Here is a 57,671-nt window from a genome sequence, read left to right as displayed (position 1 = left end):
GTTAAGAAGCGTAATGACTGCCATAATGATGGCAATTGTAAAGGGAATAGCAAACCAATAATTGGAATGCGTTAATTTTTGCTGGCGAAAAGAAGTATCTATCATTATTTTTTGCGTCGTTGTTGCTTGATCAGGAAGTGATTGCTTGATTAACTTCATTTTATAATAAAATAAAATATTTAATGTAATGTAATAGGCAGTAAAGACGACTACACCAATTATGCTAATAATGGATCTTGATTGCTCACTTTGTGAGATTACAAAGTAAAGACAGAACAGTATAATCACACTAGCTCCAATAAGACTATAAGTAGCATACTTGCGTCGAAGCACACGTAACGTTGGACTAAAATAGTGAAATTCACTAACGGTAACACCAAAGCTGACTGTTTCTCTTGTCATATAAGGAATAAAGGAGAGCATCAGCACCAAAGGAACAATAATAAATAGAATGGGTAATAAAATAAATAGTTGCATCTAAATCACTCCTAATAGGGATGTTTAATTTCCTCATATATATCACTTAATACAGTGCTTAACTCTTCCTTACTCATTCCTCTGCACAATGCTTCGGCAATGATTGGTCTTAATTCCTGGCGTTGCTTGTTCAAAAAATCATCGGTTACGGGAGGCATGCCATCTGGATTAACAACAACCCCTTTTTGTCGATGAATCTGAATGTAACCGTCTTGTTTAAGCAGGGTATATGCTTTATTTACGGTGTGCAGGTTTACACCTATATCTGCCGCTAAGTTTCGGACAGACGGTAAGGCTTCCCCAAGCTGTAGCTCCCCACTCGCGACACCCTCTATAATTTGATAAACAAGCTGAGAATAAATAGGAAGCTCGGATTGCATATCTAAGTTAATAATCATTTTTTAAGCCTCCACGTTAACTGTTATATATAAACTATAACAGATAGATAAGGAAACAACAATTATATTTTAAGCTTTACACAAAGTAAGAGGGTGCAAGGCTCTCCGAACTTTAATTTAAGCGGTTGTGGATAAATACAAAAAATAAAAACTGATATTTTATATTTTGTGGATAATAAAAAGTGCAAAAATGAAATTATCCACAAAAAAGATAATTTTTATTTAATTAAATTAAATTTTGATAAAAATGCTAACAATTTATACACATTATCACCAGACCTATTGTGAATGAAATCGATTTTATTGCTGTTTTCGAGTGAAAGCGGTTTGTTGTAGATAAAATTGCGATATAATAGACTATTAGAAAGGATGGATTATGTATGCGTACACTAGTTATTTTGGCTCATCCACATTTTGAGCAATCTCGTTTGAACAGTAGAGTAGTAAAGGAATTACAAGGAAAAGAAGAGGTGACGATTCACAATCTGTATGAAGCTTATCCAAATGAACAGCTTGATGTTGCAAGGGAACAAGCGCTTGTTGAAGCCCATGATCGCATTGTGTTTCAATTTCCCTTCTATTGGTACAGCTCACCACCGCTTTTGAAAAAGTGGATTGATGAGGTCATTGTTTATGGCTGGGCATATGGTTCTCCAGAGGCGGTTGCACTTCGGGGCAAGGAGTTGTTAATTTCAATCACTACTGGTAGTGTGAAGGAAAACTATACGTCAGAAGGACGTAACAAATTTACAATCGATGAGCTTTTAAGACCTTACGAGGCAACAAGCAACTTAATCGGAATGACATTGCTACCGCATAATGTGTTATATGGGGCTTCAGTTATTACAGATGAAGAGCTAGAGGAGGCTGTAAAGCCTTATTCGGCTAAGATAACCAGTAAAAAATAACTATAGTTATTTTGTTGGGTGCAGATGCGTTGACTTTGTATCCCATACTGAATAAACTAACACTATAAATGAATTCAGGAAGGAGCTGTGTGAAATGAAAAAGGTGAATATGAACGTGATTGTTACAATCTTGGTAGCCTATACAATTTCATTTAATAGCTCAAGCCCAATTCATTTAAATGTTGATTTAAAGTGAGTTAATTTACTAAATTACTGTTTAGTAATTACCATTTGCTAAATTCTAAATGTCAATGAGACCGGGAGAGCTAACGCTTTTGCGGTCTTTTTTATGTGTGTAACAATGAGAGTAGACTGCGAGGCGTGATTTCGTGGTCTTTTTGTGCTGCAAAAAAGGGAGGATTTATGGATAAATTTACAGAGGAAGCATTAGAACGTTATGGTTGGAATTCACGGGTAAGTAGTAGTTGGAAGGAGCATTACGGCAGTAGTACTACATTGTCGCCTGCACGTGTACTTGCGGATTATGGACAGAAATATACGATAATTACTTCTGAAGGCGAGTTGTGGGGAGAAGTAACGGGTAAATTCAGATATGGGATTCAAGAGGGAGGAGCGCAGGAGTTGCCTGTTGTAGGTGATTGGGTTGCGGTTGAAATTAGAAAAGGAGATGGAGCCGCAAGCATTCATCATATTTTACCTCGTTATAGTCAGGTTTCTAGACAAGCGGCAGGAATCGAAATCAAGGAGCAAATCGTTGCTTCAAATGTAGATATTTTATTTCTGGTAATGGCTTTAAACCATGATTTTAATTTACGAAGATTAGAACGTTATTTAATTATGGCTTGGAATAGTGGGGTTACACCTGTTGTTTTACTCAGTAAAACGGATTTATGTGATCAGCTTGAGGACTATATTGCAGAAGTGAAGCAGACAGCGATGGGTGTAGATGTTATTGCTGTTAGTGCCTTACAAAATCAAGGGATGGAGCAGCTTGACTCCTTTTTAACTCCAGGAGTTACCTGTGCCTTAACAGGCTCGTCAGGTTGCGGAAAGTCAACCTTATTAAATCGATTGTCTGGCAGTGAAATACAGCTTACACAGGATATACGGGAGCAGGATAGTAAGGGGAGACATACAACAACACATCGCGAAATTTTCACTTTACCAAGTGGTGCAGCTTTGATTGACACGCCTGGAATGCGTGAGCTACATTTATGGGATGATGGGGGAACTGGGGTATCCAATGTATTTACAGAAATTGATGAGTTAGCTAAGCTGTGTAGGTTTCGTGACTGTAAGCATGAGCAAGAGCTTGGTTGTGCCGTTCAAAATGCTATTCAGCAAGGAGAGCTTGAACGCTCTCGGCTAGCCAATTATCATCGTACCTCACGCGAGCTCAAATTTCAGGCTAATAAGCAACGTCAGCAGGAGATGATGAAGGCAAAAGGAACTAAGAAAAAGCCTAATAAATCTCGTAAACTCATTCCAGAGGACTGGGAGTGATTATGATTGGTTCGGAAATTGTTTGAAAGTATAATTGAAATTGACTTTGGGGCATAGATAAATGAAGGGAGCCTATTGATGTTACCACAACAACTCGTTGATTTTTGTAAAAGTAAAAACTGGTGGTATGAGGAGGCTTCACAGGAGTATGAGCAAGCATTTATGAAGCTAGACATTCCGCTTGATTCCGACTTTGCTAAATTTTATTTGCATGTAGAGGATGGCCCTACCTTTTTAAGTAGAAATAAGGAGCTATACCATATTGGCTGGTTTATAGTAAACACCAATTATAGGCTTAATATGACAAGTGCTCATGAGACATTGCAGCTCCCAGAAGCGTACATTCCACTAGATAGCTTTGAAGGTGAATATGGCTATTTCTATGATCGTCAAAGTGGTGAGGTTTTACGGCTTAGCTTGGGCGAAGAGTGGCATCAATTTCAAAGAGGTGAGCTTAAGCCACAATGGGCTAGCTTTAATGCATTTTTGGTGTGGTATTTCGACTTGTAATGTGCCCTATAGCTTCTTGTATCCTCTCCGATAGTACCTTGGAGTGTATCCTGATATTTTTTTAAAGCAAACATTAAAGTTTGAAGTATGTGTATAACCAACGAGGTCACTAATTACATGAATAGGCAAATTTGTTTCTCGTAGCAGTTTTTTTGCCTCACGAATTCGGATATTTTGCAGGTAATCACAAAAACGATAACCAGTAATTTGCTTAAATACTCGGCTTAAATGAGAGGGACTAACATAAAAGACTTGGGCTAAGCTGTCCAATGTATGTTGCTCATAAAAATACAGATTTAAATAGGAAGTAATTTCATTAATGACTGAATATAAAGGATGTTGGTTAGATCTCTCTTTACTAGCTTGTAATTGTTGTTGCTGTGTACGGTAAATGTGTATGAGTAGCTCAATAAGTAAAGCTCTAATCATATCCATGCTTCCAGCTTGGGAAGTTGTCGTTTCAAATAATATTTTAAAAAATAGCTCTTCCACAGCCATTTGTTCGTTTATGTTCAGGTGAACGACAGATGGTTTTTTTGTGTCTTCCAATAAAGGCAGAGATGAACGTGCTAGTTCTATATCTATAAAAGTAGCGTCAAAGGTAAGATGTATTTGCTCACACAGTTCAGGTTGGAGATCTTTGAATTGAGGGTTTTCGAAAAGGGATTGTTTTTTAGTGTGATTTAGGTGGAAAGAAGGTACAAGCAATAGATCTCCTTGATTTAAAATGACCGCCTCATTGGGAATCCAACAGGTTGTTAATCCACGAAGTACATAACTGATTTCATAGGAGGGGGAAGTAGGGACGGAATATTCCCCTTGCTGTGGTTTAGTATGAATTGTTTGAAAAGATTGGTGATTTTGAAGATGTCTAATGGAGAAAGTATGTGTATCGATGGAAACGTCAGGCAAGGGCATATTTAACGTAATCATATCGCAAATCTCCTTTTGAGGCTCGGCATTGTCTTTCCTAACATGACAAAATTAGCAAAATGAAAACGTGTTCATAACAAGATAAGCAAAATTTAATCTACCTATCTATACTATACTTAAAAACGAAGACAAATGTAAATTAAATCTAATTATGTAAATTGAAAGGGTGTAGAAAGGGATGAAGCTAATTATGGATAAGCAGTCTGCTCACAAAAAATCTAGCTGGAAAAGAAGGTTAGTTACACCATCACTTCTCATGATGTTATGCAGCTTAGTACTACCTATGGAAGCAGTTGGGGCAATGGATTCAGTAAGCTCACTAGAACCATCCGAAGCAATAGTATTTAATGCAGCCACACTAAATGTCACTCAAAAAACGATTGTTGTGGATCGGAATGGGTCAGGTCAATTTAAAACCGTGCAATCTGCCATCAACTCCATTCCATCTGGGGGCACCACTCAATACAAAATTGAAATTAAAAAGGGAACCTATTATGAGAAAATCAACATTCCTTCCTCTAAGCCCAGCATTAGACTTGTAGGCGAGTCAGCAGGGAATACGATATTGACCTTCAATGATACAAATAGTAGCGCAGGGGGAACAACAAAAAGTGCAAGCACAACGGTTCGCTCCAAGGATTTTCATGCTGAAAATATAACCTTTAGTAACACTGCAGGCCGTAATGCAGGTCAAGCTGTTGCTATTTATGTAGCAAGTGACCGTGCAACATTCCGTAATGTCCGTATGTTAGGTTATCAAGATACGTTATACGCTCATAGCGGCAGACAGTTATATGAAAATTGCTATATTGAAGGTACTGTTGACTTTATTTTTGGTGGTGCTACCGCTGTGTTTAAAAATAGTGAGATTAGAAGTCTTGGCAATGGGTATATCACAGCGGCTTCAACCGATGCAGGTGCAAAATACGGCTACGTATTTATTGATTGCAGACTAACACAGTCCTCTGGCGGAGGTTATCAGGTCTATTTAGGTCGTCCATGGCGTCCTTATAGTGCAGTGATATTTATGACGACATGGATGGATGGCCATATCAGACCTGAAGGCTGGAACAACTGGAACGATGCAGCGAATGAAAAAACAGCACGTTATGCTGAGTTTAATAATAGTGGTCCAGGCTGGAATAAGAGAGCTCGAGTTAGATGGGCAAGCACATTGTCAGCGCAACAGGCTTCAGGCATAAATGTATATTCTGTTCTAGCTGGAAATGAAGGCTGGAATCCATATAAATGATTTCATATGCTTAAATCCATAAATTGAAAATATAAGGCTAGAGTTCATTGCTCGTTTCCATATTTAATTAAGGCATCCGTAAATATTTGTTCTAATTTCTCAGTGATTTCACCTTTATATTGAAAATCGTAAGGGATATCTTCTTCTTTACCTTGTAATTTACCCTTACTTGGTTGCTTCAAAGGTATCTTTCCATAATAGACGCCTTTTACAAAATAAATATTGGGGTCAGTAAGGCTTTTATCTAGGAAAAGAAGATACTCTTCCTTTTCATTCATTAACTGGTAGCCTTCTACCCCGTAAACAATGGTACCTTTGCTCGTTTGTTCTGTTGCACCATTTTCCAGAACAGTAATATGACTACCAATCGTAATCTCTTTATTTTTAGATTTGATTACCTTATTAATTTTTATCGCAGATTTTGTCCCATAGCCAATCACATCTCCCATATTATCCCGTTCAATATAATCATTTTCAACACGATCCTTAGTTCCACTTACAATTAATTCTGAGGAGGTTTCTAAGTCATTAAAATCAAAGTAGCTGATCACTTTTGCTGAAGCATTAATATATTTTACGCCGTTTGCCTCTAGCTCTTCCTTATCACTAGCAAATTTGAATAACGAAATGATCAGTAGTGTAGCTGCAATTAAAGTAACGTTTCTCCTATATCTTTTTTTTCTATTTTTCATATGTTTCCCTCCTATGCGTTACAAATATATAAACGAGAGATTTATTTAAAAATTTCCAATAAACACCCTATAAACTAAAAAAAGGTTGAATTTTGCATAAAAAAGGCGATGCACCCTGTAAGATAACATTGGGATGCATCGCCTTTTAAACTATTATTAAAATCTATTAAATAAGACTCAATATCTTATTGCCCAATCATTTGACGCAATACAGTTTGTAAAATACCACCGTTATGATAGTAATCCACGTCCACCATACTGTCTAATCTAGCGACCACAGTGAAATCAAAGCCACTGCCATCTTGACGTACTGCGGTGACACTAAGCTTTTGACCTGGCTGTACTTCGTTATCTAGCCCATGAATGTGGAACGTTTCTGTGCCATCAATGCCAAGCTGCTTCCAGCTTTGACCTTCTTGGAACTGTAGTGGTAATACGCCCATACCAACAAGGTTACTACGGTGAATACGTTCAAAGCTTTCAGCGATAACCGCCTTCACTCCAAGGAGGTAGGTGCCTTTGGCTGCCCAGTCACGTGAGCTTCCTGTACCGTATTCTTTGCCTGCAATGACAACTAAGTTTTGACCATGCTTTTGATACAACATGGAAGCGTCATAGATTGACATCACCTCGTCTTTAGGCAAATATTTTGTAACGCCACCTTCTGTCCCAGGAGCAACAGAGTTACGGATACGGATGTTGGCAAAAGTACCACGCATCATCACCTCATGATTACCACGACGGGAACCATAGGAGTTGAAGTCCTTACGCTCTACACCGTTATCCTTCAAGTATTCGCCTGCTGGACTGGATGGTGCAATGCTACCTGCTGGGGAGATGTGGTCTGTCGTTACAGAATCGCCTAGTAAAGCAAGTACTTTTGCTTCTTCAATATTACAAATATCCTGCAAGCCATCTGTAATTTTTTCAAAGAATGGTGGGTTTTGAATATACGTTGACTTATTATCCCACTCATACAATTCACCTTTAGGCACATCAATGGCATTCCAACGCTCATTTTGGGTAAACACTTTTTCATATTTGCTACGGAACATATTAGCATCTAAGGCAGCGCTAATCGTTTCCTTAATTTCTTGGGAAGAAGGCCAAATGTCCTTCAAATATACAGGTTCACCTTGCTGATCATAACCTAACGGCTCTGTTTGCAAGTCGATGTTTACTGTTCCTGCTAACGCATATGCGACAACAAGCGGTGGTGAAGCAAGATAGTTTGCTTTTACCTGTGCGTGTACACGTCCTTCAAAGTTACGGTTACCAGACAAGACTGCGGCTACAGTTAGATCATTGTCAGTAATTGCCGTACTTACCTCTTCAGGAAGAGGGCCAGAGTTACCGATACAAGTTGCACAGCCGTAACCAGCCACGTTAAATCCAAGCTTCTCAAGCGGTTCAATTAGGCCAGCTTTTTGCAAGTATTCAGTAACAACAAGTGAACCAGGTGTTAAGCTACTTTTTACATAACCAGGTTTGGTTAAGCCACGCTGTACCGCCTTTTTCGCAAGCAGACCAGCACCCACCATTACACTTGGGTTCGAGGTGTTCGTACAGCTTGTGATTGCAGCAATCACGACCGCGCCTGCTTTTAACTTGCTTGTGTTGCCATCTGTATGCGTAATTTGAATCTCTTCATTTAATTTCTCTTCACTTAATCCATAACCACCCTTTTCAATTGGGGTACGGATAATATCATTGAATTCTTGCTTCATATTTGTAAGCTCAATGCGATCCTGCGGACGTTTAGGTCCTGCAAGACTTGGTACAACCGTAGCTAAATCCAATTCAATAATATCTGTAAAGGTTGGATCAGGTGTTGCCGCTGTACGGAACATGCCTTGGGCTTTGTAATATTGCTTCACAAGCTCAACCTGCTCCTCAGAGCGACCTGTACTGCTTAAATAGTTTAGTGTTTCATCGTCTACTGGGAAGTAACCAACTGTCGCACCATATTCAGGTGCCATGTTAGCCACTGTCGCGCGGTCTGCCAAGCTAATATTTGCTAATCCAGGTCCAAAAAACTCAACAAACTTGCCAACAACGCCTTTTTTACGCAAAATTTGCGTAACAGTTAAGGCCAAGTCAGTAGCAGTAGCGCCCTCTGCCAAGGAGCCCTTTAGCTTAAAGCCAATAACCTCTGGTGTTACAAAGTATAACGGTTGACCTAACATGCCTGCTTCGGCTTCAATCCCACCAACACCCCAACCAACAACGCCAAGTCCATTGATCATCGTAGTGTGTGAATCTGTTCCGACAAGGGAGTCAGGGAATACTAATGTTTTGCCATCTACCGTTTTTGTAGCTGCAACGGATGCCAAGTATTCAAGGTTAACCTGGTGAACAATTCCTGTAGCAGGTGGAACTGCACGGAAATTATCAAACGCCGTTTGCGCCCAACGCAAGAAACGGTAACGCTCTTCATTTCGTTCAAATTCAACATTCATATTATATTCAAGCGCTTCTGGTGTTCCGAAGGCATCCACCATGACAGAATGGTCAATGACAAGGTCTACAGGGACAAGTGGATTAATTTGCTTCGGGTCGCCACCTGCTTTTTTAACGGTATCACGCATAGCAGCAAGATCAACAACAACCGGTACGCCTGTAAAATCCTGAAGAACGATACGCGCAGGAATAAACGGAATTTCCTTGTTATGATCCTGTGCATCACCCCAAGAGGCGATTTGCTTTACGTGATCTTCTGTAATTGCTCTACCATCAAATTGACGCACTGCGGCTTCTAATAACACTTTAATGGAGAAGGGTAGTTTAGAAATACTTCCGAATCCTTGCTCTTCCAGAGCTTGTAGATCGTAATAATGGTATTGTTTCCCGTTCACCTCAAGGGGACGGGCTATGGAAAAAAAAGAAGTATTGGACATTTAAAAACCTCCTAAGTTTCATTCTGTGAAACACAATTCCAAAAAACACACTATAATTAGTATAATGTCGTTTCAATGGTTTAGTAAAGAACTTTTTACTACCAGTTCTTCATACTACCTTGGCTTTTTTCATATACATGGAAGGAATTAGGGAGGAGGGTGTATTGATGAATGAAGGCTGGAGACAAACGTTATCGATGTACGTGAATCAATATAATCGGGATCAGGTTAATTATGAAGGAAGACAAAATGAAACAAAAATTACGGACCTTAATTATTTGCTTAAAAGTGGGGATCGCAAGGCTAGATTATCTTCATGGTATGAGGCTCGTGGTGCAACCCCTTTACGAAATGAAACGAAGGCGAAGCTAATTTCTCAATCCAACCGAGGAGAGGGTGAGGTCGAAATTGATTTGCAGCTGGCAAGAAATACTTCGTATGAAAAAGGAGGCATATCGCACCAAGAGCAAATTGTTGAGCATCATCAGCTTATTTTGCAACGAGATGGGCAAGATTGGTTAATTACGAAGGTATTTATTTTTGTACCAGAAGCGAAAAGTGTGCCTCAACCACCAATACAACCCTTAGATGAAGAAACGCCAACACGTATCCCCGCGCCATTTCTAAATACAGGGTTATTAGGCTACAGTGGTAGAAGTATCGCATATCGTCGTCAGGATGCGGTAGCGTATGCAGATCGATGGTGGGACAGCTTTAATCCTGAATTTGCGGAATTTGAAGTCAATTGTACAAACTATGTCTCTCAATGCCTCTTTGCAGGTGGAGCCCCAATAAATTATACTGGAAAAAGGGAAACAGGTTGGTGGTACAAAGGGTATGTAAATGGGCAAGAGCAGTGGAGCTATAGCTGGGCTGTATCCGCCGCTTTAGAGCGTTATTTGTCCACAAGCACGACAGGTCTAAGAGCTACCGTAGTTGAACGTGCAGAGCAGCTAGAGCTTGGTGACGTCATTTTTTATGATTGGGATGGTGACGGACGGTACCAGCATAGTACAATTGTGACTGCCTTTGACGCTGGCGGAATGCCGCTTGTGAATGCCAATACTGTACCTAGCAGGCATCGTTACTGGGATTATAAAGATTCCTACGCCTGGACAGAACAAACGGTATATCGCTTTTTCCATATTGCGGATTGGTTCTAATTAAAAACATAGAAGAGAGATGTTAAAAACATGGGTTTGGATAAATTAAAGGTTGGATTGATTTACGGTGGTAAGTCTGGTGAGCATGAAGTATCATTGCAAACGGCTTTTTCGGTAGCCGCCGCATTTGATTACGATAAATATGAGCTACGTCCATTTTATGTGACCAAGGAAGGACAATGGCGTGTAGGGGAACCACGTAATAAAGCTTTTGATGAGCTAGAGGAGTTAAAGCTTGAGAATCAAGGGGATCAGGGTAACGCAGGTCAGACCTCAACAGCTATTGAGCTTCTTTTTAGCAAGCTAGCTACAGGTCAAGGTGCGATTGACGTTGCTTTCCCATTGGTACATGGTACATTTGGTGAGGATGGCACAATTCAAGGCTTATTTGAAATGGCTGACCTACCTTATGTTGGGGCAAGTGTGCTTGCATCTGCTGCGGGAATGGATAAAGTAATCATGAAAAAGCTATTTGCAGAAGCAGGCTTAGAGCAATGTAAATATTGTTATTTTACCGCTTCAGAATGGCAGGCGAACAGCTATACTTACATTCAGCAGGTGGAAGATGAGCTAGGTTATCCTTGCTTTGTTAAGCCAGCGAATCTTGGTTCTAGCGTGGGTATCTCTAAAGCAAATAATCGTGAGCAATTAGAGCAAGCGGTGTTATATGCGTTTAAATATGACTTGAAGGTTATTGTAGAGGAATTTGTGGATGCGCGTGAGGTTGAAGTAGGGGTTCTTGGGAATGATGAACCACTAGCCTCTGTACCTGGTGAAATTGTTTCTTCAGGTGAATACTACGATTATCAGGCAAAATATATTGATGGAAAATCACAAATGCTGATTCCTGCTCCACTAGATACTGAGGTTGCTGATGCAGTACGTGATTTGGCAGTAGCCGCTTTTAAAGCAGTGGCATGTACTGGGCTTTGTCGAGCGGATTTCTTTATTACGAAGTCAACTGGGCAAATTTGGATTAATGAAGTAAATACAATGCCAGGCTTTACCTCATATAGTATGTATCCATTGCTTTGGAGAGAGACAGGGGTAGGTTATTCTGCATTAATCGATCGCCTTATTTCCTTAGCTATGGAGCGTTATACCGTTCGTAAGGAGCTTCATTTTGAAAAGGAGTTACTTGTTTAATATAGTAGTATACACACTCTATTTGAACTAATAGAAACCAAAAAGGAGCGAGTATCCATGGGTTTTGCCACAGAATTTAATTCAGTATGTAAGTTTAAAAATGAACAGGAGTTATATGAGCTTTTGGAGTATGGTCGTGGAAAAATGCTTAAGAAGGGTCTGCGTGTATACCCGACAGGTCAAAAGGTCATTGCATATTCATTAGATAATCAGGCGGTAGCCATCGTAAAAATAACCGCAAGCGTCGCTGAAATTAACTTTAATGGCGAAGAGGTTACATCTGTGGAGCTACAGCTTGTGCGTAAGCTTACGGAGGAAGAAGCAGCGATTCAAACTGCTTTGGCTTATGAAATGTTTTTTGGCGAGGCAGAGTAAAGGTGATTGTCCGTTTTGGTTATGTCGCTATGTCTACTACGGTTCAGCATGCATCACCCTCTAGAACGATGACGTTCAAGACGTTTCAAGGTATTGAGGATCGTGCCGCAGCCTTGCGCCGTCTTGAATCGATTGCACGTGAGAACCTGCATAATACCTTGCGTTTGCTTAGGCATAATGCAGCACATGGAATTCAGGTGTATCGGTTTTCCTCCAAGCTCATTCCACTTGCAACACACGGCGAGCTTGGGGATTGGAATCCATATCCTGTGCTGCAGGACGCCTTTGAAGAGATTGGCGATTTTGTGAAAAAGCATGAGATGCGCGTTTCCTTTCATCCAGATCATTTCACAGTGCTAAGCACACCAAGACCAGAGGTGCTTCGTAACTCGATTCGTGACTTAGAGCATCATGTTGCCATGCTTCAAGCGATGGGCCTAAGTGGACAAGCTAAAAATAACATCCATGTGGGCGGGGCGTATGGAGACAAGCCTTCAGCAGCGGAGCGTTTTATTCAGAATGTCACCGCACTACCTGATGAGATTAAGGAACGGCTTACGTTTGAAAATGATGACAAAACCTTTAACGCCGTTGAAACGTTGGATATATGTAAAAAGCTAGGTATCCCTATGGTGCTTGATATTCACCATCAATGGGTAAACAATGAAGGGGAATCTCCGGCAGACCTATGGGAAGATATTATGAAGACATGGACAACTCCATATGCTCAGGCTGGTTCAAGCCCTGATCATCCTTTGCCTCCTAAAATTCATACCTCTAGCCCTAAAAGCGTTAGCGATCCTAGAGGACATGCCGACCATGTAATCGTGACCCCCTTGCTTGATTTTTTACGCAAAATTGCACCTACCACCAAGCAGGTGGATGTGATGTTAGAGGCGAAGCTTAAGGATGGAGCATTATTTACTTTAATGGCGGATTTGGCGGAATTCCATAATGAGGGCGTCGAGATTATAGATGAGGCAACCGTAGTGATTAAAGGTTGAAAATAAGCTGTAAATACGGTAAGTTGGACACATGCATAGCTTTAAAATAAAGCAAAAGAGGAGGCGTATTAATGAGTAACTTATTAGATGGAAAAAATATTATTGTAATGGGTGTTGCCAACGATCGCAGTATCGCATGGGCGATTGCTCAAAGCTTAGCTGCTCAAGGAGCACGTCTTGCCTTTACATACGAGAGTGAACGTGTAGAAGGTCGTGTACGTAAACTAGCTGAAAGTATTCCAGGGTCTGTCATTTTACCATGTAATGTGGCAGAGGATAGTGAGATTGATACGTTAGCAGCGAAGCTGAAGGATGAATTTGGTGTGTTACATGGACTTGTACACAGCATTGCCTTTGCTAAAGCTGAGGATTTAGCAGGTGGTTTCGTAGAGACGTCTCGTGATGGCTTTGCCCTTGCGCAAAACATTAGCGTGTATTCATTAGTGGCTGTCGCTGCAAAATTGGCTCCATTAATGACTGAAGGCGGTAGCATCTTAACGATGACATATATGGGCGCTGAGCGTGTAATGCGTAACTACAACGTGATGGGTGTGGCAAAAGCAGCACTTGAATCGTCTGTCCGCTATTTAGCAAATGATCTTGGTCCTCAAAATATTCGTGTTAATGCAATTTCCGCTGGACCGATTCGTACTCTTGCTGCAAAAGGAATTAGCGACTTCAATTCTATCTTGAAGCAGGTAGAAGAAAAAGCACCACTTCGTCGCACAACGGAGGTGGCTGAGGTTGGAGATACAGCGATGTTCCTAATGAGTCAGCTTTCTAGAGGAATTACTGGTGAAGTTATTTTTGTAGATGGTGGATATAATATTGTAGGGGCTTAATGCCTCATTAACTAGCACATTAAAAGTTCGTCCCAAGATAGGCATTGCTTATGAAAGGGTACGGGCTTTTTGTGCAAATAGAGCAAGAACGCCTTTTTTATGTCGTAGTACAGACAAAGGACGTCAACTTTGAAACCCTTTTAACGTATATTTAATAGAGAGAGTATGGTTAGAAATTGGCTCAATACTATAATTAATACTAGACAAATTAAGAGGTAAGAGGCTACGTAGCAGAGAGTGATTTCAACCGCTGTTAATGTCCCACTTTCTTTTATAACATGTGTTGAGTTGATGATAAAAAGGAATATGATTTTAACACAATCGCAAGAACGCTCTGGATCGTAGCTTTCCAGACTCCTATCGTTATCATGGACTAATTTATAAATAGAGCCAAATTATTGTTTTGAAATTCGAGTTTACTATAGAAAGTAGAGTGAGAGCATTGGATTTAATTGATAAGGTCCCTTATGTAGTAGGAAGTAAAAGTCCAACTGCTGTAGCGATTAATTGTGCAGCTAAAACAGGAGAATGGATTAAAAGCCGATTAGGTGCTGTGAAGGAGTTATCTACGAAGTTTTCGTCGCAGGATTTAGTGACAGATGTAGACAAAGGTGCGGAAACCATGATCCGCAATTTAATTTTAACCCATTTTCCGGATCATACGATTCTTGGTGAAGAAGGGGTACAGCCAGGTTCAGCAGCGTCTATCGAGGCGTTACAAAATGCACTTGATGCAGAATATTTATGGATTGTTGATCCGATTGATGGAACGACTAACTTTGTGCAAGGTTTTCCTTATTTTTGTGTATCGATTGCCCTTGCATATAAAGGGGAATTGATTGTTGGTGTCATTTATGACCCGATGCGTGATGAATTGTTTGTCGCTGAAAAGGGCAAAGGCGCTTATATCCATGGTGTGAAGTCAGAAGTATCTGTTGAGCAAAAGGTAAGCGATAGCGTACTAGCGATTGGCTTCAATCCTGATCGTGATTATGCGTTGCCTTTGAATATGAAGGCGATTAATGCTTTAGCTGATCAGACACGTAGCTTGCGGGCGATGGGCTCTGCGGCGATGCATTTAGCTTATGTAGCTGCTGGAAGACTAAGTGGCTATTATGAGGTAGGTTTAAACTCTTGGGATATTGCAGCAGGTGTGTTGCTTGTTCAGGAATCTGGCGGTAAGGTAACGGATACGTTAGGCAACGATTTTCATCTAGGTGTTCGTAACTTAATTGCAACCAATGGCAAAATTCATGATGAACTCGTACAGAAAATTCAGGATGCGGGTGCGACTGGATTGTAATTATTCTAAAAGGATCTAAACCACTAATTTAAATGATAACCCTTTTAAAATTCTATATATGTTGTATAAAAGTATGGTGCAAGTAAGCGTCCTGTAGTTGATATGGGACGTTTATTTTTTTAGAAAACCTCGATCCTGTTATGCTAATATTGAAGGGAAATGGCTATATATTAGACTATTAACACGGTTAGCTCTTGTTAATCTTAGAAATGAAGGAGTATGCTATGTTACCACAAAGTGTAGAGAAAATAATAGAAGCTTTTTGTCATAATTTAGAGCATTATCATGTGAAAATTGATGCCATCTACTTATACGGTTCTGTTGCCTTAGGAGGGTACATCGAAGGTTCTAGTGATATTGATTTTATTGCAATACTTGCTGAGCCTCTAAGTGAAACCGATGTTCAATCCATTTCATTAGCTCACCAGCAGATCGAAGACATTTTTCCTCAAAGAGATATTATGGGGTCCTATTTACTTAAAAGTGATATAGGAAAATCACAAAATGAAATTAGCAATTTGTTAACCTACTACAATAAAGAAATACATACAAATGGTTATGGTGCGGATATTAATCCTGTTACTTGGTGGACGATCAAACATTATAATCTGCAAGTATATGGGTCTGCAGTAGCTTTAGATTATGAAATAGGGGTTAAACCATTACTAACCTATGTCATTGATAATTTAAATTCGTATTGGTTCGGCTGGATTGAGCGATTGGAAGAGCAATTAAAAATAGCCCATGAAATAGAACTGAATATGAATTCAGAACAGATTGATGAAGTGGTCGAGTGGTGTACACTAGGTATGTTGAGGCAACTATACACCTTAAAAGAGCATGATATAAAGAGTAAGGTTGAAGCAGGGTATTATGGGCTTAGCATCGTACCAGAAGAGTGGCATGGACTTATATATGAGGCTATAAATATAAAACGACTTCTTCCAGAACGATACTATTATGCTAATGAAATAAGATTAAGTGATCTTGTAGCGTTACTTCGTTATATTTGGATAGAGGCTAATTGTGTTTATAATGAAGGTTTATTGTCTTAGCTAGAGTTAATTAGGGGATGTAATCTTTTAATAACGGCACAAGGAGGAGTTATTTATGTCCAAAAATGTTATAGGGGAACATAAAAAATATACGGTTGTAAACGCTAAACCAGAACATATCCAAGAAATCTGTTCTATTTTTAATTCTGTTTATAAAGAAGCTATTACTGAAAACCCTATTATCCCCTATGTAGATATGAAGAAGTTTCTTATAGAGACATTGCCTTACTGGATTGAAGAAGGTTTTGTTTTTGTTGCTTTACTGGAGGAGCAAGTTGTTGGTTACATGTCAGGAATCCCCGTAGAAAAGTTTTTTGGTTCAGCCGAGGGTGCATTTATTCCGTTATATGGACATGGCACAGTCAAAGAAAATCGTAAGCAGGTTTATCAGATGCTTTATACATATGCTTCAGATATTTGGGTGAAGCAAGGACAAAGAAATCATTTATTAACTTTATTTTGTGAGACACAGGATAGTGTGGACATATGGGTATCGCTTGGCTTTGGCAATCACTGTGTAGATGCAATTTGTTCACCAGACAAGATAAAAATAGCCCAGAGTATCTCTAATATTTCAGTAGTTAAAGCCACAAACGATCGGTTAGATCATATTAAACCGTTATGTTACGCTGATCATTTACAATATTACCAAGCACCTTCATTTATTTATACTGAAAACAAAACAGAAGAAGAGGTAATGAATGATTTTAGTAATTGGATGTGTGAAGCAAATCGGCATTTATGGATCGCCTATGAAAATAATGAGCCAGTAGGATATATGCGCTTAGCAGAGTCAGGTGAATCGTTTATATCAAGAGCGCCTGAAATGATGAATATTACAGGGGGATATGTTAGACCAGATTACCGTAACAAAGGAATTGCAGATCTATTATTATCTCATGTAGCGGCTTGGAGTATAGGGAACGGTTATACGTTATGTGGAGTTGACTTTGAGTCCGTCAATGTGCCTGCAAACAACTTCTGGAGTCGTTATTTTTCACCTTATACCTTTAGCATGCTACGTAAAATTGATGATCGGATAAAATAGCAGTTTAGTTTGTTTGTATGCATATGAAAGTAGGAGGGTCTAATTTTGCTTAATCTAAAAAGAAAGCTATTATCGCTTATCGTAGTCATTGTACTAGTAGCAAATATGATGATCCCATCAGTTATAGTTGCATCGGATTTAAAACCATACACGATTGTAGCCTTAGGAGATTCTATCACTGCTGGTTTTGAACCTGATCACAAGCTTGGCGTTGGTACTTACGGCTTTGTGGAGCGGCTGGAGGAGCAAGGCTGGTTCCATAGTGAGACGCAGGCCATTAATTTAGGGGTAGTTGGTTTAACAAGCGATGGTCTATTAAATTACGTCACTGCATTGCAGACTGGAAAGGCGGTAACTGCGGATTCTATTCAGACAGATCTGAAAGATTCACGTATTCATGTTCTTGCAAATGACATAAGTACAAATAGACAAAAATTAATGAATGCAGATGTAATCACAGTTACGATTGGTGGAAATGATTTAGTTCAAGTAATAACAAGGCTTAAATTATCTAACCTTACACAATTCAAGGCAGACTTAAATGCTGCCATAGCTGCTTATAAACAAAATTTACAAAAAATGTTGGAAGCCATTTATGTAATAAATCCCACTGCTAAAATCATAGTTGCAGATCAATACCAACCGATTCCGCAAAAGGCAGTAGGTTTCCTATATCCTTTTTTGCAGGAAAGCATGAAACAGTTTACCCAATCAACTGAAATGGTAGCGAGCCAATTTTCCAAAAATAATAGGCAGGTGCAGGTTGTGCATTTAGCTGAGCTCTTTAAGGGGAAGGAGTCGGTCTATACACATATTGACACCTATCGGGATATTCATCCCAATCAAGAAGGCTATGAGCTGATTGCGAAGGAGATAAGTATGTTAATCTGGGGGAAACATTTAGATACGGCTGGGAGTGAAGGGAAATCACCACTAGCTATCGTTTTCCGGGGACACGAGTTGAAATTAAACTCCGTGTTATCTCCTTTGTTTGCTAATGGGGTTATGTATATGCCTGTGTCTGAATTAGTAAGCGAATTAGGTGGGAGCGTAGGTTGGAGAAATACAACGAAGAGCATTAGCATACATTTTGAGGGTAAAGAGTTGCTTCAAGCGGTAACAACAATGGAACATGCTAATTCTAGCAAGGAGCAGCCCTCCGCAATCCTAATCAATAACAAAAACAGTAAGCAAGGAGCAAAAGTCTATATCTCATTACAATGGATAACAAAGCAACTAGGCCTAAAAATGAAATATAGTGAGCATATGAAAACGGTGTTTTTATTTTAACGTTTTTATCATTTGCAGTTCACTATCACTGCCTTTAGTGTGGAAATCATACTTTTCATACATAGCAATTGCACGCTTGTTCAGGATATCAGCCGCTAGAAATCCTTTTATTGCCCCATTCGCAGCACCAAATTGAATGGCTTGTTCCATTAACTGCTTACCATATCCCAATCCTTGGTACTGGGGGTCAACAGCAATCTCTCTAATCCATAACGTTGTACCTTCGTTATAAATAGAAACACAGCAAAAGCCTACAATTGCGGATTCCTTGCGTGCAATAATAACTTTATTTTCACATAGCCATGCTGTGAACCATGCTTCAGTCTCGCCTTCAAATCCTCTGGATTGCAGTCTGCATTTCTGAGATACAAGGGAGACTTCCTGACATTCATTTTCTTTCAAAAACTCAATCTTATCCTGAGTATTCAAGTCATTAGCTGTATCTGCTAAGCTATCATTCCAATAGTCTGTGTACTCGCCCCATTCTATAAAACCAAGCTGTTCAAGCTGCTTCGCATACTGGCGTGGCACAAAATGTAGACGGAGTTCGCCTGAGAGATTAGCAATAAACGTAAGAAGTGCTGCAAAATGATTAGTGGCAAAATAAAGCATTTGAGGTGTTTGCGTGTTATCTTGTAACAAGATTAAACCTTCTTGATCACATAACACATCGGCATGCTTACAATCCTCATAGTCAACATAGTTGATAGATGAGTAGGTGTAGCTTTTAGACTTATCTATTATGGTATTAAAAGTACTTTCCGTTATCATTTTGCTCCCCCTAGCAGCGTATTTAATTACGTCTAGAAACCAAGTTTTAAACATATACGCTTGGTCTATTTGTCCTAAAATTAAAGATCGCAAAACCAGATTTCACGAAATTACACTTACAATTGCTCCGAGTGTAAATCGTGAATACCAATCTGGTTTTTTAGCGACCTTTATTTTAGCTTCATCATTCTATTTTAGTGCTAGTATTATACTTAATGCTAAAACTCCGTCTTCATCGCCTTAAAGGAAGCTTCAGCCGCCTCTAGCGTGAAATCAATGTCCTCATCAGTATGCGCCGTAGTTAGGAACCACGCTTCATACTTAGAAGGGGCTAGGTTGACACCACGGTCTAACATATGACGGAAGAAGGAAGCAAATTGCTCACTGCTTGTATCTTGCGCTTCCTCATAGTTTGTAACAGGGTGATTGCAGAAGTGTGTGGAGAAAGCACCACGAATTTGATTAATGGTTAAGTCAATATCATGACGTTTTGCTGATTCTGCTAAACCTGTTGTTAAACGGGTCGCCAAGCGCTCCATTTCTTCGTATACGCCAGGTTGCTGTAAAACTTCTAAGCACGCTATTCCTGAGGAGATCGAAGCAGGGTTTCCTGCCATCGTACCTGCTTGGTAGGTTGGGCCTAGTGGGGCAACCTGTTCCATAATTTCCTTGCTACCGCCATAGGCACCAATCGGTAATCCACCACCAATAATTTTACCTAATGCGGTTAGGTCAGGGGTGATTTCTTTATGATTAGCAAGTCCAGCGTAAGTTTGTGTAGAGCCATAATGGAAACGGAAGGCTGTAATAACCTCATCGTAAATGACTAATGAGCCGTTAGCATGAGCTAGACGACATACATCTTCTAAGAAGCCTGCCTTAGGCATTACCATGCCAAAGTTGCCAACGATAGGTTCAACCATCACTGCTGCGACATCGTCTCCCCATTTGCTTAATGCAGCTTGTAGGGCGTCTGCATCGTTAAACGGTACAGTAATGACCTCTTGTGCCAAGCTTGCTGGAATCCCAGCGCTATCTGGAATGCCTAAGGTAGAGGGCCCAGAACCAGCGGCAACTAAGACAAGGTCAGAATGACCATGGTAGCAGCCAGCAAATTTAATGATTTTATTCCGCTTCGTAAAAGCACGAGCCACACGAATTGTAGTCATGACAGCTTCTGTGCCCGAGTTCACGAAACGGACTTTATCCATAGAAGGAATCGCCTCTTTAAGCATCATTGCGAGCTTGATTTCAAGCTCAGTTGGTGTGCCATACAATACACCGTTAGCTGCTGCCTTTGTAATGGCTTCTGTAATATGAGGGTGAGCATGTCCAGTAATAATTGGACCGTATGCTGCTAAGTAGTCCACATAACGATTGCCGTCCACGTCCCAGAAATGTGCACCTTGAGCTTTGCTCATAAAGACAGGTGCTCCGCCACCCACCGCCTTGAAGGATCGAGAAGGACTATTGACACCTCCTACAATATGCTTCAATGCTTCAGCGTGAAGACGTTCTGATTGACTGCGCTTCATTTCAAAAAACTTCCTTTCTCACTTAGGTTTACGAACAAAATAGCTGAAAATGATACAACCTCAGTCCCTTACTTAACACACTAACACATTAAGGTGAAGAGGAGGGGGCTGTTCCTGACTTCGTTGAGTCGGAGGTTGAGCTGCCATTTGAGCCACTACCCTTTGTTTGATCTGCCTTATTGTTATCAGGAGCATTATTTGTTGCACCATTGCCCTCATCAGACTGTTCTTCCTGCTTGTTAATATCCTCTGTTTTATTTAGCTGTTCTTGAACAAAGGCTTTTAGTTCTTCCTCATCACGGACGCCTAATACTTGTGCGCCACCCACTGTTTTTTCCACTAAAAGGGACATCGGTGGAATTTGTTCACTTGAATTCATTGTACCGTCGTAGGCGATCGTAGCAAGCTTCCACATATCATTGACAGATAGGTTGGTATCAATGTATGGATTTACTTTTTCTAATATATTGGGTAAGTTCATAATCGTCGTTGTTGATTTTAGCTTTTTCGAAATGGCTTGCAAGAAATTACGTTGCCGTTCCGTTCTACTAAAGTCACTCATTGCATCGTGACGGAAACGGACATATTGTAACGCTGTTTTACCATCTAAATGCTGCATGCCCTTTTTAAGATCAATATCATATTCGTGTTTATCTGCTTTACTTGTATATTTCATATTTTTTTCCACATAAAAATCAACGCCATCCACAGCATCAACTAGCGCAATAAAGCCTTGGAAGTCGGTATAAACATAGTATTGAATTGGGATACCTAATAAATCGGATACAGCCTGCATCGCAGTATTTGGACCACGGGTAATTGCAGCATTTATTCGGTCTTTACCATGCTCTGGTATTTTGGTGTACGTATCACGCATAATAGAGAAAAGGGAACCACGTTTCGTAACAGGGTCAATGGAGGCCACTAGCATCGTATCAGAGCGAGGGATCTCACCTTTTTGTAGTCCACGCGCATCTACACCCATTAACAAAATGTTAACACGTTCTGTACCTTCCCATTTTGGTGGCTCAGGCACTTTGACGTCGGTTGGCTGAACTTTATAGAAGGGGGAATCCTCACCTTCCTTTTTGAAATTATCCACTTGGTTATAAATTGCGATAAAATAATAGGCTAGCCCAGCCAAAATAACGGCAAGAACACCAGCAATGGACCAGATCATGACTTTTTTCGAGCGTTTTGTCATTAAAATTCGTTCCTTTCGCATAAAAACGATAAAATACTACTATGTTAGTATAATTTTTTTTACACCTACAAGCAATTTTAAAAATAACTATGAAGGAGTGCTTGCGTTTATGTCAGACCATCAAATTACGATTGGACAAGTTGTTCCCGACTTTACACTTCCAGCTTCAGGTGGAGAATCCATTTCACTATCCAGCTTTAAAGGGAAAAATGTAGTGATTTATTTTTATCCAAAGGATGCAACACCAGGTTGTACACAAGAGGCATGTGATTTTAGAGATCAAAGTGCAATCTTTGCTGAGCTTAATACTGTCGTGCTTGGCATTAGTGGAGATAAAGTAAGCAGTCATGATAAATTTGCAGCAAAGCATACACTCACCTTTCCGTTGTTATCTGATGAAGAGCATGTCGTAAGTGAGCAATTTGGAGTATGGCAGCTTAAAAAAATGTATGGACGTGAATATGAAGGCATTGTTCGCTCTACCTTTCTTATCGACGAGGCAGGTGTGCTTGTTAAGGAATGGCGTAAAGTATCTGTCAAAGGACACGTAGAAGAAGTGGTAAAAGCAGTAAAGGAACTAAATCACTCGAATAAATGATTCTATTAAAAAACTTTAAAGAAGCAAAGAGAGCACATGCCATAATCCAAAGTGTTGTGTGTTGTTTGAATTATCATAAAGGTGGTGAACGGTATGGCAGTCCATTTTAGATTGGTAAGGCTCCATGCAAGGCCATAGAGGTAGCGACATCTGCATGGAGTAATGAAGTCGCTTGAAGCTCATTACTGGCTTTGCAACTTGATGAATTTAATCAAGGAAGGAAGCCAAACAATGAAATATACAAACGCAAAGCTTATTCTCCCCGAAAGCTTGATCGAGGAAATACAAAACTATATGCATGGTGGGTATTTATATATTCCAGTGAAGAAGGAAAAACGCAAAGGCTGGGGAGAGCGATCGGGGATTAGAAAAGAGCTTGATCTTAGAAATCAAAGGATTATAACCGCCTATCAAGAAGGGGCTACCATTGAACAATTAGCAGAGACATATTTTATCTCCATCTACGCGGTGAAGAAAATAATATACAGCTAGTTGATCGTGCTGTAACTGCTATAAATCGTTAATATGAGTCAGTAGAGGTTATATTAACTTAAAGGGGGATTCTGCGAGCGGAACGTTGTTCCAAAGGTAGAGTCTCCTTTTTAATAATCAAATTGAATATTACATAAAGGATTTAACGGCCCACTCTTGAAATTAGTGCTTGATGCTACCCCTAACTAGCCGTAGCTACCTAATTAATACAGAATTATTTTGTAGCTTGAGAATGATTCCACGGATTTGTTATATTGGGGACTCACCTAGTTATAGGGTTATTTAGTTGAATTTATGAAAGTAGGAGGTTAATAGTTATGATTAAACCATTTGATCACTCAAAACTAGATCAGGTGATGTCAATTTGGCTTGAGACGAATATAGATGCGCATCCATTTGTGCCTGCGTCCTTTTGGAAGGACAACTTTGAGGCGGTAAAAGGTGCATTGTTTGATGCGGAGATATTAATTTATGAGGAAGAGGTTGTGAAGGGATTTATCGGGATTGTAGAGCAATCTTATATCGCAGGTTTATTTGTAGATAAGCAATATCAAGGCCAAGGGATTGGTCGTGCTCTGATTGAAGCGTGCAAACAGAAATATTCCTCCTTAGCTTTAGATGTGTATGTGGAAAATGAAAGTGCTGTGAAGTTTTATGAAAAAAATGATTTTCAAATAAAGCAAAGTAAACAAAATGAAGATACCAAGCAACAGGAATATTTTATGGTATGGAAGCAAGGAGAAAATGAGGCTTAATTCATATAGTCTATTTCTCTAGCACAATTCATATACTCTATCAAAAGAGCGGAGGTAGAATATATGAATAAAAATATGAATAAACAATCGAAGTCGTTAATCGTAAAAAGTGTCATCGTGATGATCATGGCCATCCTCGTTTTTTCCACTCAAGCAGACAAGCTGTTTGCCAAGGCGCAAGCAGCTTCACATACAAAAAGCACCCCCAAAATCGTCTACCTAACATTTGACGATGGACCAAGTAAGCTAACTCCAGATGTGTTAACTATTTTAGCTCAGCATAAAATCCAAGCGACCTTTTTTGTATTAGGTAGTCAAGCCAAAACCTCGCCAGAAGTCATTAGACAAATTGCAGACGGTGGTCATGTCATCGGCAATCATACGTATAACCATAACTATAGTGAGCTGTATAAGCATTTTGGACAATTTTGGAAGCAAATTAAACAGACAGAGGAAATTGTTAGGGAGATTACTGATAAACGACCTGCTTTACTTCGAGCCCCGGGTGGAACGTATGGTCATTTTAATAAGCAAACTTTTTCATTACTAGCCCAAGCAGGTTATAAGGTGTTTGACTGGGATGTAGATAGTGGTGATTCTAAGCGAAGAGGTGTTCCTGCTACTGAAATCATCAAAAACATTACTTCTTCTAAGCTAAAAAATGAAATAGTTGTGCTTATGCATGATGGTGCAGGTCATCAAGAGACGGTAAAGGCATTACCTGCCATTATTAAATACTATAAACAGCAAGGTTATTCCTTTGGGACACTAAATGCAGGGATGAAGCCTGTTCAGTTCACCGTTTCCTCCACACAAAAGTATAGTGATTCTACTTCCCCAACGCAGGAATGGATTACGCGTAACATTATACCGAATGCAGCCTTGTTTACGACTTCTAACCCATTACATGTTGAGGCAGGGGGGATTCAAACGAAGTTAGCAGCAGGAGAATATGAATTTGAAGGTGGTCGTTATCAAGTGCCGATCCGTGCGATGATGGAACGTTTAGGGGGAGAGGTAATGTGGGATAGCGGCACGAAGACGGTGACTGTGATGTGGGGAGACTCGAAGCTAACCCTTTATCCTGAGCAGGGTAGTCTTGTTGCAGAGTCACATAATAAAGGAAGAGTAACGTATTCAACCACCGTTGATAACAAAAACGATACACATTGGGTATCTTTACGTGTTTTACTTGCCGCAAGTGGACATGATATCAAATCTGTTAAAGTTAACCCGCAGGAAACGATCGTTAAGGCGTTTTAAAATCGTGTGTCTATTTCCTTCTACCATTGGTAACACTACTTAATAGTGTAATTCGTAGAATGGAGGAGATAGACTATGAGACAAGAGGACTATTGTATTTTATTAGAGCGAATGATTTCCAAAATAGATGCCGTTGTAGTTGGTCAAAGAAATAGAGTTGAACTACTGGTTACCGCCATGCTTGCAGGTGGACATGTATTGCTAGAGGATGTCCCAGGGGTTGGGAAAACGATGCTCATTCGTGCCTTGGCAGCTTGTATTGGTGGCGATTTTGGTAGAATTCAATTTACAGCTGATTTAATGCCCTCGGACGTAACAGGTGTTTCTGTGTATCATCCACATAATGGACAATTTGAGTTTCGTGCGGGACCTATTTTTAAAACGATTTTACTAGCAGATGAAATTAATCGTGGCACACCAAGAACGCAATCCGCGCTTTTAGAAGCGATGGAGGAACGCAAGGCTACCGTAGACGGACAAACGTATGCCTTACCGCGGCCATTTATGCTGTTAGCCACCCAAAATCCGATTGAGCATGATGGAACCTATCCTTTGCCAGAGGCACAGCTAGACCGTTTTATGATGAAAATGACGTTAGGGTATCCGCAAAAGGAGCAGGAAATGAGCCTGCTTGGATTACCTCCTTCAGATGAGGTCATTGTAAATATTAAGCCTGCTCTATTACCAGAAGAATTAGTGAGTATGCAGCGTCAGGCTTCGATCGTGCTTGTAGAAGATGTCATTAAGAGTTACCTAGTAGAGATTGCGCAAGCCTCTCGTACACATTCTCAGATCATATTGGGCATTAGCCCTCGTGGAACCTTAGCTTGGATGAGAGCCGCACAAGCTTCCGCCTATTTAAAAGGAAGAATGTTTGTCATTCCAGATGATGTGAAGGCGGTGGCGCCGTCTGTATTAACACATCGCTTAGTATTACATCCTCAAGCAAGATTAAGCGGAATGAGTCAAGGAGATGTGCTACAGCAGCTGCTGGAGAAAGCAACGATCCCTCTCTTTCGCAAGGTTGGAGGGGGCGGACTGTGACGGCCTATTTATTTTTACTTTCTGTAGGTATTTTTGTGTTATTACAGGGGTTTCTCATGAAGTGGCTTGGTCCAAGGTCTGCCAAGGTGGTGCGTCAATGGACGCCAAAACTGCCTATGGCTGGACAAGATATTATTGTTAACTTTGAGATCACATTGTCAGGTGGACTACTTCCTTTATGGCTAGAGCTTGAGGATTATCCCCAGTCAGAAATGGTGCAGGTACAGGCGTATACGGAGTTAAAACCGGAAGGTAAGCTAAGATGGAGTGGGTTTCGCCGTCATTATAGAGGTCAATATGTCATTAAAGAGGCAAAGCGAGGCGTGTATCAGGGGGGATATGTGCTGCTCGGCTGGGGCGATGCCTTTGGATGGTTTACACGCAAATTAGTCATTAGCATGGAAGACACCTGTATCGTTCAGCCAGCGATGGTAGGCATTGAAAGTATTTCTTATCGGGGGATGGGTAGCGACCAATCTACTGTACGTATTCGCTCCATGTTACCTGTACAAGCAGTAGCACAGGAACGCTTACGTCACTATGAAGCAGGTGACCCGATCAAAAATATACATTGGAAAAGCTCTGCTAAGCGAGGGAGCCTTTTGACACGTCATAGTGAATTTAATTATTGTGGTGAAAAATTAATATGGTTAAATCGCGAACAATTGGCTTATAGGGATACACATGAAGGGATCACTGCTGAGGATCAATTTGAGTTTTTTGTTTCTGTCTCTACCGCTTGGCTTCGTCGTGAAATCGGTGGGGAGAACAAGTCTATTTACTATATTGATAACAATATGAGACAGCCTTACTCAGTGAACCATCGTATAGAGCTTCAACAAGTATTGGTACATCTAGCTGGGGTTACAATGACTCAGCAACTGGAGGGTGTAGCAGAATCGTTCTCTGTGCCTTCATTTAGTGGGAGTGGCTTAAAGCAAATTACGATGGTTACTGGACAAGTAACAGAAAGCCTAGTGAAGCAGCTTCTTCAGCTTACAGCCCAAGGTGCCAAAGTGGATTTGTGGTGTGATCAGCAACAAAATGAGGAAGCAAATGAGAGCAACTATCGATTAATATTGGAGCAAGCGGGCGTTTTAATTACCCCTATTCAAGTTACACATTTGTCGCCTCTCAGTATTGATGCAGGAGGTGCTCAGGATGTCAGTAGTGCCTAGACCGAGATCACCTGAACTAAAGGGATCAATACTATCGCTTCATGAAATCGTAAACCGCCTCATTATAACGTTGTTGTTATGTGCTATGTTTTTGGAGTGGCTAATCCCTCTTACTGACCTGGCAGATGGGGGAGAGGTCATTATTGTTAGGTGGTTTATGGTTTTGACCGCTTGCTTGTTACTCACAGGCTCCTTTAAGCTACCCTTTGCATTAAATAGTATTTTGCCTATTACTTATGTAGCCATTGTGTTGATGATGATCTATGGGCATGGATTTTCGCTTGAGTGGTATTGGGATTTCTTTACGATTGTAGAGCAAGATATATTAAATATTGTAAATACAGGAGATTGGCATAATCTGAGTGCGGAGAGCAGGGCGGTAGTCTTGCTTATCGGTTGGAGTATGCTTGTTTTATCTGTGCAAAAGCTAGTCTCTGGAAAAAAGAGTGTTTTATTGTTTCTGTTTATTACGATTTTTTATCTCATTTTATTGCAGACCTACACCGATGCTTCGATATTAGACAGCTTGTATCGTGCAGTCGCAGAGGGATTGTTAATACAGGCTTGGTTGTTTGTTGCCATGCCTTCAGCGTATCCTTTACAAGCTAAACGTTGGTTATTCAGCAGTATGATCATTGTCTTGTGTTGTGTTACAGGTGCAATTTATATGAGCAAGCAGCTTCATGTTACCAAATCGGCGCCCTATTCGTGGCAAGAAACGATGCAAGCCTTTAGCACATGGGGAGAGTCAAAAAACCTGCAAGCTAATTCAAGCCATTCACAACGTGAATCAGGTTACAGTCAAAATGATCGCATGCTTGGTGCACCACTAACGTTACGTCATGAGCCTTATTTTATTGCCAGTTCTCCTGTGCCCACCTATTGGCGGGGGGAAAGCAAGGACTACTATAACGGTCAAGGCTGGCAATCTATGACCACCTCGACGTTAGTTACAAATAATGATGCACAAGAAGCGTTAAGCATAGGGACAGAAGGCGCTACAAAGCAACCAGAAATGGTGCAACGTATTTTTTTTATAAATCCAATTCAGCAGGAGCAGGTTTTATTTACCGGAGGGATTCCGCTTCGAGTTCCTACATTATATAGTGGTCAGTCCAATCGTGAGCATCTTAATGTATCCATTCGATATGATGCTATGGGTCAGTCCTTAATTTCAGCACAGCCCAGTAGTATGGTGAAGTCGTATCAATCCTATGATATCGCTGTCGCACCGCAACCGATTGTGAGTGAGGATTTGAGGCGAAATGAGCGAAATGAACAAAATGAGGGAATCGAGCAAAATGAGAAAGATACGGGGGAAGATCCTGCGTGGGTAGTGCAGCATTATTTACAGCTTCCTGAGACTTTGCCTAAGCGTGTCTCCAGGTTAGCTGAGCAACTGACCTCTACTACAACAAATAGATATGATGCAGTAATGGCGGTCAAACACTATTTAGAAAAAAACTACCGTTATGATCTAAAAACAACGCTCCCTTCCGCTAAACAGGATTTTGTTGATCATTTTTTATTTGAACAAAAGGTGGGTTATTGTGATCACTTTTCGACTTCAATGGTTGTATTGCTAAGAAGTAGCGGAATTCCAGCAAGATGGGTTAAAGGGTTTGCACCGGGTTCCTTAATAACCTCATCCTCGGAAAAAAACGAGGGGACTCAGGAGCCAACAAGTGGAGGTAGCTATGAAAATCGTTATTTAGTTTCCTATTCCGATGCACATTCATGGGTGGAGGTTTATTTTGAAGGCGTTGGTTTTGTTCCTTTTGACCCCACACCTGGTTATGATGGAAAAACATCAGTGATGAACAGGGATGAGTTAATAAGTGGGATTAGCAAGACAAAGGAAAAGTGGAGGGGGACAAGCCTTGGTAACATATGGACAAGCTTAACCTCTTGGTGGGGAAGTGGCATAGCTCAATTCCATAAGACGTTGAAACAAATAACGGATATGAGTGAAGCGTTGTTAGCATATATTTTGCGTCACCCTATAGTGATAACAGTTGTTCTTACTATGCCTATCATGATGTGGTTGATCATGGCTGCAATGACGCTGTACGGGGGCTTGTTTGCACTTAGCTGGAGTTTGAAAAGAAATCGAGTCAAATTTTTCAACAATCCAATCCGGTTTCCGACCAGAGACATCTTATTGTTTTCTTCTAAAATTGTGTGGAAGAAGCTGAGTCAAAAATATGGGGAGAAGCAAGGCAGGTTGACGCCAAGAGAATATGTGCAGCAGCTTATTGCTAACTCGTCTAAAATGGATGAAGGAAGTAGGCAACATTTACTAAGCTTCATTTTATTATGGGAGCAGTTGTATTATGGTGGCGTGACATTGAGTCGTCAGCAGACGACCACCTTTCTCACTTTATGCTGGAAAATGGTAAAGCCCTAGAGACAAGTGCTTGGATGCCCTTGACGAGCTGTTTTAACGTTTCGTATAATTAGTGTCATGAATTAAGGGAGGCCGAGTATGAATAAGCCAAATGAAATCGTGGTTGTACTGGATTTTGGTGGTCAATACAACCAGTTAATAGCAAGAAGAATTCGTGATTTGGGCGTGTATAGTGAATTGTTGCCTTATAATACGACAGCAGCACGCTTACGTGAGCTTAATCCAAAAGGTATTGTATTTTCAGGTGGACCGGCAAGTGTGTATGCGGAAGATGCACCTAAAATTGATCCTGAAATCTACAATATCGGGGTTCCGATTTTAGGGATTTGTTACGGAATGCAGTTGATGGCTCATGATCTTGGCGGTAAAGTAGAACGCGCGGCTAAACGTGAATATGGTAAATCGGACGTTGATTTTGTGGCAGGCTCTAAGCTCGCTAAGGATTTAGATGCGAAGCAAACGGTATGGATGAGTCATGGTGACCATGTGTCTACTTTGCCACAAGGCTTCGTATTAGATGCTTCAACGGAATCAGCACCAATCGCTGGTTTTGCCAATGAAGAGCGTCAAATGTATGGTGTTCAGTTCCACCCAGAGGTACGTCACTCTGTACATGGGAATGAGCTTATTTCTAACTTTATCTATGGTGTATGTGGTGCAGAAGGAAACTGGAGTATGGAATCCTTCATTGAAGATGCAGTACAAGACATTCGCAACACCGTTGGCGATAAAAAGGTATTATGTGCATTGAGTGGTGGGGTAGACTCCTCTGTTGTTGCGATGTTAATTCATCGTGCAATTGGTGATCAACTTACATGTATGTTCATTGACCATGGCTTACTTCGTAAAGGTGAAGCAGAAAGCGTAATGGAAACCTTTGTTGGTAAATTTGACATTCATGTTGTAAAAATAGATGCGCGTGAGCGTTTCTTGAGCAAGCTTGCGGGTGTAGATGATCCTGAGCAAAAACGTAAAATTATCGGCAATGAATTTATTTATTGCTTTGATGAGGAATCTGCGAAGCTTGGTGATTTTGATTTCTTGGCACAAGGTACGCTTTATACAGATATTGTAGAAAGTGGTACAGCAACAGCGCAAACGATCAAATCTCACCACAATGTAGGTGGTTTACCTGAGGACATGAAATTCTCCTTGATTGAACCACTAAACACATTGTTTAAGGATGAGGTTCGTAAGGTTGGGGAAGAGCTTGGTATGCCTCGTGAAATCGTATGGCGTCAACCATTCCCAGGCCCAGGACTTGCAATTCGTGTATTAGGAGAAGTCACTGAAGAGAAGCTTCAAATTGTCCGTGACTCTGACTGGATTTTGCGTGAGGAAATTGCGAAGGCAGGACTGGACAACGAAATTTGGCAATACTTCACTGCTCTACCTAACATGAAAAGTGTTGGCGTTATGGGAGACGGCAGAACGTATTCCTACACCGTAGGTATTCGTGCTGTAACCTCTATTGATGGTATGACTGCCGACTGGGCACGTATCCCTTGGGATGTATTGGAGAAAATCTCTGTGCGGATCGTTAATGAAGTGGATAACGTCAACCGGATTGTGTATGATGTGACATCGAAGCCACCGGCTACGATTGAGTGGGAATAGTTGAGTGACACTTTATACACTGAAAAAAGTTGATTTTAAACCGTTTAGGTTAAATTTATAAGACTTTCTGAAATCAAGATTCATTTAATGTCTTCAAGATTGTCGCCAAAAACTCTCGCCGAATGATTGTTTGGTGGGAGTTTTTATTTAGGCTTCACCACGGTGGCATGGTGTATAATGTGGATGTACAGTAAGAAGGATAATTGGAGGAATATAAATGTCAAGCACAGCACAACGTGCCGAATTGCAATCTCAAATCTGGAAAATAGCCAATGATGTTCGTGGATCTGTAGATGGATGGGATTTTAAACAATATGTTTTAGGTATGCTATTTTATCGTTTCATTAGCGAGAACTTCTCTAACTATATTGAAGGTGGAGACGAGAGCATCAACTATGCGAAACTTGATGATGATATTATAACGCAAGAAATTAAAGAGGATGCCATTAAAACAAAAGGATATTTTATATATCCGAAGCAGTTGTTTGTTAACATTGCGGAAACCGCCAACACAAATGAAAGCTTGAATACGGATTTAGCTGAAATATTCTCTGCTATCGAAAGTTCAGCAAATGGTTATCCTTCTGAATTAGATATTAAAGGATTATTTGCTGATTTTGACACGACAAGTAATAGATTAGGGAACACAGTAAAAGATAAAAATAGTCGTTTAGCTGCTGTTATTAAAGGTGTTGCAGGGCTGAATTTTGGTAAATTTGAAGATAATCAAATTGACCTTTTTGGTGATGCCTATGAGTTTTTAATCTCTAATTATGCAGCCAATGCCGGAAAATCTGGAGGAGAATTTTTCACACCGCAGTCTGTGTCTAAGCTTATTGCGCAATTGGCAATACATAAGCAAACAACAATTAATAAGATTTATGACCCTGCAGCCGGTTCAGGTTCGCTTTTATTACAAGCAAAAAAACAGTTTGATGCTCATATTATCGAGGATGGGTTTTATGGACAGGAGATTAACCATACAACGTATAATCTTGCTCGTATGAACATGTTCTTACACAACATAAACTACGATAAGTTTAATATTGCTTTAGGAAATACGCTATTAGACCCTCAATTTGGTGACGAAAAGCCTTTTGATGCCATTGTATCTAATCCACCTTATTCCGTGAATTGGATTGGTAGTGATGACCCAACACTGATTAATGATGAAAGATTTGCTCCTGCAGGCGTATTAGCCCCAAAATCTAAAGCCGATTTTGCCTTTGTACTTCATACGCTAAGTTATCTTTCAAGTAAAGGGCGTGCTGCTATCGTTTGCTTCCCTGGAATTTTTTATCGTGGTGGTGCGGAGCAAAAGATTAGAAAATATCTGATTGATAATAACTTTATTGAGACGGTTATTTCATTAGCATCAAACCTTTTTTATGGAACATCAATAGCAGTTAATATCTTGGTTCTCTCTAAGCATAAAACGGAAAATAAAACTCAATTTATTGATGCAAGTGGAGCGGATTTCTATAAGAAAGCAACCAATAATAACATACTGACAGATGAACACATTGAGAAAATAATTAAAATATTTGACAGTAAAGAAGATGTTGAATATGTGGCAAAATCTATTGATTACGATGCAATCGTACAAAATGATTACAATCTATCTGTGAGCTCCTATGTAGAAGCAAAAGACACAAGGGAAGTCATTAATATCAATGAGCTGAATGCAGAGATAAAAACGACAGTAGCAAAGATAGACCAACTTCGTGCTGAAATTGATGACATTATTGGGGAGATTGAATCATGATTAAGGCGAATTATTTGGAGAAATTGCTTGATGGGGTTGAGGTTGAGTGGAAGCCTTTGGGGGAAGTTGTAAATATCAAAAACGGGAAAGATTGGAAAAAACTAGGTGCTGGTAATATACCAGTTTATGGTTCTGGCGGAATTATGGCTTATGTAGATAAATTTGTTTATGATAAACCCACTGTGCTAATTCCAAGAAAAGGTTCGATTACAAATATATTCTATGTTGAAAGTCCCATTTGGAATGTTGATACAATTTATTACACAGAAATTGACATTAATCAACTTATTCCTAAATTTTTTTACTATTATATGAAAACTATCGATTTAATGAAATTAGATACAGGTTCTGGTAGACCTAGCCTAACTCAAGCTATTTTGAATGAAATATCAATTCCCACCCCACCCTTACAAGTACAAGAAGAAATAATCCGTATATTAGACACCTTCACAGAGCTTACAGCAGAGCTTACAGCAGAGCTTACAGCAGAGCTTACAGCTCGTAAAAAGCAATATAATTATTACCGTGATAAGTTGTTGACTTTTGGCGAGGGAGCAGTTGAATGGAAGACCTTGAGTGATGTGGGTGAATTAGTTCGTGGTAATGGTTTGTTCAAGACTGATTTTACAGAGTTTGGAGTCCCTGCAATTCATTATGGTCAGATTTATACTTATTACGGGACATTTACGACAGAAACTAAATCTTTTGTTTCCTATGAGACTGCTAAAAAATTGAAAAAAGTTGATACTGGTGATGTTGTAATAACAAATACGAGTGAAAATTTAAATGATGTTGGAAAAGCTGTTGTTTATTTAGGTAAAGAGCAAGCGGTTACTGGTGGGCACGCAACAATTTTTAAACCATCAAATCAGATTATAGGCAAGTATTTTGCTTATTTTACACAAACACAAATGTTTGCTAGTCAAAAAAGAAAATATGCAAAAGGAACAAAGGTTATCGATGTTTCAGCTACTGATATATCAAAAATAATAATTCCTATCCCAACTCTTACTGAACAAGAGAGAATAGTATCTATTTTAGATAAATTCGATGCCTTGACATCATCAATTACTGAGGGCTTACCTCGGGAAATAGAATTGCGTAAAAAACAATATGAATATTACCGTAATATGCTACTTTCATTTCCGAAAAGTGAGGTAGAAGCATAGTATGGGGAAGAGTTTAAACGAAATAGCACAACAATTAAAAGATAACGATAGAAAAGTTCAATTAATTTATGGCTTTAATGGAAATGGAAAAACCAGACTTTCAAAGGAATTTAGATTTTTAGTTGCACCTAAAAATGATGCAGAGACAGATGAAATGGGATTAGCCAACAAAAAAATCATTTACTACAATGCTTTTACGGAAGATTTGTTCTATTGGGATAATGATTTAGCAAATGATGTTGATTTAAAACTTAAAATTCATCCCAACTCTTTTACTGAATGGGTACTTAATGAACAGGGACAAGATCAAAATGTTATTAGTCATTTTCAGAATTATACTGATCGTACATTAACACCTAAGTTCAATTCGGATTTCTCGGAAGTTACATTTTCTTATCAACGGGGAAATGAAGAAGCTTCTCCAAATATTAAGATTTCAAAAGGTGAGGAAAGTAGCTTTGTTTGGAGTGTGTTTTATAGCTTACTTAAACAAGTTATTGATGTATTAAATATAGCTGAGCCAAGTGAACGAGAGACAGATAAACTTAATCAGCTGGAATATGTGTTTATAGATGATCCTGTAACATCCTTAGATGATAACCATCTGATTCAATTGGCTGTAGACTTGGCTCATTTAATCAAAAAAAGTGATTCCGGACTAAAATTTATTATTACAACTCATAATCCTATTTTTTATAATGTGGTCTATAATGAAGTTAATAAAAAGACCTGCTACATGCTAGACCGTCAAGAAGATGGCACTTTTATATTAGAAGAAAAACCAGGAGATTCAAATAAGAGTTTTTCATATCATTTGCATTTGAAGAAGACGATAGAGGAAGCTATTGAGAACAATCAATTACAAAAATATCATTTCACTCTTTTAAGAAATTTATATGAAAAAACAGCTAGTTTTCTTGGATTCCCTTACTGGTCAGATTTACTACCTGATAACAAAGAGGCCTACTATAATCGGATTATCCAGTTTACAAGTCATTCTACATTAGCGAATGAAAGTATAGCTGAACCTTCTCCTCAAGAAAAACAAACTGTTAAGTTATTACTTGAACATTTGACAAGTAACTTTAGGTTTTGGAAGGGGGCATAAAAATGAGTGAGTACAAACCAATCGCAGAATCAAACAATTACATAGTTCTGGATAAATATACCAAGATAGCAGAAAAAGGGGTTGGCTATCAAACCGAATCTAATCTAGAACGAGAATTGATTCAGGATTTAGCAAATCAAGGCTATGAATATCTTCCTAATTTATCTAATCCTGAGCAGATGCTTGCAAATACTCGTGTGCAGCTACAAGAGCTTAATAAAACGCAATTTTCAGATGCCGAATGGCTTAGGTTTTGTGAACAGTATTTAAATAAACCGAGTGATAACCACATTGATAAAACCCGTAAGATCCATAATGATTACATTTATGATTTTGTTTTTGATGACGGGCATATCCAGAATATCTACCTGGTAGATAAGGAAAATGTGGCCAACAATAAAGTGCAGGTCATTTCGCAATTTGAGCAAAAAGGAACACAAGCCAATCGATATGATGTTACTATACTGGTCAATGGCTTACCGTTGGTACAAGTTGAGCTTAAAAAGCGTGGAATTGCGATTCGTGAAGCCTTTAATCAGGTTCATCGTTATAGTAAGGAGAGCTTTAATTCAGAAAACTCTCTCTTTAAATATATACAGATTTTTGTAATTTCTAATGGGACCGATACCCGTTATTTTGCGAATACAACTAAACGTGATAAAAACAGTTTCGATTTTACGATGAATTGGGCTAAAGCGGATAATATCCTAATTAAAGATCTAAAAGATTTTACAGCTACATTTTTTCAGAAAGATACTTTATTGAATGTACTACTGAAATATTCTGTATTTGATGTGAGCGACAACCTGCTGGTTATGCGACCTTATCAAATTGCTGCGGCAGAAAGAATATTATGGAAAATTAAAAGCACTTACCAAGCAAAAAAATGGAGTAAGGTTGAAAGTGGTGGCTATATTTGGCATACAACAGGTTCGGGGAAAACGCTTACTAGCTTTAAAGCAGCTCGTTTGGCAACTGAACTGGATTTTATAGATAAAGTCTTTTTTGTTGTAGATCGGAAAGATCTAGATTATCAGACGATGAAGGAGTATCAGCGTTTTTCTCCTGACAGTGTGAATGGTTCAGAGAGTACCGCAGGGTTGAAGCGTAACATTGAAAAAGATGATAATAAAATTATTGTGACGACGATTCAAAAACTGAACAACTTAATGAAAAGCGAAGCAGAGTTATCAATCTATGATAAACAAGTGGTATTTATATTTGATGAAGCCCATCGTTCACAATTTGGTGAAGCTCAAAGAAACATCAAAAAAAAGTTTAAGAAATTTTATCAATTTGGATTTACAGGTACACCAATTTTCCCGAAGAATGCGTTAGGTTCAGAAACAACTGCTTCTGTCTTTGGTCGAGAGCTGCACTCTTATGTCATTACGGATGCCATCAGGGATGAAAAGGTTTTAAAGTTTAAAGTAGATTATAACGATGTACGTCCCAAGTTCAAAATAATTGAGCAAGAACAGGACGAGAAAAAGCTATCGGCAGCAGAAAATAAAGAAGCATTACTACATCCTGAACGAATTAAAGAAGTTTCCCAATATATTCTTAATAACTTTAAAAATAAGACTCATCGTTTAAATGCGAATGGAAAAGGATTTAACGCTATGTTTGCTGTGAGTAGTGTTGAAGCGGCTAAACTCTACTATGAATCTTTAAACAAATTACAACAAGGAAGCAATAATCCTCTTAAAATTGCTACAATCTTCTCCTTTGCTGCAAATGAAGAGCAAAATGCGATAGGGGAAATTGCTGATGAAACATTTGAGCCTTCAGCAATGGATAGTAGTGCAAAAGAGTTTTTAAATTCAGCCATCCAAGACTACAATAGGATGTTTAAAATTAGTTATGGTGTAGATACTAAGGGGTTTCAAACCTATTATCGTGATCTTGCAAAACGAGTCAAACAGAAAGAGATTGATTTGTTAATTGTTGTAGGCATGTTTTTAACTGGTTTTGATGCCCCTACATTAAACACTCTATTTGTTGATAAAAATCTTAGGTATCATGGTTTAATGCAAGCTTTTTCTAGAACTAATCGCATTTATGATTCCACGAAAACCTTTGGAAATATTGTTACTTTTAGAGATTTAGAACAAGCAACTATAGACGCCATTACTCTGTTTGGAGATAAAAATACTAAAAATGTAGTGCTGGAAAAAAGCTATAAAGAGTATATGGAAGGTTTCGCTGATGTGGCAACGGGTGAAACTCGTCGTGGTTATGCAGATGTAGTAAGAGAATTACAGGAACGTTTTCCTGATGTTGATGAGATTGCGACTGAAAAGGATAAGAAAGAATTTACCAAACTATTTGGTGAATATTTATGTATTGAAAATATACTACAGAACTATGATGAATATTCAGCTTTAAAAGCGTTACAAACAGTAGATATAAGTGACCCTAATGCTTTAGAAGAGTTTAAGTCTACTCACTATGTAACGGATGAAGATATAGCGGTTATGCAAGATATTCAAGTGTTAGAAGAAAGAACTGTTCAAGATTATCGTTCTTCATATAATGATATTCGTGATTGGTTTCGTCGTGAAAAAACTGGAAAAGAAAAAGGGAACTCTTCTATTGATTGGGATGATGTAGTATTTGAGGTAGATCTGTTAAAATCCCAAGAGATCAACTTAGATTATATTCTTGAACTTATTTTTGAGCATAACAAAAAGGTAAAGGACAAAGTGTCCTTGGTTGAGGAGGTTCGTCGTTTAATTCGTTCTAGTTTAGGAAATCGTGCAAAAGAAAGCTTGGTAATTGATTTTATCAACCAAGCTGATTTAGATAGCATACAAGATAAAGCAAGCATTATCGATGCCTTTTTCTCATTTGCTCAAACGGAGCAAAAACGTGAAGCAGATGAATTAATTAGTTCTGAAAATTTGAATGAAGAGGCTGCAAAAAGATATATTTTAACCTCGTTAAGAAGAGAATATGCAAGTGAAAATGGAACGGAGCTTAATGAGGTTCTTCCTAAAATGAGTCCGCTTAATCCTCAGTATTTAACAAAAAAACAGAGTGTTTTTCAGAAAATCTCTGCCTTTGTAGACAAGTTCAAGGGTGTAGGTGGAAAGATTTAATAAATCAAAAATAGCGGTTTTACATCAACATATTTGAGTTCCATTCTAAAGGAACAAAATTTCACTGGTGATGGTGTAGAATTATTTCAGTCTACATCATCACTATATCCCCCAGTTACTTATTTTGTATCACTTTAATTTGTTGCAATAGTAATTGTAACTTTAACCCTTCCCTAAAATTAGGGAGCGAATATGTACCTTTCTTTATATCTTGGGACAGCTTATCGTATATAGAATTGAAATAGCTTTGTAGTGATTCCTCTTCTTTTTCAATAGCAACCTTTCTAAATATATAGTCCTCACTAGATTTGATTAAATGTACATCTTTATGAAGACATTCTTCTAGAACTAAGTCCCCGAATTGAGGATGCCCTGCGGAGTTCTTCTGCGTTATCTTTAATGATCCATATTCTCCTCGTATTAAAAGTGTAAATTCAGGTAAGACACCGCCAAGGATTGACACATTAACACTAATGGTATCGTTAATTTTCCCTATAATTTCCCAGACGTTTGGTGTGATTTGCTTATAATTTTCTTTTGTTTCAGCGTTATGAATAGTTTTAAAACTATCGTTAGAGGATACTTTTATAGAGCTAAAATCCCCTAAAAGAAAAGTTAAAAGATCTAGGGCATGTCCTCCGTTTATGTCGAGTAAGGTTGCCCCGTTATTTGGATCAAACTGATAGGTTGTTCTATTCGTAGTAAATTTTCCTTTTCCCTGCGTAGCAACTTGCATATTAACAGCTAAAATTCCCCCTAATTTTCCGTCTTTAATTATGTTTTTTGTTTGATTTAAAACACTAGATTGTCTTGATTGCAGTCCAATAACATGATGAATGTTTGCATTCATCGCATGGTGGTTAGCTCATTTGCTTGATTTATATTATTGGTTAAAGGCCACTCTGAATAAACATGCTTTTCATTTATAATCGATTCTTTAATAATCTCGTAGTGTAGTGGAGCCTTGACGCTGACCACAACTAGATCAATCTCTTTATTTTGGATAAGCTCATCATAATTATCGTATCCATATTCAATATTTAAGGTGCGTTTCGCGTTCATTGCCGATGCTTGATTTGAAGTACTAACCGCAATTAATTCATAACCATCATGATTTATTAATGCAGGAATATGAGATTTAATTGCCCAACTCTCAGGGTTCACCGAGCCACCAACGATGCCTACCTTAATTTTATTATGCTTTGCCACCATAAATGCACTCCTTGAATTGTATTGTTTATTAAAGTATAATCTGCTCAAATTATCATTTGAAATGTATAAAATACATGTAGATATCACTTTTTTTGATGTCATAAGGAGTGCATTATGGATATTGAAAATATGATCGCTTTTAATAAAGTTGCTGAACTAAAAAGTATATCGGCTGCGGCAAATGAGCTTAATCATTTACAATCAAATATGTCGAATAAAATTAAAAATATAGAAAAGCATTTTAAAGCTCAATTATTTTATAGACATTCTTATGGGGTTGAACTTACAGCAGATGGGGAGAAGCTATATCAACAATTTAAAAAAATGATATTGTTATGGGAAGAAACAGAAGATATTATTAGCGAGAAAGAGGAGAATATTTCAATTGGGATCATGTTATCTTCTTTTCCGTTGCAATTAAATACGATAGCTACACAATTTTATCAAGCATTTCCGAATAAAAAGTTATCTATTATTAGCGGAAATACAGATGAATTAATTTTCAAAGTATTAAATGGAGAATTAAATATTGCATATATCACAGAACTCGAAAATACAAAACAATATCTTAATCACTCCATCAAATCACAAACATTATCAAGAGATAAATTAGTTTTTACGGGTAATATGAAAGGGAGGTCACTACATCAGCTGTTAAGCGACGAACGGTTTTATGTTTCCAGTAAACAATGTTATTCTTACAAAGCATTAATTACGTTAATGAGTAATCATAATGTGAACAATGAGGCGATTTCAGAAATAAATATTGTCGAAACACTTTTGGATATTTGCAAAAATGACTTAGGTATTGGAATTGTGCCTGAAAGTCTAGCATTAAAGTATAACTTTCTTGATTATAAAGTTTTACCTGATGAAGTTGCTGCACTACGAAAAATGTTGATCTATCATACAACGCACTCTATATCAAATGCTGAAAGATGGTTTATTGAGAAAAGTAAATTGGTTTTCAGAAAATAAAATGCTAGAGGAGCTAAATGATGCAAGAAATTCTACTTATAATCCTATTTATTACGTTAACCTGTTTATTTTATTATTTTGTAATTACCAATATCATCAATGTCATATTAATGGGTTCTTTTAAGCTTAGATATTATAAAACTGTTAACGGTAATGTTATGATCAACAAAGAGAATAGAATGGATCTACAAACTGCTGTTGAATGTGCTGGATACTCAAGTGCATATATTTTGAGACATCTAGGAATAGAGTCGGACGGCAAAGAAATATATCAAGAACTAGCGAATAAAACGAAAAATGGGTATGTATATCCTAAGGGAATATCAAAGATAATGAAAACCTACAATATTAAATCTCATTATTGTAGAGGAAATTTAAATTCATTAAAATATGAATTGAATAAAGGGAATCCTGTGATTACTTTCATTAGATATTCTCAGCACAAAAAATGGTTACATTTTGTACCCGTTATAGGGATAGATAATGAATATGCGTACTTAGCTGAATCGTTAAAGGAATTTATTAATGTTGAAGATAACTTCCAATACAATAGACGGATTCCAATTAAGGAATTTCTTAAGCTCTGGAATACGAGCATGCTTAAAATGCCCTGTTATAAAAATACATATTTTAGTTTTGATAATAAGCCCATTTTATAGCATATAGCAAACTAAAAAACAGTTACAAGTCCAAGTATTCTCTGGGTTTGTAGCTGTTTTTACTACTAAGTATAAGGTTATATATGTAATACCCTTCTCAAATGACTTGCAGTATACGAATGCTCACACTTCATAAAATCAATTGGATAGCCTTGAAATAATAATTTTCCCCCTAGATTTCCTCCTTTAGGACCAAGATCAATGATCCAATCTGCTTGGCTAATAATTGATAAATTATGCTCTAAAACAATTAATGTATTTCCTTCTGCAATCAGCTCATGAAACAGCTTCATAAAGTTGTCGATATCTGATTCATGTAATCCTGTACTAGGCTCATCTAAAATGATAATATCAGATGATTTTTTAGCTAAGATTTGAGCTATCTTTAATCTCTGTAGTTCACCGCCTGAAAAGGAATCCAAGGTTTGGCCAAGTGTAATATATGCTAGGTTGGATTTTATAATGGAGTCTAAAGCATTTTTTATCATTTTGTTATTAGAAAATAAATGCAATGCTTCTTGCGCAGTCAATTCAAAAATTTCACTTATATTTTTTCCACAATATAAATAAGAAAGGGTTGTATCATTAAATCTTTTCCCCTGACATTTCTCGCATGGATGATAGGACTCTCCTAAAAAGGCAAGATCAAGTTTAATCGTGCCTTTGCCCTTACACTCGGGACAAGCCCCTTTACCTGTTACTGAAAAGGTAGCAACATCTACCTTGTTTGCTCGGCTAAATACTTTTTTGATTTCATTAAATATGTTTAAATAGGTGGCAAGATTTGATCGGCTGGATGCTTGTGGCAAGCTTTGATCTAAAACTGTAGATTCAGCATGCTTCTCTAAAAAAAGTGAACGTATCAATGTGCTTTTACCTGAACCAGCTACCCCAGTGACTAGTGTTAAAGCGTTCCTAGGAATTTTAACAGAGAGGTGATTAATATTATTTTTTGATACATCGTCTAGTGTATAGAAGCTTGAGAAGTGCTTTTTTTCGGTATTAATTCTATGAGTTTTTAACAAAGCATTAGCAGTTATTGTGTTGGAATGGAGTAAATTTTCATATGTACCTTGAAAGGTGATGTCGCCACCATTACTGCCAGAGCCTTCACCAAAGTTGATGACCTCGTCTGCGATAGCAATCATATCTGGGTCATGATCAACAAATAAAACGGAGTTTCCTTTAGCTTTGATTTCTTTTAGAATATCGCCAATCCCTTGAATATCTTGAGGATGTAGGCCCACGCTTGGTTCATCCAAAATATAAAGCACATCTGTAAGAGCGCTATTTAAGTATTTGGTCATTTTGATTCTTTGCGATTCTCCTCCAGACAAAGTACTTGTTGCTCGATTTAATGTTAGGTAATCTAATCCAACGATACATAAGCTCTCTAACTTCGTTTTTAATTCATCTAAAATAATCGTGACTTCGCTATTTTTAATTTGAGTGATGAATTGTAGTAGGTCTGTAATAGACATAGCACAACAGTCAGCAATAGAGTAGCTGGCTATTTTAGCACTTAATACCTCTTCATTTAAGCGAGTTCCCTGACACACTTGGCATACGGTTGTACTTAGGATTCGCTCCAAATCTTTGTTATATTTTGCGGAATCTGCATGAATAAAGCTTTCTGTAATACGTGGCACCACACCCATATATTCTGCTGTTTTGTGCCAGTTTTTACTGGGATGCTCTGGGGTTATTTTTGGTGAGTACAACAAGAGGTCAAGCTCTTCTTTTGAATAGAGGGCTACTTTTTTGTCGTTATCAAAATAACCGGATTCCGTATATCTTGTTAATCTCCAACCGCCATTTTGAAAGGTAGGAAATTGGATTGCTCCTTCATTTAAAGACAATTCAAAGTTGATTAGCTTGTCAATCTTAATGTCCTTTACTTCACCTAAACCTTTACAATGGCTACACATGCCTTCGGGATTGTTAAAGGAGTATTTCATGGAATAGCCAACAAAAGGAGAGGCAATTCGAGCATAAAGTAATCTCAAGCTGGAGTAAATATCTGTAATTGTACCCACTGTGGATCTGGCATTTCCACGTATTCTCTTTTGGTTAATGACTAACGACACAGGGAGATTCGTGATCGCATCTACAATTGGCTTCTTATATTTCGGTAGTAAATCTTGAATGTAGCTAGAATAGGTATCATTTAACAATCTTTGAGATTCACTTGCAATCGTATCAAATACTAGCGAAGATTTTCCGGAACCTGAAACTCCCGTAACAGCAACGATGTTACGCTTAGGGATATGAACACAAACATGTTTAAGATTATTTGTTGTTGCATTTTTTACAATGATAAGATCATTCATAGGAGTCTATACGCCCCTTTCTCAATCCCTCTGAAAACTTAGCTGCTAATCGGGCGAATTCCTGTTGTTCATCCATAGTTAAAGTGCTCATTGCAGATTGGTAAAGGGCTGTATGTTTATTTGAAATATTTTTTAATAATAACTGCCCTTCCGAGGTGATTGAGGTGTAAAGCTCTCTGCCATCTGATTGGTTTGGTAATTGCTTAATATAGCCAAGGGCTTTTAAGTCTTTTAGTGACTTGGATATTTTAGTACGTGAAGTGCCTAGAAGGATACTTAGCTTTGAGGGCAAAAGCATTTCTTGTTTTTCAAGCTGACACAAAATATCATATTGCATCCAAGAGATATTTTGTGGATTGGCAAGGGTTCGTTCTGCGACTAATTCACATTGTAAATCGATCAAAGCTGACTTTAAGTCCATTATAATTCCCTCCAATATATAATTTCTATTTAGAAACTATATCATATTGGAAACTAATTTGGAAATAAGGTCATCGCTATATGCGCTAAATTTTTGAAATAATGCTGTTGTATGTATAGATGTTTTGAGCTTAATATCAACAACTGTTTTTGTAAGTAACTGAGACAAAAGTTGCTATAGTTTATTTTCAGCAATCACCTTCGCCATCCTTTTCTTATTCCGCCGATCGAAATAAATTGCCATACATGCTAAGATCACAAATAAAACCACCTTGGTAATCAACTCAGGAAGTGGAATTTCTATGCCTGCCAATAACTGAACCACCGTTTGGATGGGGAGCATGAAGCCTATAATTTTCAAAGTAACTAAAATCATGCGATACAATAATAGTGCAAGAACACTTTTCTTTTTAACTAGCAAGTAAACTGTAATAAATACTAATGGACTTATAATGCCCATATCCAGCACATACGTAATTTCTGTGGTGTACATTTCAATTCGCATCAGGGGTTGCCCTGTAAATAATGAGCTTAAAATGTCAGGTAACCAAGCGATAATATTAGCAACTCCAGCAACGATTAAGAAGCTTAGCTCCCCTCTTTTTATGTCAAAATTACAGGTGTAATCCTTTGTTTCCCCGATGATATTGATTAACAATGAAAAGAGCGTGAAAAACGCCACCGCTGTTAAAAGGATGTAAGCAAGCTGCAGCTGGTTGTAAGCTACGCCAAAGGAAATACTAAATGCGTAATACAAAACGATGCCAAGTATCGGAAAGAAGCTAGTTTTTGATTGAAAAGTTGTGGTTCCCTTCATGACATAATATCCAATTAGAGGAACAACCATTAAGAGCATTGCCCAATCGGAGCCAATTAAAATGGGAGCCTTAAAGTAAGAATCGTGTTGATACACGCCATACCCATATATTTCAACAGACTGTCCATATAAGTTGGTGACAACATATTTATGTTGTGTAGAATAAGAAAATATTCCACTGAGGGTTATGGTGACTAATAATATAAATATTAAAATTGCGGAGATCTGAATCCAATTCCAATGGTTTTTTTTATCCATGTTTGTTCTCCTATATGATTAATAAAGTTTAATTAATGGTCATACGTTTATCTTTTTTATTTTCTTTTATCTTTTTTTAAACTCTTCATTACAAAATATAAATTAAAGCAAAACAGTACCGTAAATAAAGGAAACACAACAAGTTCTACCCTATCCACGGAAACCCCACTGTTTAACATTCCAATCATCATCGCGTCAATCGCGAGCAGCATTGTAATGCCCTTAATCGTTATGATGGGAACTAACAGATATCCTAATATTTGTTTTTTAGTGAATGCGAATCCTCCAATCATTGCGACGGGAACCACAATTCCAAGATCAAGCGCTTGGATCGGAAATGTGGTGTAATGCTCTAGTCCAGTAGGTACGCCTCCTTGAATTAACGGTGGAATCAATCTACCTAACCACATAAATAAAATTAATAAGCCCAAAACAACGGTAGAATAACCATTAAATTTATTCGGAAGCTTAGAGAAATAAATTGTGTTTCTTTGTGAAAAAAGCTGATACATATTAATAACGAAGCCAAAAAAGGACAAGGACATCAACGCAACATAAATTAAAAAGAAATTATTATATACAGCAACAAAACAATAAGTCGCGTACATATAAAGCGTATAACCTAATATACCTGTTAGTAACATTTCGCCTTTGATTTTTCCTCCGTTCTTAAGCACTAAAGCGTAGAACAACAAAGGAACAACCACTAATAATGTTACCATCTCTTGTGCGATCACTTGGGAGGCCATAGAAATGGACTCGTTGTGATATAGTCCTTTTCCGTATAATGTAACGGATTCCCCAAAAATCGTCCGAACAACCTCATGCTCATTAATAGATTGATTAGATAAAATTCCAAATAAAGCTGTAACTGTGGCTAAAATGATGATCAAACCAACAATCATGTTATTTAGTCTTTTTAAATTCATAACTACAATTCCCTTCTGTTAATAACTGGGGTTTGTTTAATTTAGTAACTAGTTACCTATTTACATTATAGCAACTAGTTACTATAATGCAAATATCAATTAAGAATGCTGTTCGGAGGTATTTGTAATGGAAATCAATCATATGATTAAGGAATTTGCAGGGAAGAGAGAAAATGAAATTAGAGGTATTTTTTCAAGTATCTCGATTTTGCAAAATCGGTTACAAACCATTTTTGATAAAACCGATGAGGTGCTTACTTTAAAACAATTTATGTTGTTAACTATGATTAAATATTCAGACGAAAAAACAACACTTACTCATTTAGGCACGTTACTAGGCTCGTCTCGGCAAAACATTAAAAAGTTAGCGACATCGCTTGAAGAAAAAGGCTTTATCACCATTAGTCATGAAGTGGGAAATAAGAAAAACACGTCACTTTCACTAACCAAAAAGGCGGAGGACTATGCTGATAAAATTTCTGCGCTTCACACTGAGAAACTAAACGCGATATTCAGCGACTATTCAGATGAGGAAATTCATTTGTTTTATGGGTTAATCACAAAATTATATGCAGGAGTGGAACGAGAAGAGAACGAAGGAGGGAAAAGTGGTGAGTAAAATGATTGTGTATGCTTCACGTTACGGAACGAGTAGAGAATATGCAGTTAAAATTGCAGAGGAGAAAGGTTATCCGTTATGCTCCTATAATGAAATTCAAGACAACATTAAACAATATGATGAGATTATTTTTATAGCTCCTGTGTATGCGGGGAAAATTTATGCTTTAGATAAGTTTTTGAAAGAAAATAATAAGCTTGGTGAAGTAAAACTGACCCTCGTTATTGTTGGTGTTTACAATCCTAACCGAGAAAATAATACCTCAAATATTAACAAGCTTGTGAGCGAAATGCTCAAAAAATCTAAGTTTAAATTGCAGGCGATTCACCACCTACATGGCAAGCTTAAAGTGGATAAATTGTCATTTATGCATAAAATGCTAATCAAGGCTTTATATCGCAAGGCCAAAAAAAGCCCAGCTGATCAGCTTAGTGATAACGATAGGGATATCGTTGCAGCATATGAACAGACGAACAAACTAGACTCATCAGATTCTGCTCAGTTAGATAAAGTACTTGTAAACCTCTAAAAATAACTAACACACCTCTTGCAGTTATTTTAGGGAAAGGATGTAGGTTGTGAATGTACAATGATTACAAATATATTCCTAATGCCCTTTGTGTACTTCGAATTATATTGTCAGGGATTATGTTATTTCTAATCAAGGACTCAACTCCGTTTTTAGCACTGTATATATTGTGTGGGTTGAGTGATTTTGCTGACGGTTTACTTGCAAGAGGGTTAAAGTGTGAAACAGAGCTAGGTGCAAAGCTAGATAGTCTTGCTGACCTTTGCTTTTTTGGTATACTTTGCTATGCCCTAGCGTTTCATATCCCTATGAATTTATTTATAATTTGTAGCGTAGTGGTCATTATTGTAATACGGTTACTCAATTTTATTTTGACCAAGATTAAGTTTAAACAGTTTGCCGTCATTCACACCTACTTAAATAAATGTTCAGGTTTTTTATTATTTATGCTGTATCCAATTTTGTTATATGGAAGTTCTTTTATAACCACAGCTAGCTTGTATACGGTTATTTTAATTTCATTACTATCTTCCCTAGAAGAGTGGTTAATAATTTTAAAAATTCGTCGCTATAACATTAACTTGAAAAGCATTTTTTTGATTTCGACAAATGAAACGGCAAACTAGAGCTTTTTCCTCTTCAGCACAACCACTGCCATCCACAGCAGTAATAGCGTAATTAAACCACTTATCACAATGGCAGGTAAATAATCTGACCATACCTCTTGCCCCTTCACCACTCCCACATTCACGGACATTAATGAAATTGGATTGCACGAACTGCTTTCTCCCATAGGTTTAGCACATACAATAAATCATTAGCCCAATAGCACCAAATAGACACTGTAAATAATGCGGAATATCGTAGAGTTGAGTATTTTAACATTTAATACAATAATTTGTATTTAATTCCCATTAAGTGAATAATTTATGACTAAACAGTAAATCTACTCAAAATCAATTTTTACATGCTATAATATGGAAAACATGGAAGTTTGCGTTGCAAACCAATAAACTCAGGAGGAAAATATGTTTTCACTTTATTACATTTTATTACTTTTGTTGTCTATTGCTCTTATTTTTATTGGGAAAAAGGCAAGTAACAAAATTGTCAGTTATATTGGGATTGTTGCTTTAATCGTTGCAATTGCAGTTTTTGTTTATTTTGTTTTCATAGCTAAGGAAAGCATATAAAAAACAAAAAAAGGGGAGTAAAATGTTGAAGAAATTAATGAAATGTTTTCTAGCAGCTTTATTAATAGGATTAACTGTAGTAGGCTCTGGAGGTATTACTGCCCAAGCTAGTGAGACACCAAATGAATTAGTAGTGAAGGCAAAGCAAGTCATTGATTTCCCGATTAACACTCTTTCAAAAGAAGTACAGGAACAATATATTGCAAATGGATGGAAAATTACAGACGATGGTGCAGTTAGAGAAGTTGTTCTTACAGATGGAGAAGTTTTTGTTGATGGAATGAAATACGATCTGCAAGAGACAGGAATTATAAGTGTTAACAGTATGCTTAATAAAGGTAAAACCGTATCAACAGATGAGCATTTGATGAGAACCGCTACAGTTGATATCATTGATGGAAAGCCAACGGTCACCTTTTTAGTTGACATGGGTGAGCTTTTTGATCATATGGACAGTGAGCAATTTATAATTTCACCTTTAAAGGACTATGGATCAAAATATTATCCAGGGGATTGGGTACATTGCAATCGTTTTAATGGCCCGGCTAGTGACGATGTACATTACCAGAAATCTCACCCTAGAGCATGGGTTAACTTTGTAAATAGTGATTGTGACTTGGCATTAATTAGAAGTACAGTATGTTGGGGACATAGCTATTGTAACCAAAGTGGACCAGCAGGTGGTTGCTCTATTAAGATTGGTCACAGTGCAAGATATCATAGACATTAAGATTTGATTTATTTATATTTTGTGAATTTATCAATTTTAGACATATATTTAATCTAGTAACTGTTTTACAAAAGTAAATTTTTGCTTAAATTAGCTATGAAAAAAGTAAAGGGGACTATCAGGGATCGCCCAAAGGTAGTCTCCTTTCTAATGATTTTGGAAGTGCAAACACCGTTATCTATGCTACACCCCAAAATGCAATTTTCTTTTCTAGAGCTTTTTCCTCTTCAGCACAACCACTGCCATCCACAGCAGTAATAATGCAATTAAACCACTCATCACAATGGCAGGCACATAATCAGACCATAACTCTTGCCCTTGCACAACAGCCATATTTACGGACATTAATGAGATGGGATTCCACTTAACTACCTTCTCCCATAGGTTCAGTACATACAATAAAATCATGAGTCCAATCGCGCCAAATAAACTACTATAGATACTGCTAAAAACCGTAGAGCTAAGCACAACTACACTGCTAATAAACAAGCCAAATAACCATAATAGCAGGAAACCAGCAAAAAAATGGGGGCTAAGCTGGTCTGGAAAATAATATTGAGTGTAGCCTAGCGTAATCCCAAATGAAGTTACAATAACAAGGCTCCATAATATCAACATTAAAAAATATTTGCTAATAATAACTACGGTACGATTTAAACCTTTTGTTACTAGATTAGTGAGTGTCCCCTTACTGATCTCCCGATTAACGATGCCGCTAAACATGATGATGAGCAGATAAATTCCAATCTGTGAAATGTTTTTATAAAATTGAGTCCATGCATCAATCGAGGTTGGAGTAGGTAATTCGATGGGCAAGGCTTCTCCAAAGCTTGCCTTTAAAATTTGAGGCATTAATTTAGCAAATAAAGGACTCATGATGCCAAACGCAGCAAAGGCAATCCATAGGACAAGTAGCTTTTTCGTACGCCAATATTCTAAAAGCTCCTTTTTACAAAAAAACAGGATGTTTTTCATCGGATTACCTCCAAAAAGATGTCCTCTAAAGAGGCTTCTTGTTGCTCAAAGGCAAGGGGTAAAATGTTGTGCTGCTGCACTAATTTTAGTAGTTGCTGTGCGTCGTTCTTATACTGCTCTCGCTCCGCTGCTTTAAAGGATATAATCGTTGCTAAGCCAGTAGGGTCGATCGTATAGGGGGTCGTGAGAGGACTTTTCTTAAGCTGTTCTAAAAATAATACTTTATCATCTGTTTGCTCAAACACGATTTTGACCTGCTGTTGCCCATGTTTTTTTTTCAGTTCAGATATTGACGAGCAGACCACCATCTTACCTCCATTTAAAATGCCTACATGATCGCAAATTTGCTCTACATCATTTAAAATATGAGTTGAAAAAATAATCGTCGTTTCTGATCTCAATGAATATAACAGGTCAAGGAATTCCTTTCGTCCATTAGGATCAAGTGCAGAGGTTGGTTCATCACAAATTAACAGCTTAGGTTTATTTAATAAAGCTTGGGCGATACCTAGTCGCTGCTTCATCCCACGTGAAAAGCCGCCAATACGCGTTTTGACACTAAATAACTGAACAAGCCCTAACATTTCCTCCACACGCTTTATGCGTTCATCCTTAGGAAGTCCAGTAATTTCACCACACAACATCAAATATTCGCGTGCTGTCATGTAATCGTAAAACTGCGGCACGTCAGGCAAATAACCTGTAAAACGATTTGTTTTCGTTGCACCAAAGGTGACGGCTTCCCCTAAAATAGAGATGTTTCCTTTCGTCATCTGATCTAGGCCCAAAATCAATTTCATTGTGGTCGTTTTACCTGCACCATTTTCACCAACGAAACCGAATATACTTCCTTCTTGCACAACAAAACTTAAATCATTTAACACCTTTTTTTGACCAAATGTTTTTGTTACGTTCTCAACTTGGAGTAAGCTCATATGTTTTCCCCTTTTCCAAGCGTGAAATAAATAACGGGTCCAACAATTTGAAAAGCTATAACAATTACAATCCAGAGCCCTTTATTGCCAAATCTGTATTGCGGGTGTTTAATGACATGAATTAATGCGGTGACCGCTAATATTAGTTGTAAAATAATAAGAGGGATAAAAAATGGTAAATAGTCCATAAAAAAATCAAAGTTATTCATGCTCCTCTTCCTTTCTCATTTTTTCTAAATTTTCAAAAATAGGATTGAAATTTTCCTTTTGTTTATAAGGCTCAAAAACAGGATTATGGAGAAATAAATTAATAAAGTCTTTTTTTATTTGCGACGTTTCTCTAGGGAGCTGATTTCCTAGGTCTAGTTGCTTTATCCAATCATCAATATGATCAAAATAAGAATCGCCATGGATGACGACAGGGAACGTTGTACGTTGCAGGACGTGAATATATTCGTTTAAAATTGGAGCGAGGTGCTCACCATCCTGGAATATCGCATAGCCATAAGCTGCGGACGATAAAAAATTAAGATATGGGATTGGATTAAGCTGCTCAAAATCAAAAACTTGTGCTAAACTTCGTCCTTTTTCCACTGTCTCCCTAAATTGATGGGGTTGCTCTAATAACAGTTGTAAATAGTTTGTTAAAAAGCTCATTGTAACCACAACATTTTGAAAAATACCACTTTGCAACACACCAATGGCCTTTTCATTTTCTCCCTTTTGTTGAAAAGCTCCGGCAATTAAAGGTTCAATTGGAAAGCAGGCGGGTGTATATTGTCCTAATAGCGCTAGTACTTTATCGTATTCGCCTAGCATGAATAAGGTATATGCTTGAAACTTATGAGCTTCGTCTAACAGCTTTGCCTCTGTTGCATTGGAGGCCACATGCTGGAACAATTGTTGTGCCTTCGCAATGTACACTGCAAATTTATGCTCGCGATTTTCTCCAGGTAACAAATCAAAATGATTAAGGATAAACAATCCCATTTGCAAAACAAATGGATAACACGAGTAATAACGCCGTATAAGACGATTTAACGAATCTAAGGCTTCCTCTGGGCATGTGTTCAATGTACTCTGTATGGAACGGTATATGTTTCGAATTTCTTCGGAGGTTAACTGTGAATTGTAGTTTAATAAGGAATCAATACTAACATCAAAGTAGGCGGCTAATAGTGGTAACAATGTAATGTCGGGATAAGACTGATTTGTTTCCCATTTTGATACTGAAGCTTTTGTTACACCGATGAAATCGGCTAATTCCTGCTGTGTGACACGTTTTTTCTTCCTTTGCTCAGTAATGACCTCTCCAACACTTAAAAGCATCTCAACATCCCCTTTTTTTCAATTTTAATCCTTATTAGGGTGAAATCCAATGGAGTAGTTGTTAACTTTTAGGGTGAAAAATCAACTGCTGCGATACTAAATGAATGATAAAGTAGATGACAAAGTGGAGTATCGAGTTTTGCTTTACAGAGAGTCTGATATAGGTTTAAATATGGAAATAAAAAAAGTAAAAGAGGGATTGATTATGTTTTTTATCACCCAAAAATTGATTAATGGTCTAGCTGCGCAACATAAAGAACCTGATATGCTGACATGTTATGCTGATTCTCAAGCCCTTTCATCAGTTACAAGCCGCGCAATTTTATTGATCAACAACAGTAAAGTAGTCATCCTATTTCTGAATGCATTGTCCTCTAAAGTTGTCCAAAAGGTTGAATTTGATATAGCGGATTTGCGAAATCAAAAATTCAAATCTGGATTATTATTTTCTGCGATTTGGTCATTTGACGTGGAAGGTAAGCATTGGAGGTTCAGTATAATTAAAAAAATGCTAACCCTTGGGTCTATGCAGGGTGATTTTCTAAGGTTTTTAAGACAAAATGTTATGAACTAAATAATTTAGTAACGAACCCCAAGTACAATTTTTATTTGTAGGTTGGGGTTTTATTATTAAATCAAAAAGAATATAAATTATTTTGTGATTAAAGTTAAATTGTTGTGGGTAATAAAAAAGTGGGAAAATTAATTAAGAAGAATAGGGGTTTTAAGAATGAAAAAGAAGAAGATTTTTACAGTTTTTTTAATGCTTACTGTGATTGCAGTTTTAGCAGCTTGTGGCAAAGGGGAAACCTTGTCAAAAACCTTTGAAAGAGAGGTAAACGGTACATCCTCTTCACTCACGTATAAGTATCAAAATGATATTGTTATTGAGCAAACATCACGTAGTGTTACAAAATTTGGTGATATGGGATTAACCAAAGAAGAGGTTGAAAAGCAAGTAGAACCACTGGTAAAGCAATTTCAAAATATTAAGGGAATCACATACGACCTTGATATTAAAGACACTGAAATGATTGAATCCATAAAGCTTGATTATAGTAAAGCAGATATTAGTGAGTTAAGAGGTTTACCAGGTATGAGTTTTGATAGCGATCAAGATGTGAAAAAAATTAGCATGAAAAGATCAGAAGAGCTACTGAAAAGTCAAGGGTATACAGAGAAAAAATAGTATTATCAATTGATATAACTATTAATTCTATGCCTTGTAGTAAATGAAGTTAAATATAGCGACAAAAAGCTGGGATACCTGTATTAATAGGGTTCCAGCTTTTTTTAGTTGTTATTTTTTTATTTTTGAATTTAAAAAAGTATCTTTAATATGATTTTAACAACAATCGCAAGAACGCTCTGGATCGTAGCTACCACCCTCTAGTCGCTGTCAAGTACTGATAAATAGCCTTTTAAACAGTATGACTTTTAATATACTAGTTTTGTTTTAATTTTGTTATACTTTGAAATGTTAATAAAAAATTGGAAAGTGAGGTTTATAATTGTATATTTATTTAAAATTTAAATGATTGGAGAAAAGACAACAATGAAAAAGAAAACAATGAGTTCTGTTTTATGCTTAATGGTGTTGGTATTAGTGTTAAGTGCTTGTGGAAAAGGTGAGGTTTTAACAAAATCATATGAAAAAGAAGAAAATGGTGCCTCAATTGTTATCACTTATAAGTATCAAGGGGATATTGTAAATGTACAAAGCACAGATAGTAAGATCCCATTTTCAGCTTTAGGTGTAACAACAAAAGAAGAGGCTGAGGAACTACTAAATCCAATGGTAGAACAATATAAAGGAGTAAAAGGGGTTACGCATAGTATTACCTATAGTGATTCTGAAGCGGTGGAATCTCTGTCAGTTAACTATGAAGAAGCTGACTTTAAGGAATTAAATGCTAAATTAGGAACTAATTTTCCGGAATCTAGTAAAAAAGCGAAAGTAAGCTTAAAGAAATCAGAAGATGATTTAAAGTTGTCTGGTTATGTTGAGAAAAAGTAACTACATACATAGTACTTAATCGCTTAATAGCATAACAACAATATATTTTATTGACAAAATAAGAGTAGGGGCATTACCGTCAGCAGGTAATATCCCCTTCTCTTATTTCATATAAGGTTTTCATGCTTTATTACATCGTCAAAATGAATTAAATGATTTTAATTTTGGCTCATATATTGCTTCAACCATTGCATAGCAGGACGCTCAGTTCCGTTACTACGGATTAAGTGAGTACCTGGCTCCCATGTTTGGCCTTCAATGTATCCCCATAATGTAATCCCCTTAACCGCAGGATGTTTCCATAAAATTGGGAATTTTTGTTGATATCTTTGCAATTGAGTGTTATCGTCTCCAGTCATGTCAAGCTCTGTTACATAAATTGGTAGACCTGTTCCAGCTAACATGCCTAGTACTTGATTCATCGTTTGCGTAGAAACGTAGTTCATACTGAAATGATGAGCTTGAATGCCAATTCCATCGATCAAGCCTCTGCTTTTTAAAATATTTGCAATGTTGATAAATTGGGCTGCTGCATTAGGATCATTAATAATACCATAGTCGTTAAGATGTAGCTTAGCATTCGGGAATGCTTGTCTAGCTTGTTGGAAGGACCAGATTACCCAATCCCAGCCTGTAGCACCGTCACCACCGATTGCATTACGATAAGAAGGTTTTTGGTGTAATGGCTCATTAACTACATCTACAAATGCTGTGTTTGGATAACGTTGACCAGCAGCTCTAATCCACTGAGTCACCTCTGCACGTTGGTCATTAGCATTTAGATTTTTAACCCAGTTTGGCTCTTGAGCACCCCATACTAAGGTATGGAACTTGAACGGCATTCCGTTATTTCTAGCATAATTATAGGCGATATCTGCGCCTCCCCAGTTCATTACGTTGCGGTTACCTTCAACAGATCCCCATTTGGTAGCGTTTTCAGGTGTAACCTGATTCCAATACACTGCAAAGTTTGACGGCGGATTATTAGCAAAAATATTACCTAAAAACTTATCCCCTCTTGCTAAGCCTGCATTTGCGCTCGCAGGTAGGAGTGTTGCGAACATGGCAACCAGCATGAGCATGGTCGTGGCACGTTTTACCCATTTCTTTTTAAACATAACGAATAAACCTCCTTATAAATTGAGTTACATATTTATGTTAATGCCTGCTGTTTGACTACCGTTTACTGCTTGTCATAACCTTTGAGCTATGCACCGTGGTTACCGGCACTTACCACCTCTTTTTACTTATAAACATTAGATGAAAGCACTTTCAAAAACATTATAACCTATTAATGGTTGTTTATGGAAGTAGTTTAGGTAAATTTTTACTAGAAAAATATTAATTTAACTAAAAAAAGTATTTTGAAATATAGAGAATAGTATAAATCAAACAAACTAAAGCTGTTTATATATTATTGGTGTTAAAATACTAGATAATAGAAACTATGAAATGGAGAACAAATATGTTTACAAATAAGAAGGTCGTTTTCTTTGATATGGATGGAACATTGATAGATTCAGTGGGGATATGGAATGAAGTAGATCGTAAGCTGATTTTTCAGCTTGGTGGAGCTGAGGTCAGCAGTGAAGAAGTGCAGGTACAACGGGATACAGTGCTACGGCATTTCAGTAGTGATACTAATCCTTATTTGAAATATTGTGAAAATTTAAAAGAGAAATATAGTTCCCAGTTAACTGCAGAGGAAGTTGTTAAGCTGCGTTACGAAATCGCGAATGATTTTTTAACAAATGAGGTTAATTATAAAAAGGACGTTGAAAAGGTGCTTGTTAAATTAAAAACAAGTGGGCTTACTTTAATCATTACAACCACAACCAAAAAATCCGTCATAGATATTTATCGGACTCTAAATCATAACATAATAAACAAGGCTCCTTTGGATCAGTTTTTTTCAAACATTTATACCAGGGAGGATGTCACAGAAATTAAACCTAACCCCGAAATTTATCATAAAGTGATGGGCGAGTTAAATGTAGAACCAGAAGAATGCCTTATTTTCGAGGATTCATTGATTGGTGTAGATGCGGCTAATCGTGCAGGCATTGAGGTTGTGGCGATGTATGATAAATACTCTGATCATGAGCGAGACGAGATTAATGAAAAGGCTGATTATGCCTTTGATCATTACGAAGCGGTGCTTGAAGTGATTGAGGCAGAGCTTGAGATGAAGAATTAGCTTTTCAATTTTAAGTGAGAGAAGAGGGAGGAGTTTTTGAATGAAAACATTGTATGTCAAACAAAAGCTATTTTCTTTAGGTGAAAAATTTACAGTGATGGATGAATCCCAGGAGCCTTGCTATTTTGTAGAGGGAAGCTTCATGAAAATTCCTAAATCGTTTACCATTACGAATACGCAAGGATATGAGGTTGCAGAGATTACAAAAAAGGTGTTTAGCTTCCTACCTAAGTTTTATATAAACAGTCATGGTCAGGAAATTGGAATGATTGAAAAAGAGTTCTCCTTTTTTAAAGCACGTTACAACATTTATGCAGCAGGGTTGGAGGTTCAGGGAAACTGGTGGGACATGGAGTTCTCCGTATCCAGGGGAGGTCAAATGATTGCCAGTATTGAAAAAGAATGGTTTAAAATTGCTGATACGTATACGATATCAATCCTTGACGAGCAATATGAAGAGCTGATCATCGCCTTGGTCATAGCTATTGATTGTGTCAAGGCAGATGAGCATTCATCCCATTCTTCTTCCTCATCCTAACGCAAAACTTCATTCATTGATTTAGGAGGAGCGTTCGATGTAACTTCATCACCTAAACAAATTATTGATTTTACAGTGCAATCTTTAAAATGATTTAAATGGAACTAAAAAAGAGTTAAAAAGAAAAAGAGCTAAGAAGCTTTGAATTGAACTGCACCCTGTCAAGTAGACAGTCTAAAAAACAAAAAAACGTTATGATTGAATCCCCTCTGTTTCTAAACTCTGAGGGGATAATTTTTTAT

General features: G+C 37.8%; 57 protein-coding genes (1 of these 57 running past the window's edge). 37 read left to right on the top strand and 20 right to left on the bottom strand.

The genetic code is table 11. From position 1 onward, the window contains the following. On the bottom strand, positions 1 to 477 hold the beginning of the coding sequence (locus J2Z32_RS13860; RefSeq protein WP_210089773.1) for a DUF1648 domain-containing protein. Its footprint begins 627 nt before the window's first position; only the first 477 of its 1,104 coding nucleotides appear in the window; it begins with the start codon at positions 475 to 477; its stop codon lies off the left edge, out of view. An 11-nt stretch (positions 478 to 488) separates the two neighbouring features. After that, entirely contained in the window at positions 489 to 875 is a 387-nt protein-coding gene (locus J2Z32_RS13855) for a GntR family transcriptional regulator (RefSeq protein WP_210089772.1), read from the bottom strand. 380 nt (positions 876 to 1,255) lie between these two features. On the opposite strand from J2Z32_RS13855, the gene J2Z32_RS13850 reads away from it, so the two are divergent. From J2Z32_RS13850 to J2Z32_RS13840, 3 genes are all read left to right on the top strand, one after another. After that, the gene (locus J2Z32_RS13850) at positions 1,256 to 1,783 is read left to right on the top strand and encodes an NAD(P)H-dependent oxidoreductase (protein ID WP_210089771.1); all 528 of its coding nucleotides are present in this window, start codon (positions 1,256 to 1,258) and stop codon (positions 1,781 to 1,783) included. A 363-nt stretch (positions 1,784 to 2,146) separates the two neighbouring features. Beyond that, positions 2,147 to 3,247, top strand: coding sequence for a ribosome small subunit-dependent GTPase A (gene rsgA, locus J2Z32_RS13845; RefSeq protein WP_210089770.1), 1,101 nt, complete (start codon positions 2,147 to 2,149; stop codon positions 3,245 to 3,247). A 78-nt stretch (positions 3,248 to 3,325) separates the two neighbouring features. Further along, the gene (locus tag J2Z32_RS13840) at positions 3,326 to 3,757 is read left to right on the top strand and encodes a hypothetical protein (RefSeq protein ID WP_210089769.1); all 432 of its coding nucleotides are present in this window, start codon (positions 3,326 to 3,328) and stop codon (positions 3,755 to 3,757) included. 6 nt (positions 3,758 to 3,763) lie between these two features. Here the strand turns inward: J2Z32_RS13840 and J2Z32_RS13835 are convergent, their stop codons facing one another. Then, positions 3,764 to 4,690, bottom strand: coding sequence for an AraC family transcriptional regulator (locus tag J2Z32_RS13835; protein WP_210089768.1), 927 nt, complete (start codon positions 4,688 to 4,690; stop codon positions 3,764 to 3,766). 178 nt (positions 4,691 to 4,868) lie between these two features. On the opposite strand from J2Z32_RS13835, the gene J2Z32_RS13830 reads away from it, so the two are divergent. Further along, the gene (locus J2Z32_RS13830) at positions 4,869 to 5,942 is read left to right on the top strand and encodes a pectinesterase family protein (protein ID WP_210089767.1); all 1,074 of its coding nucleotides are present in this window, start codon (positions 4,869 to 4,871) and stop codon (positions 5,940 to 5,942) included. Positions 5,943 to 5,986: 44 nt separating this feature from the next. On the opposite strand, the gene J2Z32_RS13825 is transcribed toward J2Z32_RS13830, so the two are convergent. Both J2Z32_RS13825 and acnA read right to left on the bottom strand, forming a co-directional pair. Further along, a complete protein-coding gene (locus J2Z32_RS13825; protein ID WP_210089766.1) occupies positions 5,987 to 6,634 on the bottom strand; it encodes a hypothetical protein in 648 nt (215 codons plus the stop codon). Positions 6,635 to 6,819: 185 nt separating this feature from the next. Then, the gene (gene acnA / locus J2Z32_RS13820; protein WP_210089765.1) at positions 6,820 to 9,531 is read right to left on the bottom strand and encodes an aconitate hydratase AcnA; all 2,712 of its coding nucleotides are present in this window, start codon (positions 9,529 to 9,531) and stop codon (positions 6,820 to 6,822) included. A 167-nt stretch (positions 9,532 to 9,698) separates the two neighbouring features. Here acnA and J2Z32_RS13815 point away from each other — a divergent pair, with 167 nt between their 5' ends. From J2Z32_RS13815 to J2Z32_RS13775, 9 genes are all read left to right on the top strand, one after another. After that, on the top strand, positions 9,699 to 10,694 hold the full coding sequence (locus J2Z32_RS13815) for an amidase domain-containing protein (protein ID WP_210089764.1): 996 nt from the start codon (positions 9,699 to 9,701) through the stop codon (positions 10,692 to 10,694). 30 nt (positions 10,695 to 10,724) lie between these two features. Next, positions 10,725 to 11,840 carry a D-alanine--D-alanine ligase gene (locus tag J2Z32_RS13810; RefSeq protein ID WP_210089763.1) on the top strand — a complete coding sequence of 372 codons (1,116 nt, stop codon included), beginning with the start codon at positions 10,725 to 10,727 and terminating at the stop codon, positions 11,838 to 11,840. 57 nt (positions 11,841 to 11,897) lie between these two features. Beyond that, positions 11,898 to 12,215 (top strand): hypothetical protein, encoded by a 318-nt coding sequence (locus J2Z32_RS13805; protein ID WP_210089762.1) that lies wholly within the window; start codon positions 11,898 to 11,900, stop codon positions 12,213 to 12,215. A 2-nt stretch (positions 12,216 to 12,217) separates the two neighbouring features. Beyond that, positions 12,218 to 13,219, top strand: coding sequence for a UV DNA damage repair endonuclease UvsE (uvsE, locus tag J2Z32_RS13800; protein WP_210089761.1), 1,002 nt, complete (start codon positions 12,218 to 12,220; stop codon positions 13,217 to 13,219). A gap of 71 nt (positions 13,220 to 13,290) precedes the next feature. Continuing rightward, positions 13,291 to 14,061 (top strand): enoyl-ACP reductase FabI, encoded by a 771-nt coding sequence (fabI, locus tag J2Z32_RS13795; RefSeq protein ID WP_210089760.1) that lies wholly within the window; start codon positions 13,291 to 13,293, stop codon positions 14,059 to 14,061. A gap of 442 nt (positions 14,062 to 14,503) precedes the next feature. Then, entirely contained in the window at positions 14,504 to 15,364 is an 861-nt protein-coding gene (locus J2Z32_RS13790) for an inositol monophosphatase family protein (protein WP_210089842.1), read from the top strand. 224 nt (positions 15,365 to 15,588) lie between these two features. Then, the gene (locus J2Z32_RS13785) at positions 15,589 to 16,419 is read left to right on the top strand and encodes a nucleotidyltransferase domain-containing protein (RefSeq protein ID WP_210089759.1); all 831 of its coding nucleotides are present in this window, start codon (positions 15,589 to 15,591) and stop codon (positions 16,417 to 16,419) included. A 55-nt stretch (positions 16,420 to 16,474) separates the two neighbouring features. Beyond that, the gene (locus J2Z32_RS13780; protein WP_210089758.1) at positions 16,475 to 17,467 is read left to right on the top strand and encodes a GNAT family N-acetyltransferase; all 993 of its coding nucleotides are present in this window, start codon (positions 16,475 to 16,477) and stop codon (positions 17,465 to 17,467) included. A gap of 45 nt (positions 17,468 to 17,512) precedes the next feature. Beyond that, entirely contained in the window at positions 17,513 to 18,757 is a 1,245-nt protein-coding gene (locus J2Z32_RS13775; RefSeq protein ID WP_210089757.1) for an SGNH/GDSL hydrolase family protein, read from the top strand. Here J2Z32_RS13775 and J2Z32_RS13770 read toward each other — a convergent pair. The 3 genes from J2Z32_RS13770 to J2Z32_RS13760 form a co-directional block, all read right to left on the bottom strand. Beyond that, a complete protein-coding gene (locus J2Z32_RS13770) occupies positions 18,749 to 19,528 on the bottom strand; it encodes a GNAT family N-acetyltransferase (protein ID WP_210089756.1) in 780 nt (259 codons plus the stop codon). The genes J2Z32_RS13775 and J2Z32_RS13770 overlap by 9 nt on opposite strands. Positions 19,529 to 19,746: 218 nt before the next feature. Further along, positions 19,747 to 21,063 carry a glutamate-1-semialdehyde 2,1-aminomutase gene (locus J2Z32_RS13765; RefSeq protein WP_210089755.1) on the bottom strand — a complete coding sequence of 439 codons (1,317 nt, stop codon included), beginning with the start codon at positions 21,061 to 21,063 and terminating at the stop codon, positions 19,747 to 19,749. An 88-nt stretch (positions 21,064 to 21,151) separates the two neighbouring features. Continuing rightward, entirely contained in the window at positions 21,152 to 22,267 is a 1,116-nt protein-coding gene (locus J2Z32_RS13760; RefSeq protein WP_210089754.1) for an LCP family protein, read from the bottom strand. A gap of 109 nt (positions 22,268 to 22,376) precedes the next feature. On the opposite strand from J2Z32_RS13760, the gene bcp reads away from it, so the two are divergent. The 12 genes from bcp (at position 22,377) to J2Z32_RS13700 (ending at position 38,764) form a co-directional block, all read left to right on the top strand. Next, positions 22,377 to 22,865: a thioredoxin-dependent thiol peroxidase gene (gene bcp / locus J2Z32_RS13755; protein WP_210089753.1), complete on the top strand. Its 489-nt coding sequence runs from the start codon at positions 22,377 to 22,379 to the stop codon at positions 22,863 to 22,865. A gap of 231 nt (positions 22,866 to 23,096) precedes the next feature. Beyond that, positions 23,097 to 23,357 carry a CD3324 family protein gene (locus J2Z32_RS13750; RefSeq protein WP_210089752.1) on the top strand — a complete coding sequence of 87 codons (261 nt, stop codon included), beginning with the start codon at positions 23,097 to 23,099 and terminating at the stop codon, positions 23,355 to 23,357. 317 nt (positions 23,358 to 23,674) lie between these two features. Further along, the gene (locus J2Z32_RS13745; RefSeq protein WP_210089751.1) at positions 23,675 to 24,112 is read left to right on the top strand and encodes an N-acetyltransferase; all 438 of its coding nucleotides are present in this window, start codon (positions 23,675 to 23,677) and stop codon (positions 24,110 to 24,112) included. A 63-nt stretch (positions 24,113 to 24,175) separates the two neighbouring features. Beyond that, a complete protein-coding gene (locus tag J2Z32_RS13740) occupies positions 24,176 to 25,375 on the top strand; it encodes a polysaccharide deacetylase family protein (RefSeq protein ID WP_245251459.1) in 1,200 nt (399 codons plus the stop codon). Positions 25,376 to 25,450: 75 nt separating this feature from the next. Continuing rightward, positions 25,451 to 26,419 carry an AAA family ATPase gene (locus J2Z32_RS13735; protein WP_210089750.1) on the top strand — a complete coding sequence of 323 codons (969 nt, stop codon included), beginning with the start codon at positions 25,451 to 25,453 and terminating at the stop codon, positions 26,417 to 26,419. After that, positions 26,416 to 27,597 carry a DUF58 domain-containing protein gene (locus J2Z32_RS22655; RefSeq protein WP_210089749.1) on the top strand — a complete coding sequence of 394 codons (1,182 nt, stop codon included), beginning with the start codon at positions 26,416 to 26,418 and terminating at the stop codon, positions 27,595 to 27,597. Before J2Z32_RS13735 ends, J2Z32_RS22655 begins: the two co-directional genes overlap by 4 nt. Further along, entirely contained in the window at positions 27,581 to 30,004 is a 2,424-nt protein-coding gene (locus tag J2Z32_RS13725) for a transglutaminase-like domain-containing protein (RefSeq protein ID WP_210089748.1), read from the top strand. The genes J2Z32_RS22655 and J2Z32_RS13725 overlap by 17 nt, the downstream gene beginning before the upstream one ends. A 78-nt stretch (positions 30,005 to 30,082) precedes the next feature. After that, positions 30,083 to 31,621: a glutamine-hydrolyzing GMP synthase gene (gene guaA / locus J2Z32_RS13720; protein ID WP_210089747.1), complete on the top strand. Its 1,539-nt coding sequence runs from the start codon at positions 30,083 to 30,085 to the stop codon at positions 31,619 to 31,621. 217 nt (positions 31,622 to 31,838) lie between these two features. Beyond that, positions 31,839 to 33,386 (top strand): type I restriction-modification system subunit M, encoded by a 1,548-nt coding sequence (locus tag J2Z32_RS13715; protein ID WP_210089746.1) that lies wholly within the window; start codon positions 31,839 to 31,841, stop codon positions 33,384 to 33,386. Next, on the top strand, positions 33,383 to 34,555 hold the full coding sequence (locus tag J2Z32_RS13710) for a restriction endonuclease subunit S (protein ID WP_210089745.1): 1,173 nt from the start codon (positions 33,383 to 33,385) through the stop codon (positions 34,553 to 34,555). Before J2Z32_RS13715 ends, J2Z32_RS13710 begins: the two co-directional genes overlap by 4 nt. A gap of 1 nt (position 34,556) precedes the next feature. Next, positions 34,557 to 35,663 (top strand): AAA family ATPase, encoded by a 1,107-nt coding sequence (locus J2Z32_RS13705; RefSeq protein WP_210089744.1) that lies wholly within the window; start codon positions 34,557 to 34,559, stop codon positions 35,661 to 35,663. Positions 35,664 to 35,665: 2 nt separating this feature from the next. Beyond that, positions 35,666 to 38,764 carry a type I restriction endonuclease subunit R gene (locus J2Z32_RS13700; RefSeq protein WP_210089743.1) on the top strand — a complete coding sequence of 1,033 codons (3,099 nt, stop codon included), beginning with the start codon at positions 35,666 to 35,668 and terminating at the stop codon, positions 38,762 to 38,764. Positions 38,765 to 38,879: 115 nt separating this feature from the next. Here J2Z32_RS13700 and J2Z32_RS13695 read toward each other — a convergent pair whose 3' ends face one another. Together J2Z32_RS13695 and J2Z32_RS13690 are read right to left on the bottom strand one after the other, a co-directional pair. Continuing rightward, positions 38,880 to 39,614, bottom strand: coding sequence for a Gfo/Idh/MocA family oxidoreductase (locus J2Z32_RS13695; protein ID WP_210089742.1), 735 nt, complete (start codon positions 39,612 to 39,614; stop codon positions 38,880 to 38,882). Then, a complete protein-coding gene (locus J2Z32_RS13690; RefSeq protein WP_210089741.1) occupies positions 39,611 to 39,976 on the bottom strand; it encodes a Gfo/Idh/MocA family protein in 366 nt (121 codons plus the stop codon). Before J2Z32_RS13690 ends, J2Z32_RS13695 begins: the two co-directional genes overlap by 4 nt. Positions 39,977 to 40,090: 114 nt before the next feature. On the opposite strand from J2Z32_RS13690, the gene J2Z32_RS13685 reads away from it, so the two are divergent. Together J2Z32_RS13685 and J2Z32_RS13680 are read left to right on the top strand one after the other, a co-directional pair. Beyond that, on the top strand, positions 40,091 to 40,954 hold the full coding sequence (locus tag J2Z32_RS13685) for a LysR family transcriptional regulator (protein WP_210089740.1): 864 nt from the start codon (positions 40,091 to 40,093) through the stop codon (positions 40,952 to 40,954). Between the two features lie 20 nt (positions 40,955 to 40,974). Then, positions 40,975 to 41,613, top strand: coding sequence for a C39 family peptidase (locus J2Z32_RS13680; protein WP_210089739.1), 639 nt, complete (start codon positions 40,975 to 40,977; stop codon positions 41,611 to 41,613). A 77-nt stretch (positions 41,614 to 41,690) separates the two neighbouring features. Here J2Z32_RS13680 and J2Z32_RS13675 read toward each other — a convergent pair whose 3' ends face one another. The 4 genes from J2Z32_RS13675 to J2Z32_RS13660 all read right to left on the bottom strand — a co-directional run bounded on the left by J2Z32_RS13675 (position 41,691) and on the right by J2Z32_RS13660 (position 46,367). Next, the gene (locus J2Z32_RS13675; RefSeq protein WP_210089738.1) at positions 41,691 to 43,943 is read right to left on the bottom strand and encodes an ATP-binding cassette domain-containing protein; all 2,253 of its coding nucleotides are present in this window, start codon (positions 43,941 to 43,943) and stop codon (positions 41,691 to 41,693) included. Then, a complete protein-coding gene (locus J2Z32_RS13670) occupies positions 43,936 to 44,364 on the bottom strand; it encodes a MarR family winged helix-turn-helix transcriptional regulator (RefSeq protein ID WP_210089737.1) in 429 nt (142 codons plus the stop codon). Before J2Z32_RS13670 ends, J2Z32_RS13675 begins: the two co-directional genes overlap by 8 nt. Before the next feature lie 174 nt (positions 44,365 to 44,538). Continuing rightward, positions 44,539 to 45,438 (bottom strand): hypothetical protein, encoded by a 900-nt coding sequence (locus J2Z32_RS13665; protein WP_210089736.1) that lies wholly within the window; start codon positions 45,436 to 45,438, stop codon positions 44,539 to 44,541. A 56-nt stretch (positions 45,439 to 45,494) separates the two neighbouring features. Then, complete coding sequence (locus J2Z32_RS13660) at positions 45,495 to 46,367, bottom strand: hypothetical protein (protein ID WP_210089735.1); 873 nt, start codon at positions 46,365 to 46,367, stop codon at positions 45,495 to 45,497. Between the two features lie 127 nt (positions 46,368 to 46,494). On the opposite strand from J2Z32_RS13660, the gene J2Z32_RS13655 reads away from it, so the two are divergent. The 3 genes from J2Z32_RS13655 to J2Z32_RS13645 are packed head-to-tail and all read left to right on the top strand — an operon-like array spanning position 46,495 to position 48,141. Beyond that, entirely contained in the window at positions 46,495 to 46,986 is a 492-nt protein-coding gene (locus tag J2Z32_RS13655) for a MarR family winged helix-turn-helix transcriptional regulator (protein WP_210089734.1), read from the top strand. A gap of 1 nt (position 46,987) precedes the next feature. Further along, positions 46,988 to 47,515 (top strand): flavodoxin domain-containing protein, encoded by a 528-nt coding sequence (locus J2Z32_RS13650; protein ID WP_245251468.1) that lies wholly within the window; start codon positions 46,988 to 46,990, stop codon positions 47,513 to 47,515. Between the two features lie 53 nt (positions 47,516 to 47,568). Next, positions 47,569 to 48,141 (top strand): CDP-alcohol phosphatidyltransferase family protein, encoded by a 573-nt coding sequence (locus J2Z32_RS13645; protein ID WP_210089732.1) that lies wholly within the window; start codon positions 47,569 to 47,571, stop codon positions 48,139 to 48,141. Here J2Z32_RS13645 and J2Z32_RS22570 read toward each other — a convergent pair. Next, positions 48,138 to 48,272, bottom strand: coding sequence for a hypothetical protein (locus J2Z32_RS22570; protein ID WP_280921146.1), 135 nt, complete (start codon positions 48,270 to 48,272; stop codon positions 48,138 to 48,140). The genes J2Z32_RS13645 and J2Z32_RS22570 overlap by 4 nt on opposite strands. Before the next feature lie 271 nt (positions 48,273 to 48,543). Here J2Z32_RS22570 and J2Z32_RS13640 point away from each other — a divergent pair, with 271 nt between their 5' ends. Together J2Z32_RS13640 and J2Z32_RS13635 are read left to right on the top strand one after the other, a co-directional pair. After that, a complete protein-coding gene (locus tag J2Z32_RS13640) occupies positions 48,544 to 48,708 on the top strand; it encodes a hypothetical protein (RefSeq protein ID WP_210089731.1) in 165 nt (54 codons plus the stop codon). A 22-nt stretch (positions 48,709 to 48,730) separates the two neighbouring features. Further along, positions 48,731 to 49,438 carry a hypothetical protein gene (locus J2Z32_RS13635; protein ID WP_210089730.1) on the top strand — a complete coding sequence of 236 codons (708 nt, stop codon included), beginning with the start codon at positions 48,731 to 48,733 and terminating at the stop codon, positions 49,436 to 49,438. A gap of 210 nt (positions 49,439 to 49,648) precedes the next feature. Here the strand turns inward: J2Z32_RS13635 and J2Z32_RS13630 are convergent, their stop codons facing one another. From J2Z32_RS13630 to J2Z32_RS13615, 4 genes are read right to left on the bottom strand one after another with little or no spacing between them, the layout of a single operon-like run. Next, the gene (locus J2Z32_RS13630; RefSeq protein ID WP_210089729.1) at positions 49,649 to 50,413 is read right to left on the bottom strand and encodes an ABC transporter permease; all 765 of its coding nucleotides are present in this window, start codon (positions 50,411 to 50,413) and stop codon (positions 49,649 to 49,651) included. Further along, positions 50,410 to 51,348, bottom strand: coding sequence for an ABC transporter ATP-binding protein (locus tag J2Z32_RS13625; RefSeq protein WP_210089728.1), 939 nt, complete (start codon positions 51,346 to 51,348; stop codon positions 50,410 to 50,412). Before J2Z32_RS13625 ends, J2Z32_RS13630 begins: the two co-directional genes overlap by 4 nt. Beyond that, entirely contained in the window at positions 51,345 to 51,557 is a 213-nt protein-coding gene (locus tag J2Z32_RS13620) for a PLDc N-terminal domain-containing protein (RefSeq protein ID WP_245251458.1), read from the bottom strand. Before J2Z32_RS13620 ends, J2Z32_RS13625 begins: the two co-directional genes overlap by 4 nt. Next, on the bottom strand, positions 51,550 to 52,677 hold the full coding sequence (locus tag J2Z32_RS13615; RefSeq protein ID WP_210089727.1) for a helix-turn-helix domain-containing protein: 1,128 nt from the start codon (positions 52,675 to 52,677) through the stop codon (positions 51,550 to 51,552). The genes J2Z32_RS13620 and J2Z32_RS13615 overlap by 8 nt, the downstream gene beginning before the upstream one ends. A 100-nt stretch (positions 52,678 to 52,777) precedes the next feature. On the opposite strand from J2Z32_RS13615, the gene J2Z32_RS13610 reads away from it, so the two are divergent. From J2Z32_RS13610 to J2Z32_RS13600, 3 genes are all read left to right on the top strand, one after another. Then, positions 52,778 to 53,251 (top strand): hypothetical protein, encoded by a 474-nt coding sequence (locus J2Z32_RS13610; RefSeq protein WP_245251457.1) that lies wholly within the window; start codon positions 52,778 to 52,780, stop codon positions 53,249 to 53,251. Between the two features lie 156 nt (positions 53,252 to 53,407). Next, the gene (locus J2Z32_RS13605; RefSeq protein WP_210089726.1) at positions 53,408 to 53,866 is read left to right on the top strand and encodes a YehR family lipoprotein; all 459 of its coding nucleotides are present in this window, start codon (positions 53,408 to 53,410) and stop codon (positions 53,864 to 53,866) included. A 366-nt stretch (positions 53,867 to 54,232) separates the two neighbouring features. Next, positions 54,233 to 54,694 (top strand): YehR family lipoprotein, encoded by a 462-nt coding sequence (locus J2Z32_RS13600; protein ID WP_210089725.1) that lies wholly within the window; start codon positions 54,233 to 54,235, stop codon positions 54,692 to 54,694. Between the two features lie 158 nt (positions 54,695 to 54,852). Here J2Z32_RS13600 and J2Z32_RS13595 read toward each other — a convergent pair whose 3' ends face one another. Next, positions 54,853 to 55,776, bottom strand: a complete 924-nt coding sequence (locus tag J2Z32_RS13595; RefSeq protein ID WP_425343005.1) for an endo-1,4-beta-xylanase — start codon at positions 55,774 to 55,776, stop codon at positions 54,853 to 54,855. A gap of 383 nt (positions 55,777 to 56,159) precedes the next feature. Here J2Z32_RS13595 and J2Z32_RS13590 point away from each other — a divergent pair, with 383 nt between their 5' ends. Next, positions 56,160 to 56,891, top strand: a complete 732-nt coding sequence (locus J2Z32_RS13590) for an HAD family hydrolase (RefSeq protein ID WP_210089723.1) — start codon at positions 56,160 to 56,162, stop codon at positions 56,889 to 56,891. Between the two features lie 40 nt (positions 56,892 to 56,931). Next, entirely contained in the window at positions 56,932 to 57,429 is a 498-nt protein-coding gene (locus tag J2Z32_RS13585; RefSeq protein ID WP_210089722.1) for an LURP-one-related/scramblase family protein, read from the top strand. Positions 57,430 to 57,671: the final 242 nt, after the last annotated feature.

Source organism: Paenibacillus turicensis, assembly GCF_017873435.1.
Taxonomy (GTDB): Bacteria; Bacillota; Bacilli; order Paenibacillales; family Paenibacillaceae; genus Fontibacillus; species Fontibacillus turicensis.
Note: the sequence above shows the minus strand (reverse complement) of the source record. Positions and strands in the feature narration are given on the sequence as shown.

Bases quoted from the DNA above. Each gene is read 5' to 3' on its own strand.
- J2Z32_RS13855 (WP_210089772.1), bottom strand. From the start codon at position 875: ATGATTATTAACTTAGATATGCAATCCGAGCTTCCTATTTATTCTCAG.
- J2Z32_RS13765 (WP_210089755.1), bottom strand. From the start codon at position 21,063: ATGAAGCGCAGTCAATCAGAACGTCTTCACGCTGAAGCATTGAAGCAT.
- J2Z32_RS13700 (WP_210089743.1), top strand. From the start codon at position 35,666: ATGAGTGAGTACAAACCAATCGCAGAATCAAACAATTACATAGTTCTG.
- J2Z32_RS13600 (WP_210089725.1), top strand. From the start codon at position 54,233: ATGAAAAAGAAAACAATGAGTTCTGTTTTATGCTTAATGGTGTTGGTA.
- J2Z32_RS22570 (WP_280921146.1), bottom strand. From the start codon at position 48,272: ATGTCCGTGAATGTGGGAGTGGTGAAGGGGCAAGAGGTATGGTCAGAT.
- J2Z32_RS13805 (WP_210089762.1), top strand. From the start codon at position 11,898: ATGGGTTTTGCCACAGAATTTAATTCAGTATGTAAGTTTAAAAATGAA.
- J2Z32_RS13605 (WP_210089726.1), top strand. From the start codon at position 53,408: ATGAAAAAGAAGAAGATTTTTACAGTTTTTTTAATGCTTACTGTGATT.
- J2Z32_RS13645 (WP_210089732.1), top strand. From the start codon at position 47,569: ATGTACAATGATTACAAATATATTCCTAATGCCCTTTGTGTACTTCGA.
- J2Z32_RS13770 (WP_210089756.1), bottom strand. From the start codon at position 19,528: ATGATAACGGAAAGTACTTTTAATACCATAATAGATAAGTCTAAAAGC.
- J2Z32_RS13815 (WP_210089764.1), top strand. From the start codon at position 9,699: ATGAATGAAGGCTGGAGACAAACGTTATCGATGTACGTGAATCAATAT.
- J2Z32_RS13840 (WP_210089769.1), top strand. From the start codon at position 3,326: ATGTTACCACAACAACTCGTTGATTTTTGTAAAAGTAAAAACTGGTGG.
- acnA (WP_210089765.1), bottom strand. From the start codon at position 9,531: ATGTCCAATACTTCTTTTTTTTCCATAGCCCGTCCCCTTGAGGTGAAC.
- J2Z32_RS13630 (WP_210089729.1), bottom strand. From the start codon at position 50,413: ATGAAAAACATCCTGTTTTTTTGTAAAAAGGAGCTTTTAGAATATTGG.
- J2Z32_RS13745 (WP_210089751.1), top strand. From the start codon at position 23,675: ATGATTAAACCATTTGATCACTCAAAACTAGATCAGGTGATGTCAATT.
- fabI (WP_210089760.1), top strand. From the start codon at position 13,291: ATGAGTAACTTATTAGATGGAAAAAATATTATTGTAATGGGTGTTGCC.
- J2Z32_RS13690 (WP_210089741.1), bottom strand. From the start codon at position 39,976: ATGGTGGCAAAGCATAATAAAATTAAGGTAGGCATCGTTGGTGGCTCG.
- guaA (WP_210089747.1), top strand. From the start codon at position 30,083: ATGAATAAGCCAAATGAAATCGTGGTTGTACTGGATTTTGGTGGTCAA.
- J2Z32_RS13615 (WP_210089727.1), bottom strand. From the start codon at position 52,677: ATGCTTTTAAGTGTTGGAGAGGTCATTACTGAGCAAAGGAAGAAAAAA.
- J2Z32_RS13710 (WP_210089745.1), top strand. From the start codon at position 33,383: ATGATTAAGGCGAATTATTTGGAGAAATTGCTTGATGGGGTTGAGGTT.
- J2Z32_RS13640 (WP_210089731.1), top strand. From the start codon at position 48,544: ATGTTTTCACTTTATTACATTTTATTACTTTTGTTGTCTATTGCTCTT.
- J2Z32_RS13740 (WP_245251459.1), top strand. From the start codon at position 24,176: ATGAATAAAAATATGAATAAACAATCGAAGTCGTTAATCGTAAAAAGT.
- J2Z32_RS13835 (WP_210089768.1), bottom strand. From the start codon at position 4,690: ATGATTACGTTAAATATGCCCTTGCCTGACGTTTCCATCGATACACAT.
- J2Z32_RS13760 (WP_210089754.1), bottom strand. From the start codon at position 22,267: ATGACAAAACGCTCGAAAAAAGTCATGATCTGGTCCATTGCTGGTGTT.
- J2Z32_RS13610 (WP_245251457.1), top strand. From the start codon at position 52,778: ATGAATGATAAAGTAGATGACAAAGTGGAGTATCGAGTTTTGCTTTAC.
- J2Z32_RS13705 (WP_210089744.1), top strand. From the start codon at position 34,557: ATGGGGAAGAGTTTAAACGAAATAGCACAACAATTAAAAGATAACGAT.
- J2Z32_RS13650 (WP_245251468.1), top strand. From the start codon at position 46,988: ATGATTGTGTATGCTTCACGTTACGGAACGAGTAGAGAATATGCAGTT.
- J2Z32_RS13660 (WP_210089735.1), bottom strand. From the start codon at position 46,367: ATGAATTTAAAAAGACTAAATAACATGATTGTTGGTTTGATCATCATT.
- J2Z32_RS13750 (WP_210089752.1), top strand. From the start codon at position 23,097: ATGAAATATACAAACGCAAAGCTTATTCTCCCCGAAAGCTTGATCGAG.
- J2Z32_RS13635 (WP_210089730.1), top strand. From the start codon at position 48,731: ATGTTGAAGAAATTAATGAAATGTTTTCTAGCAGCTTTATTAATAGGA.
- J2Z32_RS13585 (WP_210089722.1), top strand. From the start codon at position 56,932: ATGAAAACATTGTATGTCAAACAAAAGCTATTTTCTTTAGGTGAAAAA.
- J2Z32_RS13620 (WP_245251458.1), bottom strand. From the start codon at position 51,557: ATGAATAACTTTGATTTTTTTATGGACTATTTACCATTTTTTATCCCT.
- J2Z32_RS13780 (WP_210089758.1), top strand. From the start codon at position 16,475: ATGTCCAAAAATGTTATAGGGGAACATAAAAAATATACGGTTGTAAAC.
- J2Z32_RS13735 (WP_210089750.1), top strand. From the start codon at position 25,451: ATGAGACAAGAGGACTATTGTATTTTATTAGAGCGAATGATTTCCAAA.
- J2Z32_RS13830 (WP_210089767.1), top strand. From the start codon at position 4,869: ATGAAGCTAATTATGGATAAGCAGTCTGCTCACAAAAAATCTAGCTGG.
- J2Z32_RS13665 (WP_210089736.1), bottom strand. From the start codon at position 45,438: ATGGATAAAAAAAACCATTGGAATTGGATTCAGATCTCCGCAATTTTA.
- J2Z32_RS13715 (WP_210089746.1), top strand. From the start codon at position 31,839: ATGTCAAGCACAGCACAACGTGCCGAATTGCAATCTCAAATCTGGAAA.
- J2Z32_RS13670 (WP_210089737.1), bottom strand. From the start codon at position 44,364: ATGGACTTAAAGTCAGCTTTGATCGATTTACAATGTGAATTAGTCGCA.
- J2Z32_RS13725 (WP_210089748.1), top strand. From the start codon at position 27,581: ATGTCAGTAGTGCCTAGACCGAGATCACCTGAACTAAAGGGATCAATA.
- J2Z32_RS13695 (WP_210089742.1), bottom strand. From the start codon at position 39,614: ATGAATGCAAACATTCATCATGTTATTGGACTGCAATCAAGACAATCT.
- J2Z32_RS13810 (WP_210089763.1), top strand. From the start codon at position 10,725: ATGGGTTTGGATAAATTAAAGGTTGGATTGATTTACGGTGGTAAGTCT.
- J2Z32_RS13825 (WP_210089766.1), bottom strand. From the start codon at position 6,634: ATGAAAAATAGAAAAAAAAGATATAGGAGAAACGTTACTTTAATTGCA.
- J2Z32_RS13850 (WP_210089771.1), top strand. From the start codon at position 1,256: ATGCGTACACTAGTTATTTTGGCTCATCCACATTTTGAGCAATCTCGT.
- J2Z32_RS13595 (WP_425343005.1), bottom strand. From the start codon at position 55,776: ATGCTCATGCTGGTTGCCATGTTCGCAACACTCCTACCTGCGAGCGCA.
- J2Z32_RS13655 (WP_210089734.1), top strand. From the start codon at position 46,495: ATGGAAATCAATCATATGATTAAGGAATTTGCAGGGAAGAGAGAAAAT.
- J2Z32_RS13685 (WP_210089740.1), top strand. From the start codon at position 40,091: ATGGATATTGAAAATATGATCGCTTTTAATAAAGTTGCTGAACTAAAA.
- J2Z32_RS13625 (WP_210089728.1), bottom strand. From the start codon at position 51,348: ATGAGCTTACTCCAAGTTGAGAACGTAACAAAAACATTTGGTCAAAAA.
- rsgA (WP_210089770.1), top strand. From the start codon at position 2,147: ATGGATAAATTTACAGAGGAAGCATTAGAACGTTATGGTTGGAATTCA.
- J2Z32_RS13590 (WP_210089723.1), top strand. From the start codon at position 56,160: ATGTTTACAAATAAGAAGGTCGTTTTCTTTGATATGGATGGAACATTG.
- bcp (WP_210089753.1), top strand. From the start codon at position 22,377: ATGTCAGACCATCAAATTACGATTGGACAAGTTGTTCCCGACTTTACA.
- J2Z32_RS13785 (WP_210089759.1), top strand. From the start codon at position 15,589: ATGTTACCACAAAGTGTAGAGAAAATAATAGAAGCTTTTTGTCATAAT.
- J2Z32_RS13680 (WP_210089739.1), top strand. From the start codon at position 40,975: ATGCAAGAAATTCTACTTATAATCCTATTTATTACGTTAACCTGTTTA.
- J2Z32_RS13675 (WP_210089738.1), bottom strand. From the start codon at position 43,943: ATGAATGATCTTATCATTGTAAAAAATGCAACAACAAATAATCTTAAA.